At 69.7% G+C, this 56,146-nt stretch carries 47 protein-coding genes and 5 pseudogenes; 37 read left to right on the forward strand and 15 right to left on the reverse strand.

Translation table 11 applies throughout. From position 1 onward, the window contains the following. Positions 1-302: 302 nt before the first annotated feature. The 5 genes and pseudogenes from I8J32_RS08800 to I8J32_RS08820 all read left to right on the forward strand — a co-directional run bounded on the left by I8J32_RS08800 (position 303) and on the right by I8J32_RS08820 (position 5,141). Positions 303-1,400, forward strand: a complete 1,098-nt coding sequence (locus tag I8J32_RS08800; protein WP_200610958.1) for an OmpA family protein — start codon at positions 303-305, stop codon at positions 1,398-1,400. 437 nt (positions 1,401-1,837) lie between these two features. Beyond that, the gene (locus I8J32_RS08805) at positions 1,838-2,938 is read left to right on the forward strand and encodes an OmpA family protein (RefSeq protein WP_200610960.1); all 1,101 of its coding nucleotides are present in this window, start codon (positions 1,838-1,840) and stop codon (positions 2,936-2,938) included. A gap of 161 nt (positions 2,939-3,099) precedes the next feature. Beyond that, positions 3,100-3,636 (forward strand): hypothetical protein, encoded by a 537-nt coding sequence (locus tag I8J32_RS08810; RefSeq protein WP_245156275.1) that lies wholly within the window; start codon positions 3,100-3,102, stop codon positions 3,634-3,636. Continuing rightward, positions 3,596-4,438: pseudogene (locus I8J32_RS08815) on the forward strand (pseudouridine synthase); the annotation flags it as partial. The gene I8J32_RS08810 and the pseudogene I8J32_RS08815, both read left to right, overlap by 41 nt. A gap of 322 nt (positions 4,439-4,760) precedes the next feature. Continuing rightward, a complete protein-coding gene (locus tag I8J32_RS08820; protein WP_200610966.1) occupies positions 4,761-5,141 on the forward strand; it encodes a hypothetical protein in 381 nt (126 codons plus the stop codon). A gap of 186 nt (positions 5,142-5,327) precedes the next feature. Here the strand turns inward: I8J32_RS08820 and kbl are convergent, their stop codons facing one another. Continuing rightward, on the reverse strand, positions 5,328-6,521 hold the full coding sequence (kbl, locus tag I8J32_RS08825) for a glycine C-acetyltransferase (protein WP_245156276.1): 1,194 nt from the start codon (positions 6,519-6,521) through the stop codon (positions 5,328-5,330). A 250-nt stretch (positions 6,522-6,771) separates the two neighbouring features. Further along, the gene (tdh, locus tag I8J32_RS08830) at positions 6,772-7,794 is read right to left on the reverse strand and encodes an L-threonine 3-dehydrogenase (RefSeq protein ID WP_200613022.1); all 1,023 of its coding nucleotides are present in this window, start codon (positions 7,792-7,794) and stop codon (positions 6,772-6,774) included. Positions 7,795-8,040: 246 nt separating this feature from the next. On the opposite strand from tdh, the gene I8J32_RS08835 reads away from it, so the two are divergent. The 5 genes from I8J32_RS08835 to I8J32_RS08855 all read left to right on the forward strand — a co-directional run bounded on the left by I8J32_RS08835 (position 8,041) and on the right by I8J32_RS08855 (position 16,486). Continuing rightward, complete coding sequence (locus tag I8J32_RS08835; RefSeq protein ID WP_200610972.1) at positions 8,041-10,230, forward strand: S46 family peptidase; 2,190 nt, start codon at positions 8,041-8,043, stop codon at positions 10,228-10,230. Positions 10,231-10,499: 269 nt separating this feature from the next. Then, a complete protein-coding gene (locus I8J32_RS08840; protein WP_200610975.1) occupies positions 10,500-11,831 on the forward strand; it encodes a hypothetical protein in 1,332 nt (443 codons plus the stop codon). Positions 11,832-11,851: 20 nt separating this feature from the next. Beyond that, the gene (locus I8J32_RS08845; RefSeq protein ID WP_200610978.1) at positions 11,852-13,639 is read left to right on the forward strand and encodes a hypothetical protein; all 1,788 of its coding nucleotides are present in this window, start codon (positions 11,852-11,854) and stop codon (positions 13,637-13,639) included. Continuing rightward, positions 13,636-15,120 (forward strand): CHAT domain-containing protein, encoded by a 1,485-nt coding sequence (locus tag I8J32_RS08850; RefSeq protein ID WP_200610980.1) that lies wholly within the window; start codon positions 13,636-13,638, stop codon positions 15,118-15,120. The genes I8J32_RS08845 and I8J32_RS08850 overlap by 4 nt, the downstream gene beginning before the upstream one ends. After that, positions 15,104-16,486, forward strand: a complete 1,383-nt coding sequence (locus I8J32_RS08855) for a hypothetical protein (RefSeq protein ID WP_200610982.1) — start codon at positions 15,104-15,106, stop codon at positions 16,484-16,486. The genes I8J32_RS08850 and I8J32_RS08855 overlap by 17 nt, the downstream gene beginning before the upstream one ends. Before the next feature lie 26 nt (positions 16,487-16,512). Here the strand turns inward: I8J32_RS08855 and I8J32_RS08860 are convergent, their stop codons facing one another. Beyond that, complete coding sequence (locus tag I8J32_RS08860; protein WP_200610985.1) at positions 16,513-16,938, reverse strand: DUF3224 domain-containing protein; 426 nt, start codon at positions 16,936-16,938, stop codon at positions 16,513-16,515. A 362-nt stretch (positions 16,939-17,300) separates the two neighbouring features. On the opposite strand from I8J32_RS08860, the gene serA reads away from it, so the two are divergent. The 8 genes and pseudogenes from serA to I8J32_RS08900 all read left to right on the forward strand — a co-directional run bounded on the left by serA (position 17,301) and on the right by I8J32_RS08900 (position 26,050). Next, complete coding sequence (gene serA, locus I8J32_RS08865) at positions 17,301-18,863, forward strand: phosphoglycerate dehydrogenase (RefSeq protein ID WP_207526510.1); 1,563 nt, start codon at positions 17,301-17,303, stop codon at positions 18,861-18,863. 155 nt (positions 18,864-19,018) lie between these two features. Then, on the forward strand, positions 19,019-19,663 hold the full coding sequence (locus I8J32_RS08870) for a histidine phosphatase family protein (protein WP_200610989.1): 645 nt from the start codon (positions 19,019-19,021) through the stop codon (positions 19,661-19,663). An 82-nt stretch (positions 19,664-19,745) separates the two neighbouring features. Continuing rightward, complete coding sequence (folC, locus tag I8J32_RS08875; RefSeq protein WP_245156277.1) at positions 19,746-21,011, forward strand: bifunctional tetrahydrofolate synthase/dihydrofolate synthase; 1,266 nt, start codon at positions 19,746-19,748, stop codon at positions 21,009-21,011. Between the two features lie 245 nt (positions 21,012-21,256). Continuing rightward, a pseudogene (locus I8J32_RS08880) lies at positions 21,257-22,317 on the forward strand (SPOR domain-containing protein). Positions 22,318-22,350: 33 nt separating this feature from the next. Further along, the gene (locus I8J32_RS08885) at positions 22,351-23,076 is read left to right on the forward strand and encodes a CvpA family protein (RefSeq protein WP_200610995.1); all 726 of its coding nucleotides are present in this window, start codon (positions 22,351-22,353) and stop codon (positions 23,074-23,076) included. Positions 23,077-23,097: 21 nt separating this feature from the next. Beyond that, positions 23,098-24,571 (forward strand): annotated as a pseudogene (purF, locus tag I8J32_RS08890) (amidophosphoribosyltransferase). Between the two features lie 111 nt (positions 24,572-24,682). Next, the gene (locus I8J32_RS08895; protein WP_200611000.1) at positions 24,683-25,507 is read left to right on the forward strand and encodes a ferritin-like domain-containing protein; all 825 of its coding nucleotides are present in this window, start codon (positions 24,683-24,685) and stop codon (positions 25,505-25,507) included. Positions 25,508-25,726: 219 nt separating this feature from the next. Next, entirely contained in the window at positions 25,727-26,050 is a 324-nt protein-coding gene (locus I8J32_RS08900; RefSeq protein ID WP_200611002.1) for a COG3650 family protein, read from the forward strand. 4 nt (positions 26,051-26,054) lie between these two features. Here I8J32_RS08900 and lpxH read toward each other — a convergent pair whose 3' ends face one another. Beyond that, positions 26,055-26,813, reverse strand: a complete 759-nt coding sequence (gene lpxH / locus I8J32_RS08905; protein ID WP_200611004.1) for a UDP-2,3-diacylglucosamine diphosphatase — start codon at positions 26,811-26,813, stop codon at positions 26,055-26,057. Between the two features lie 111 nt (positions 26,814-26,924). Here lpxH and gltX point away from each other — a divergent pair, with 111 nt between their 5' ends. The 7 genes and pseudogenes from gltX to I8J32_RS08940 all read left to right on the forward strand — a co-directional run bounded on the left by gltX (position 26,925) and on the right by I8J32_RS08940 (position 33,104). Next, positions 26,925-28,331 carry a glutamate--tRNA ligase gene (gltX, locus tag I8J32_RS08910; protein ID WP_200611005.1) on the forward strand — a complete coding sequence of 469 codons (1,407 nt, stop codon included), beginning with the start codon at positions 26,925-26,927 and terminating at the stop codon, positions 28,329-28,331. A gap of 26 nt (positions 28,332-28,357) precedes the next feature. Beyond that, positions 28,358-28,847 (forward strand): annotated as a pseudogene (locus I8J32_RS08915) (transcriptional repressor). 322 nt (positions 28,848-29,169) lie between these two features. Beyond that, positions 29,170-30,549 (forward strand): hypothetical protein, encoded by a 1,380-nt coding sequence (locus I8J32_RS08920; RefSeq protein WP_200611007.1) that lies wholly within the window; start codon positions 29,170-29,172, stop codon positions 30,547-30,549. Between the two features lie 11 nt (positions 30,550-30,560). Continuing rightward, entirely contained in the window at positions 30,561-31,460 is a 900-nt protein-coding gene (locus tag I8J32_RS08925; RefSeq protein ID WP_200611016.1) for a metal ABC transporter substrate-binding protein, read from the forward strand. Next, positions 31,457-32,269, forward strand: coding sequence for a metal ABC transporter permease (locus I8J32_RS08930; protein WP_200611019.1), 813 nt, complete (start codon positions 31,457-31,459; stop codon positions 32,267-32,269). Before I8J32_RS08925 ends, I8J32_RS08930 begins: the two co-directional genes overlap by 4 nt. A 42-nt stretch (positions 32,270-32,311) precedes the next feature. After that, positions 32,312-32,748, forward strand: a pseudogene (locus tag I8J32_RS08935) (MerC domain-containing protein). Positions 32,749-32,915: 167 nt separating this feature from the next. Continuing rightward, positions 32,916-33,104, forward strand: a complete 189-nt coding sequence (locus I8J32_RS08940; RefSeq protein ID WP_200611024.1) for a 30S ribosomal protein THX — start codon at positions 32,916-32,918, stop codon at positions 33,102-33,104. 155 nt (positions 33,105-33,259) lie between these two features. Here I8J32_RS08940 and I8J32_RS08945 read toward each other — a convergent pair whose 3' ends face one another. Next, complete coding sequence (locus I8J32_RS08945; RefSeq protein WP_200611027.1) at positions 33,260-34,453, reverse strand: dipeptidase; 1,194 nt, start codon at positions 34,451-34,453, stop codon at positions 33,260-33,262. A gap of 72 nt (positions 34,454-34,525) precedes the next feature. Then, entirely contained in the window at positions 34,526-35,752 is a 1,227-nt protein-coding gene (gene hutI, locus I8J32_RS08950) for an imidazolonepropionase (protein WP_200611031.1), read from the reverse strand. A 103-nt stretch (positions 35,753-35,855) separates the two neighbouring features. Between hutI and I8J32_RS08955 the strand changes: the two genes are divergently transcribed. Next, positions 35,856-37,253 carry a formimidoylglutamate deiminase gene (locus tag I8J32_RS08955; protein ID WP_245156278.1) on the forward strand — a complete coding sequence of 466 codons (1,398 nt, stop codon included), beginning with the start codon at positions 35,856-35,858 and terminating at the stop codon, positions 37,251-37,253. Between the two features lie 54 nt (positions 37,254-37,307). Here I8J32_RS08955 and I8J32_RS08960 read toward each other — a convergent pair whose 3' ends face one another. From I8J32_RS08960 to I8J32_RS08970, 3 genes are all read right to left on the reverse strand, one after another. Then, positions 37,308-37,838 (reverse strand): methylated-DNA--[protein]-cysteine S-methyltransferase, encoded by a 531-nt coding sequence (locus I8J32_RS08960; protein WP_200611034.1) that lies wholly within the window; start codon positions 37,836-37,838, stop codon positions 37,308-37,310. Then, a complete protein-coding gene (locus tag I8J32_RS08965) occupies positions 37,835-39,352 on the reverse strand; it encodes a DNA-3-methyladenine glycosylase 2 family protein (protein ID WP_200611036.1) in 1,518 nt (505 codons plus the stop codon). Before I8J32_RS08965 ends, I8J32_RS08960 begins: the two co-directional genes overlap by 4 nt. Before the next feature lie 129 nt (positions 39,353-39,481). Continuing rightward, on the reverse strand, positions 39,482-40,726 hold the full coding sequence (locus I8J32_RS08970) for an alkaline phosphatase family protein (protein WP_200611038.1): 1,245 nt from the start codon (positions 40,724-40,726) through the stop codon (positions 39,482-39,484). A 99-nt stretch (positions 40,727-40,825) separates the two neighbouring features. On the opposite strand from I8J32_RS08970, the gene I8J32_RS08975 reads away from it, so the two are divergent. Both I8J32_RS08975 and I8J32_RS08980 read left to right on the forward strand, forming a co-directional pair. After that, complete coding sequence (locus I8J32_RS08975) at positions 40,826-41,398, forward strand: YybH family protein (protein ID WP_245156279.1); 573 nt, start codon at positions 40,826-40,828, stop codon at positions 41,396-41,398. Positions 41,399-41,494: 96 nt separating this feature from the next. Continuing rightward, entirely contained in the window at positions 41,495-41,881 is a 387-nt protein-coding gene (locus I8J32_RS08980; RefSeq protein WP_200611040.1) for a hypothetical protein, read from the forward strand. Between the two features lie 73 nt (positions 41,882-41,954). On the opposite strand, the gene I8J32_RS08985 is transcribed toward I8J32_RS08980, so the two are convergent. Next, positions 41,955-42,539, reverse strand: coding sequence for a TetR/AcrR family transcriptional regulator (locus tag I8J32_RS08985; RefSeq protein WP_200611041.1), 585 nt, complete (start codon positions 42,537-42,539; stop codon positions 41,955-41,957). A gap of 149 nt (positions 42,540-42,688) precedes the next feature. On the opposite strand from I8J32_RS08985, the gene hutU reads away from it, so the two are divergent. After that, on the forward strand, positions 42,689-44,353 hold the full coding sequence (hutU, locus tag I8J32_RS08990) for a urocanate hydratase (protein WP_200611043.1): 1,665 nt from the start codon (positions 42,689-42,691) through the stop codon (positions 44,351-44,353). 52 nt (positions 44,354-44,405) lie between these two features. On the opposite strand, the gene I8J32_RS08995 is transcribed toward hutU, so the two are convergent. Beyond that, positions 44,406-44,699: a GIY-YIG nuclease family protein gene (locus I8J32_RS08995; protein WP_200611046.1), complete on the reverse strand. Its 294-nt coding sequence runs from the start codon at positions 44,697-44,699 to the stop codon at positions 44,406-44,408. Positions 44,700-44,897: 198 nt separating this feature from the next. On the opposite strand from I8J32_RS08995, the gene I8J32_RS09000 reads away from it, so the two are divergent. The 3 genes from I8J32_RS09000 to I8J32_RS09010 all read left to right on the forward strand — a co-directional run bounded on the left by I8J32_RS09000 (position 44,898) and on the right by I8J32_RS09010 (position 47,078). Beyond that, on the forward strand, positions 44,898-45,278 hold the full coding sequence (locus I8J32_RS09000; RefSeq protein ID WP_200611049.1) for a group III truncated hemoglobin: 381 nt from the start codon (positions 44,898-44,900) through the stop codon (positions 45,276-45,278). Positions 45,279-45,352: 74 nt separating this feature from the next. Next, positions 45,353-46,285 (forward strand): transcriptional regulator GcvA, encoded by a 933-nt coding sequence (gcvA, locus tag I8J32_RS09005; protein WP_200611052.1) that lies wholly within the window; start codon positions 45,353-45,355, stop codon positions 46,283-46,285. A 97-nt stretch (positions 46,286-46,382) separates the two neighbouring features. Continuing rightward, positions 46,383-47,078, forward strand: a complete 696-nt coding sequence (locus tag I8J32_RS09010; protein ID WP_200611055.1) for an NADPH-dependent F420 reductase — start codon at positions 46,383-46,385, stop codon at positions 47,076-47,078. Positions 47,079-47,191: 113 nt separating this feature from the next. Here the strand turns inward: I8J32_RS09010 and I8J32_RS09015 are convergent, their stop codons facing one another. Beyond that, the gene (locus I8J32_RS09015; protein WP_200613027.1) at positions 47,192-48,430 is read right to left on the reverse strand and encodes a diguanylate cyclase; all 1,239 of its coding nucleotides are present in this window, start codon (positions 48,428-48,430) and stop codon (positions 47,192-47,194) included. A gap of 298 nt (positions 48,431-48,728) precedes the next feature. Here I8J32_RS09015 and I8J32_RS09020 point away from each other — a divergent pair, with 298 nt between their 5' ends. From I8J32_RS09020 to I8J32_RS09040, 5 genes are all read left to right on the forward strand, one after another. Next, the gene (locus tag I8J32_RS09020) at positions 48,729-49,793 is read left to right on the forward strand and encodes a GGDEF domain-containing protein (protein WP_200611058.1); all 1,065 of its coding nucleotides are present in this window, start codon (positions 48,729-48,731) and stop codon (positions 49,791-49,793) included. Positions 49,794-49,901: 108 nt separating this feature from the next. Beyond that, the gene (locus I8J32_RS09025) at positions 49,902-50,393 is read left to right on the forward strand and encodes an OsmC family protein (RefSeq protein WP_200611061.1); all 492 of its coding nucleotides are present in this window, start codon (positions 49,902-49,904) and stop codon (positions 50,391-50,393) included. Positions 50,394-50,474: 81 nt separating this feature from the next. Beyond that, positions 50,475-51,146 (forward strand): GNAT family N-acetyltransferase, encoded by a 672-nt coding sequence (locus I8J32_RS09030; protein ID WP_200611063.1) that lies wholly within the window; start codon positions 50,475-50,477, stop codon positions 51,144-51,146. Positions 51,147-51,508: 362 nt separating this feature from the next. After that, on the forward strand, positions 51,509-51,997 hold the full coding sequence (locus tag I8J32_RS09035; RefSeq protein WP_200611065.1) for a hypothetical protein: 489 nt from the start codon (positions 51,509-51,511) through the stop codon (positions 51,995-51,997). A 167-nt stretch (positions 51,998-52,164) separates the two neighbouring features. Beyond that, positions 52,165-53,148, forward strand: a complete 984-nt coding sequence (locus I8J32_RS09040) for a DMT family transporter (RefSeq protein ID WP_207526511.1) — start codon at positions 52,165-52,167, stop codon at positions 53,146-53,148. Between the two features lie 103 nt (positions 53,149-53,251). Here I8J32_RS09040 and I8J32_RS09045 read toward each other — a convergent pair whose 3' ends face one another. The 3 genes from I8J32_RS09045 to I8J32_RS09055 form a co-directional block, all read right to left on the reverse strand. Next, the gene (locus tag I8J32_RS09045) at positions 53,252-53,938 is read right to left on the reverse strand and encodes an EF-hand domain-containing protein (protein WP_245156280.1); all 687 of its coding nucleotides are present in this window, start codon (positions 53,936-53,938) and stop codon (positions 53,252-53,254) included. A gap of 122 nt (positions 53,939-54,060) precedes the next feature. Beyond that, complete coding sequence (locus I8J32_RS09050; protein WP_200611071.1) at positions 54,061-55,371, reverse strand: App1 family protein; 1,311 nt, start codon at positions 55,369-55,371, stop codon at positions 54,061-54,063. A 261-nt stretch (positions 55,372-55,632) separates the two neighbouring features. Continuing rightward, positions 55,633-55,920 carry a GAF domain-containing protein gene (locus I8J32_RS09055; RefSeq protein WP_207526513.1) on the reverse strand — a complete coding sequence of 96 codons (288 nt, stop codon included), beginning with the start codon at positions 55,918-55,920 and terminating at the stop codon, positions 55,633-55,635. Positions 55,921-56,146 lie beyond the last annotated feature (226 nt).

Here is a 56,146-nt window from a genome sequence, read left to right on the forward strand (position 1 = left end):
AACCACATGAAAGGAAGGGCGCGCCCGTCGGGGAGAAGGCGGCCTTCCCCGGCCGGATCCGGGACCGGCGCCAGGCCCGTCCCGCCCGCTTCGGCAAGGTTTTCAGGTGCCTGAACAAATCTTTCCTGGCGTCGAGGGGGAATCGCCTGTTCAGGCTTGACGTTGCCTGTTCATTCTGTACATTGATTAACGTTGTTTTCACAAACTCGCTGGCAGCCTGTGATGGCTTGACGCAAATTCAGGCACTCGTCAGCATTGTCAAGGAATCGCCAGGCGCGGTTTTCCATCAACGGGAGCACTCAATGAACAAGAAACTCCTCTGCGCCGCCCTGCTGGGTGGCCTGAGCATGGTCCAGGTTGCCCAAGCCCAGGACTTCGATGATCGCTGGTACCTCACCGGCGCCGCGGGCTTCAACATCCAGGACAATGACCGCCGGACGGAGAATGCTCCGTTCCTGGCCGTCGGCATCGGCAAGCAGCTGACCCGCAACTGGGCGCTGGACCTCGAGGTCAACTACCAGAACCCGCAGTTCGAAGCCAACGACGATCTGCTGTGGAGCCAGTACGGCGCCTCGATCGACGCGCGCCACTTCTGGGTTGAAGACGGCCGCGCCTGGAACCCGTACGTGCTGCTCGGCATGGGCATCCAGCACTCCGAGATGGAGTTCGACAACTTCCCGAACCCGAACTCGCCGGGCCAGCGTGAAGACGACAACATCGCCGCCAAGCTCGGCGTCGGCATCCAGAGCGACGTCGGCCCGGTGGCCATCCGCACCGAACTGGCCTACCGCCACGAGTTCGACGACGTCGACGTGGACGAATACAGCGCGTTCGACGACAGCGAAAGCGACCGTGGCTTCGGCGACCTGCTGCTCTCGATCGGCGTCGTGATCCCGCTGGGCGCCGAGAAGGTGGCTGCTCCGCCGCCGCCGCCGGCTGAAAGCTGCGCCGACAAGGACAGCGACGGTGATGGCGTGAACGACTGCGACGACAAGTGCCCGAACTCGCAGGCTGGCCAGACCATCGGTCCGGACGGCTGCCCGGTGCCGATCTCCATCGACCTGAAGGGCGTGAACTTCGACTTCGACAAGTCGACCCTGCGTCCGGACGCCGTGGCGATCCTCAACGAGGCCATCGAGATCCTGAAGCGCTATCCGGAGCTGAAGGTTGAAGTCGCCGGCCACACCGACGAGTGCGGTTCGGACGACTACAACCAGGGCCTGTCGGACCGCCGCTCGCGCGCCGTGTACGACTTCCTGACCAGCAACGGCATCGACGCCGCGCGCCTGTCGGGTCCGAACGGCTACGGCGAGAGCCGTCCGCTGGAACAGCTGGGCGATGACTTCCCGGGCTGCAAGTCCGAGAAGAACCGCCGCACCGAGCTGAACGTCCAGAACTGATCGGACGCCAGCTGCAACACCCCACGAAGCCCGGCCTAGTGCCGGGCTTCGTCTTTGGGGGCCCCCGTTTCCTGAACAGCGCCCGGACGCCGTTCGTCAAGAAAGCGCGTGGACGGGGTGATCGTCATTTAACGTCCACGTGAATGCGTTCAACATCGCCGCCAGCTTCACCCGAATCACCGTAAATCTTCACTGGATGGCAAGGGCGGGGCGTGGTGGAAGTAGCCGTCATGGCTTCACATTGGCTACACGATCCAAGGCGTATTGGCCGGAAATTGTGCTCTGTCCCGTGTCGTTAAGGAGTATTAACAATCGGTCATGCAGGTGTATGATCGGTCCCGAAGGATCGTGGGGGCAGCGGCTGAACCCGCTGAACGACCTGTCAAGTGCTCGTGCCGTGAAACATTTTGTTCCCGACATTTCAAGGAGTCAGAGATATGAAGATCCGCTTGTTGAGCACCGCACTGCTCGCTGGCTTGGCCTTTGCGCAGGCAGCCAACGCGCAGGATTTCGACGATCGTTGGTATCTGACCGGCTCCGCCGGCTGGAATATCCAGGATAACGATCGCGGCACGCGCAATGCTCCCTTTGTCGCCCTGGGCGTAGGCAAGTTCCTCAACCGCAACTGGTCGCTGGATGCGGAGCTGAACTACCAGAACCCCAGCATGGACTGGAACGATGACCTGAACTTCAGCCAGTACGGCATCTCGTTCGATACCCGCTACCACTTCGTCCAGGACGGTCGCGCCTGGAACCCGTACATCGTGATGGGCCTGGGCTACCAGCGCTCGGAAGAAGAGTTCGATGCGTTCCCGAGCCCGAACTCGCCGGGTGAGCGCGAAGACGGCCACGTCGCCGGCAAGATCGGCGCGGGTATCCAGAGCGACGTGGGTCGCGTGGCGATCCGCACCGAACTGGCCGTCCGCCTGGACGCGGACAACGACAGCGTCGGCGCCCTGCTCGAGGACGACGACAACAACGACGGTGAGGACTGGTTCCAGGACCTGCTGCTCTCGGTCGGTGTCGTGGTCCCGCTGGGTCCGGAAACCGCTGTCGCCCCGCCGCCGCCGCCGGCTGAAAGCTGCGCCGACAAGGACAGCGACGGTGATGGCGTGAACGACTGCGACGACAAGTGCCCGAACTCGCAGGCTGGCCAGACCATCGGTCCGGACGGCTGCCCGGTGCCGATCTCCATCGACCTGAAGGGCGTGAACTTCGACTTCGACAAGTCGACCCTGCGTCCGGACGCCGTGGCGATCCTCAACGAGGCCATCGAGATCCTGAAGCGCTATCCGGAGCTGAAGGTTGAAGTCGCCGGCCACACCGACGAGTGCGGTTCGGACGAGTACAACCAGGGCCTGTCGGACCGTCGCTCGCGCGCCGTGTACGACTACCTGACCAGCAACGGCATCGACGCCGCGCGCCTGTCGGGTCCGAATGGCTACGGCGAGAGCCGTCCGCTGGAACAGCTGGGTGATGACTTCCCGGGCTGCAAGAGCGAGCGTAACCGCCGCACCGAGCTGAACGTCCAGAACTGATCGGACGCCAGCTGCAATACCCGCGAAGCCCGGCCCAGTGCCGGGCTTCGCTTTTTTGCGGCCTTCCCGCGCGCGCGGTGCCGGTCGTCTTCACGCCCTCGTGGTTGTCGCTACACACGGGCGTGCCTACACTGCCCCGACGAATCCAGGAGTCCCCGCCCATGCGCCGTACCGTGATTGCAGCCGCCGTTTCGCTCGTCGTCGTGTCCGGCAGTGCCTGGGCGCAGTCGGCCGGCGCGTGCGGTGCGCTCAACCAGCGCGCGCTGCCGGTGCAGCCGACGATGCTCGCGCCGCTGGCGCCGGAACTCACCGCGCCGACCCACCAGCTCGGTGCGCCCACCGGCGTGCTGGCCCAGGCCGTCGACGAAGCGCTGGCGGTGGACAACGTGCTGCTGCGCCTGAAGGTCGAGGCCTGCCTGGCCAGCACCATGCCGGCGCCGTCGCCGGGGCTGCCCTCGTCCACCGACCCGGCCGCCTACAAGCCCAAGACGGCATTCGACAACACGCCCTGGCGCTTCGACATGAGCCAGAACGGCAAGCGCATGACCGCCGACGAGTTCACCGCGTGGATGAAGGCCAAGGGCGTGCGCGTGGCCAAGGGTGCCGGTGGCACTCCGGTGGCTGCACCGGCCCCCGTGACCCCGCCGGTCACCCCGCCGACGACCCCGCCGGCCGCCGGAACGACGCCGAAGAAGTAAGCGGCTCGCCGGCCCGGCCGCCGCTTCCCGACGTTTCGCCATGAAGACCTCGCCACCGCGCCATGGCCTGGCCCGGGTGCTGTCCAAGCGCGGGCTGTGTTCGCGCACGCAGGCGGCGCAGTGGATCAGCCAGGGGCGCGTGCGGGTGGACGGCCGCGTCATCCGCGACCCGGAGTTCCCGATCACCGCCGACGGCGCCCAGCAGATCGCCATCGACGGCGACGAGGCCGGGCAGGCGCCTGCCCGCCTGTACCTGATGCTCAACAAGCCGCGCGGCCTGGTGACCACCGCGCGCGACGACCGCGGCCGCGAAACCGTCTACCGGTGCTTCGATGGCGCCCAGGTCGACGACGGGCAGGGCGGCGGCATGCCCTTGCCGTGGGTGGCGCCGGTGGGACGGCTGGACAAGGCCAGCGAAGGCCTGCTGCTGTTCTGCAACGACCCGGCCTGGGCGGCGCGCATCACCGACCCCGAGCGCGGTCCCACCAAGACCTACCACGTGCAGGTCGACACCCAGCCCGGCCCGGAGCTGCTGCTCGCGCTGGAGGCCGGGGTCGACTGCGAGGGCGAATGCCTGCGCGCGCGCCAGGCCCGGGTGCTGCGCCTGGGCGAACGCAACGCGTGGCTGGAAATCGTCCTGGACGAAGGCCGCAACCGGCAGATCCGGCGCCTGCTGGCCGCGTTCGACATCGCGGTCCTGCGCCTGGTGCGGGTGGCCGTCGGCCCGCTCGAGCTGGGCGGGCTGGCCAAGGGGCAATGGCGCCTCCTCAGCTCCGGGGAAGTGGACGCCCTGCGCGCGTAGGCCAGGCGGACCCACGCGACGCGCATCGGCGTGGCGCATTTTTCGAACGCGGCGAAGCTTCGGGCGCAGCGCAATTCCGGACCTGGCGCACAAGCGCAAGCCTCATGCCTTCCCGGTCGTGCCCCGGCCGTTGTGACGCCCGCACGCATCGCGATGTGACTGCCGGCACGGCTGAGTCAAAAAACCGCCTCGTCCGCTCGCGTCGCATCTGAAGTGTGGCGCCACGCACTCTTTCCTTTCGATGCCGCGTGGTTCTTTACCGCCCGAATCCCCGGGGGCGGGGAACACAACCAACGAAAGGGGAAGGGGAATGCGCAAGAGCATGATCGCAGTCTCGTGCCTGCTGCTCAGCGGCGTCGCGATGGCCAAGGATGTCTCCCACACGGACGGCGCGCTCGCCAGCCGCTCGATTCTCGCCACCGCGCTGCAGGGTACGCAGCAGCGCGAAGCCGCACCGGTCGGACAGCCGCAGGCCGCCGACGGCTGGATGGCCGCCAAGAGCAAGAAGACGGCGGCCAAGGCCGCGCCGCAGGGCGTGCCGACCCGCCTGGCCGATCCGAGCAACCGGTTCAACATGACCCAGGACGGCAAGAAGATGACGGCCGACGACTTCGACAAGTGGATGAAGAAGAACGGCTACCGCGTCGCCACCGGCGCCCCGGCCAAGGCCGAGGACGGCGTCACCAAGGGCGGCGCGAAGTAATCCGGCAGCAGGCCGGTCCGGCGCGATCCGACGGCCTGTCGGGTCGCTGACGATCCCGCGTCGGTTGGCGCTGCGGGATGCGTTGCGGGCCCTGTGCTTCGGAGCGTCGGCGCAGACGCATGGAAAAAGCCCGCCGGGAACGGCGGGCTTTTTTCGTAGGCCAGTGTGCGAACGGGATGCGGGTGGTCAGGCCTTGATCACGCCCAGTTCGTAGCCGATGCGGATGAACGCATCGATCGCCCGGTCCAAGTGCTCGCGGGTGTGCGCGGCCGACATCTGCGTGCGGATGCGCGCCTGGCCCTTGGGCACCACCGGGAAGAAGAAGCCGATCGCGTAGATCCCTTCCTCCAGCAGGCGCTGGGCGAACTTCTGCGCCAGCGGCGCGTCGTACAGCATGACCGGGCTGATCGGATGCACGCCCGGCTTGATCTCGAATCCGGCCTGGGTCATGCGCTCGCGGAAGTAGGCCGTGTTGCCGGCCAGGCGCTCGCGCAGGTCGTCGGCGGCGGCCAGCATCTGGAAGGCCTTGATGCCGGCGGCCACCACGTGCGGCGGCAGCGAGTTGGAGAACAGGTAGGGACGCGAGCGCTGGCGCAGCAGCTCGATCACTTCCTTCTTCGCCGTGGTGAAGCCGCCCAGCGCGCCGCCCATCGCCTTGCCAAGCGTGCCGGTGAAGATGTCGATGCGGTCCATCACGCCCTTGACCTCGGCCGAGCCGCGGCCGGTGGCGCCCAGGAAGCCGGTGGCGTGGCATTCGTCGATGTGCACCAGCGCGTCGTACTTTTTCGCCAGGGCGCAGATCTCGTCCAGCGGCGCGATGAAACCATCCATCGAGAACACGCCGTCGCTGGTGATCATGATCGTGCGCGCGCCGTCGGCGCGGGCCTGCTGGAGCTGCTTCTCCAGGTCGGCCATGTCGCTGTTGGCGTAGCGGTAGCGCTTGGCCTTGCACAGGCGGACGCCGTCGATGATGGAGGCGTGGTTGAGCGCGTCGGAGATGATCGCGTCGTTCTCGTCCAGCAGCGGCTCGAACAGGCCGCCGTTGGCGTCGAAGCACGCCGCGTACAGGATGGTGTCCTGCGTGCCGAAGAAGTCGGAGATCGTCTTCTCCAGCTGCTTGTGCAGGTCCTGCGTGCCACAGATGAAGCGCACCGAGGCCATGCCGAAGCCGTGCGTGTCCAGCGCCTGCTTGGCGGCCGCGATCACGTCGGGGTGGTCGGCCAGGCCCAGGTAGTTGTTCGCGCAGAAGTTCAGCACGGTGCGGCCGTCTTCCAGCGTGATCTCCGCCGACTGCGGCGAGGTGATGATGCGTTCGGACTTGAACAGGCCCGCGGCGCGGATCTCTTCGAGGGTGTCGGCGTAGCGTTGGGTCAGGGACATGTTCTTCTCGCTCGTCATCCCCGCGCAGGCGGGATGTCTTTGGCCGTCATCCCCGCGAAGGCGGGGATCCATGGACGTTGCTTTTGATGCGTCTGTTCTTCTGATCGTCATCCGTCATCCATGGACCTTGATCGTCATCCCCGCGAAAGCGGGGATCCAGTGTCTTGGGGGGTGAAGCCACGGCGGAAGTCGCTGGGTCCCCGCGTGCGCGGGGACGACGACTTCAAACGTGTGCGCGACCGTCCAGGCGTCAATTCCAGCTCAACACCACCTTGCCCGCCTTGCCCGATTCCATCAGCTCGAAACCCTTCTGGAAATCTTCGACGGGAAGCTGGTGGGTCAGCACCTTGCCGAGCGGGAAGCCGCCCAGCACCAGCTGCGTCATCTTGTACCAGGTCTCGTACATGCGGCGGCCGTAGATGCCCTGCAGGGTGAGGCCCTTGAAGATGATTTTGTCCCAGTCGGCGCCGGCGCCCTTGGGCATGATGCCGAGCATCGCGATCTTCCCGCCGTGGTACATGCAGTCGAGCATGTCGTTGAAGGCGCGCGGGTTGCCGCTCATCTCCAGGCCGACGTCGAAGCCTTCCATGTGCAGGTCGGCCATCACTTCCTTGAGGGAGGTGTTGGAGACGTTGACCACGCGCGTGGCGCCCATGTCGGCGGCCAGCTTGAGGCGGTAGTCGTTGACGTCGGTCACCACCACGTTGCGCGCGCCGATGTGCTTGCAGATGCCGGCTGCAATGATTCCGATGGGGCCGGCGCCGGTGATCAGCACGTCCTCGCCGACGACATCGAACTCCAGCGCGCAGTGCGCGGCGTTGCCGTAGGGATCGAAGTAGGCGGCCAGTTCCGACGGGATCTGGTCGGGGATGGGCCACAGGTTGGCGGCGGGCATCACGATGTATTCGGCGAACGCGCCGTTGCGGGTGACGCCGATGCCCACGGTGTTCGGGCACAGGTGCTGGCGGCCCGCGCGGCAGTTGCGGCAATGGCCGCAGACGATGTGGCCTTCGGCCGACACGCGCTGACCCAGGCTGTAGCCCGAGACGCCCGGGCCCATCCCGACGATGCGGCCGACGAACTCGTGGCCGATCACCAGGCCCGGCGTGATGGTGCGCTGGCTCCAGTCGTCCCACAGGTAGATGTGCAGGTCGGTGCCGCAGATCGCGGTCTTTTCCAGCTTGATCAGGACCTCGTTGGCCCCCGGGGACGGCACCGGCACCTGTTCCATCCAGATGCCCTTGGTGGCTTCGCGCTTGACCAGCGCGCGCATGGTGGCCGTGGAGCTAGTGGTTTGCGACATGGGATTGCCTTGCGTGAAGGCCGCCGGCCCCGGCGGCAAGAGCCCGAAATTATACCCGCGCGCCCGTGTCCTCTCCGGCACGGTGCGCCGGCGTACGGAAGGCCGGCCGCGGGAAATCCGGCCGCTGGGAAACCTGAGCGCCGATTGATGCAAAGCGGCAAGGGACGCCGCCGCCGGCCGCGCTAGACTCGGCGCTTTCGTGCTCAGGGGATGCCCATGCGTTTGAACCATCTCGCCGCCGCGCTGGCCGTTGCCGCGCTCGGTGCCGTCACTACCGTCCATGCCGGCGAAGGCATGTGGGTGCCGCAGCAACTGCCGGAGATCGCCGGTCCGCTCAGGAAAGCCGGACTCGAGCTCGACGCGCGCCAGCTGGCCGACCTGACCGGTGACCCGATGGGTGCGGTGGTGTCGCTGGGCGGCTGCACCGCCAGCTTCGTCTCCCCGCAAGGCCTGGTGGTGACCAACCACCACTGCGCCTACGGCGCGATCCAGCTCAACTCGACGCCCGAGAAGAACCTGATCAAGGACGGCTTCATCGCGCCCGCCCAGGGCGACGAACTGTCGGCCGGTCCGAACGCGCGCATCTATGCGCTGGAGTCGATCCAGGACGTCACCGCGCAGATGAATGCCGCCATCGCGTCGGCCGCATCGCCGCTGGCGCGCACGCGCGCCACCGAAGCGCTGGAGAAGCAGCTGATCGCCCAGTGCGAGGCGCCCGGCGGCTACCGCTGCCGCGTCTACAGCTTCATGGGCGGCAACTCCTACCGCCTGTTCAAGAACCTGGAAATCAAGGACGTGCGCCTGGTCTACGCGCCGCCCGGCGCGATCGGCAACTACGGCGGCGAAGTCGACAACTGGATGTGGCCGCGCCACACCGGCGACTTCTCGTTCTACCGCGCCTACGTCGGCAAGGACGGCAAGCCCGCCGCGTTCGCCGCGGACAACGTGCCTTACCAGCCCAGGCACTGGCTGAAGCTGGCCGACAAGCCGCTGGGCGTGGGCGATTTCGTGATGGTCGCCGGCTACCCGGGCCGTACCGCGCGCTACGCGCTGACCAGCGAGTTCGACGACACCGCGGACTGGACCTATCCGGTCGTCGGCGGCCACTACAAGGCGCTGGTGGCGATGGTCGAGCAGGCCGGCCAGAAGAATCCCGACATCGCGGTGAAATACGCCAGCACCGTGCGCGGCTGGCAGAACGCGATGAAGAACTACGACGGCCAGCTCGACGGCTTCAAGCGCATCGACGCCGCCGGCCAGAAGAAGGCCGAGGAAGCGGCGTTGGTCGCGTGGCTGCACGGGCAGGGCGCGGCGGGCGAGGCGGCGCTGAAGGCGCACGGTGCGCTCGAGGCGCTGGGTGCGCAGGCGCGCGCGACGCGCGAGCGCGACCTGTTCCTGCGCCAGTTCAACGGCCAGGGCGTGGTGTCCAGCGCGGTGGACCTGTACCGGCTGGCGCTCGAGAAGGCCAAGCCCGACGCCGAGCGCGAGCAGGGCTACCAGCAGCGTGACATGCCCGCGTTCGAAGGCGGCCTGCGCCAGATGGAGCGCCGTTACCACGCCGAGATGGACCGCCAGCTGCAGGCCTACTGGCTGCGCCAGTACATCAAGCTGCCGGCGAACCAGCGCGTGGCCGCGGTCGACGCCTGGCTGGGCGGCCACGACGAGGCGGCCGTGCAGCGCGCCGTCGCGACGCTGGCGGGCAGCACGCTGGGCAACCTCGACGAACGCCTGAAGTGGTTCGCCGCCGACCGCGCCGCGTTCGAGGCCAGCACCGATCCGGCCATCCTCTATGCACGCGCCGTCATGCCGACCCTGCTGACGCTGGAAGAGCAGACCAAGACGCGCGCCGGCGAGAGCCTGGTGGCGCGTCCGGTCTACCTGCAGGCGCTGGCCGACTACAAGAAGTCGCAGGGCGGCTTCGTGTATCCGGACGCGAACAGCACGCTGCGGATCACCTTCGGCAACGTCACCGGCTACACCAAGGCCGACGGCAGCCGGCAGCCCGAGTTCACGCTGCTCGAGCAGGTCGCGGCGAAGGCGACCGGCGAAGAGCCCTTCGATGCGCCCAAGGCGCAGCTCGACGCCATCGCCGCCAAGCGTTACGGCGGCCTGGAGGACAAGCGCCTGGGCACGGTGCCGGTGAACTTCCTGTCCGACCTGGACATCACCGGCGGCAACTCCGGATCGCCCGTGCTGGACGCGCGCGGCGAACTGGTCGGCCTGGCCTTCGATGGCAACTGGGAATCGGTGAGCAGCAACTGGGTGTTCGACCCGACGATGACGCGCATGATCTCGGTCGACGCCCGCTACATGCGCTGGATCATGCAGGAGGCCTTCCCGGCGCCGAAGCTGATGGCCGAGCTGGAATCGGCCGACGGGGGCAAGTCGGCGCGCACGGCCAAGTAAGCCCGCGCACCTGCGTCGCGAAAAGGGCCGGCATCGCCGGCCCTTTTTCTTTGCAGGCGCGCGACGGCGCGCCCATCTCCGGCCGCGGTGGCGCGTGACGAACCGGTGCGCCGGCGTGGATCAGCAGGGCAGGTCGCTGATGCCACCGGGCGCGTGTCCCGCGAGGGCCTGGCCGCCCGGTCGCCTCGCAGCCGTTTGGCCCTGTAGGGCACCTGCACTCCGGGAAGCCTCCTGCCGGCGGCGCCGGCCACCGACACAAGGAGCGTGACATGCCGAAGATGATCCCGGTGGGCCCGTACCAGACGCGCCAGACCGCCGAAGGGCTGAGCTTTCCCTACTACATCATTCCCTTCGACAAGGACGGGCGCTGCGAGGGCCCGGCCACCCGCGAACACCTTCTCAATGCCGCCGCGGGGAAGAATTTCACCGACATCTTCCTGTTCTCCCATGGCTGGAACAACGACTGGGAGACGGCCACAAAACGCTACAGCGATTTCATCGACGGCTACGTCGGCCAGCGCACGACGCTGGGCCTGCCGAAGAAGGATGGCTACAAGCCGCTGCTGGTCGGGGTCTTCTGGCCCAGCCAGGCGCTGGCCTGGTTCGACAGCGAGACCGGCCCCGGCTTTGCCGGCGCGGGCGACCCGGCCACCGCGGCCCCGGAGGTGGACGACGGACGCGCATTGGCCGGCGACATCGCCCAGTCGTTGCCGGCAGACCAGCGCGACGCCTTCTACGACCTCGTCCAGCGCCCGGCATTGACGCAGGCCGAAGGCAGGGAACTGGCCGCCATGCTGGCCAGCGTGCTCGCGCCGGACGACGAAGGCCTGGAACGCGGCGCGCCCAGCGCGGACGACCTGCTGGCGGCGGCCAACCAGATGGGGGCGCCGCCGGATTTCGACACGGTCGGTGGCGGCGGTGCCGCGGCGGCCGGGCCTGACGCGGCGGGTTTCGGCGACCTGGTTGCCAAGCTCGATCCGCGCAATTTGATCAAGCCTTTCACCGTGTGGCAGATGAAGGACCGCGCCGGCGTGGTGGGCAGCCGTGGCGTGTCGAAACTGCTCGGCGACCTGCTCGGGAAATCCGAGGCGCGGGTGCACCTGCTCGGCCATTCCTTCGGCTGCAAGGTGGTGATGTCCGCGACCGCCGCCCTGCCGGCGCCGCCGCGCAAGGTGCATTCGGCGCTGCTGCTGCAGCCGGCGATCTCGCAGTACGCGTTTTCGTCGAAGGTGCCCGAGAGCGGACTGGCAGGCGGCTTCCACGGCAACCTGCAGCGCATCGACCGGCCCGTGCTGGCGACCTTCAGCGGCAACGACGTGGCGTTGAGCAAGACCTTCCATCTTGCCGTGCGGCGCAAGAGCGACCTGGGCGAGCAGCCTGCCGCCGCCGGTCAGTCGCCGAGCATCTACGGGGCGCTGGGCGGGTTCGGGCCGCAGGAAGCCGACGCCGTGGTGGTGCGCATCAAGCCGGCGGGCGAGGCTTACGATTTCGGCGCCGGCGGCCGCCTCGTCGGCGTGGAAGGGACCGGGACGATCACCGGGCACGGCGACATCAGCAAGCCGGCGACCTGGTGGCTGGCGTACAGCATCGCCACGGGTTGAGCCGGACGGGACGTGCGGTCATGGCCGAACGACTCAAGCGCGAAAACGACATCGTCACGCTCAAGGTGGAACTGGGCGCCGCGGGCCAGGTGACCTGCGGCCTGCAGTTCCTCGACGGCGGGCGACTGCAGACCATCCGCCTCTGGCAGGGCGACATCGAGGAGTTCGGCATTCCCGGCGACGGGACCGCGCCGAGCAAGTGGGTACGCGGTACGTCCCCGCGACTGCCCGATGCACTGGGGCCGATCGTTGCAGACGCATTCAATCAGCAACGCAGTCTGGCGGGCGACGCGACGCGGCACGAAACGGCGCTGTGGGTGCACCTGGTCAAGCCCTACGGCCCGCTGCGTTTCGTCCCCTGGGAGCGGCTGCTGATCGAGGTGCTGCAGAGCCCGGTGCTCATGCTGCCGGACTTCATCTTCCCGCCGCCGCGCAAGAGCATCGCCGACCTCGATGTCGCCATCTGCGCCAGCGCGCCGTTGAACTGCGAGCACCACGCGATCCAGGAGGGAGTGATCCACTCGATCCAGGTCATCCTGGATGGCCTGGGCGAGCAGCCGCGGCGGATCCACCTGTTCACCGAAGTGGAAATGGCCCGCGCGGTCCGCGGGCAACTGGGCGACAGGCCGGGACTGGTCGTCCATCCGTCGGAAGCCGCCGTGAACTACGTGTCCGAGGATCCGTCCTCGCGCCTGCACGACCGCAGCGGCAGCCTGCGCTCCCCCTGGCTGCTGTGGATGCGCGACACGCTGCGCGGCTACAGCACCGACGTGGTGCACTTCGTCTGCCACGGGCACCTGTCCGGCCGCAACGGCGCGATGCTGCTGGCGCAGTCGCCGCTTGGACGCACGGACAACTACCTGGCCGGGCCGGTGGGCGCCGTCGAACTGGCGTGCTTCCTGACCCAGGTCGGCGCCTGGTCGACGACGTTCTCCTCGCCCACCGACAACCACAACCCGGCCGGCCTGCGCGCGCTGGCCGACGAGATCGCGCAGTCGATGCCCGGGCCGATGGTGCTGCACGACGCGCGGCTGGACGCCTCGCACGAGGCGCTGGGGCGCGCGTACTGCTTCATCCACTCCTCCCAGCCGCAGGCGCCGCCGTGCTCGCCGGCGCTCTACATGTACTGCCAGCCATACCTGCTGGCCGAAGACCGGGGCGTGCCCGACGAATACAGCCTCCAGGAATCCCTGCATGTCCGCATGGAGCTGTCGGTGCGCAACGATGCCCAGCGCATGTCGGTATTCAACGCCGTGGCCGGTCAGTCCGGCCGCAGCGCCAGCAACGAGCAGGCCGGCGGCTCCGCGGGACGCAGCATCTCCGGTGTCACCGCGGCCACCGAACGCGTCGCAGAGCAGGTGCAGCTCAAGTACCAGAAGCTGCTGCGCGACGAAGTCGTGCCCCCTGCCATCGCCGAGCGCGACCTGCAATCGGCCATGGGCACGGTGAACCGGATCCGCGACGCCGTGGCCGTGCTGGAACGCGAGCGCCTGCTGGGCGAGATCGACATGCGACTGGACCGTCTCGAACGCAACCTCGACGACAGCGCGGTGCCTGACGCTGAGACCGATGAGGAACGCTGGCTGCGTACAGGCGAGGAGGCCGGGGATAGTGTCCAGACGAATCTGGAATCGATCCACGGCTCCTTGCAGAACTTGCGGGAGCTGGCGGGCCAGCCGGACTCGGAACCGCTGGCCTCGAGCAGCATCGACAACGCAACGGTGGAGGCGCGCACCGAGCGTGTGCTGGAACGCGTCGCGCGGATGGGCCTCTACCAGTCCGCCGACGACGCGAAGGAGTCGCCATGAGCCAGCGCACCATCGTCGCCGTGGAAACGATGGACGACATGTTCATCGGCAAGATCGTGCGCGCACCGTTTGCCGTCGCCGAACCGGGTAACAAGCGACTGGTCCTGGATGCCGATGCGCTCCCGGCACCGGGCGAGGACGAGGTCGTGCTCAAGCGCGGCCAGAAGCTTCGCGACGCGCTGCGCAGCCACACGGGCATCTGCGGCGTGCTGGACAACCTCAGCCAGAGCAACGCTCACAACCCGTTGTTCGTGCAACTGGGGCCCACCGATGCGGAGGGCTTCAACTGGGAAGCCTTGTGCGACACCAAGGATGCCTTCTTCGCGCTGGATACGCGCTGGCCGATCGCGCGCATCGTGGCCGACGTCAACACGCCGCCACGTCCGCCTTCGGAGATGGGCCGGTGGGTGCGGGTGCTGGCCGTGATCTCGGCGTTGAAGATCAAGGACCAGCACAAGGAATGGGAGCGGCTGCGCAACGCGATCGTGGCGGCCAACGGCGACGCGCCCTGGATCCGGTTGAAGGTGCTGGCCGGCCACCCGGATCTGTACAAGGCCATCGACGATGAGAAAGCGGATCTGAAGAAGGATTCGGACCTGGACGTCGAACTGGGCACGCTCGAGGATTCGGCGACGTTCCTGACCCAGGAGATCCGCGCCTGGGCGCCGAACATCCTGCACTTCTTCTGCCACGGCCATGCCGATGCGCTGGGGCAGTCGCTGGAGTTGGCCACCGCGCGAGACCACCTGCTGGCGGAAGCCGGCGGTGTCGAGGCGGGATCGGTCAACCTCGGCGCGGCAAGCCTGGCCACGCTGGCCAGTTCCCTGCCCAACGCCTGGTTGCTGGTGCTCAACTGCTGTTCCACCGGGAAGCCGGTGCCGGGAATGTCATCGATGGCAAGCCAGGCGGTTGCGGCCGGGTTCCCGTCGGCGGTGGCGATGTTCGAGCCGGTCGAAGCCTCCGATGCCTACAACTTCACCCGCGCCTTCTACCCGGGCGCGTTCGAGGCGCTCAGGCAGGTCGGCAAGGCCCTGGGCGCCAGCACGAGCACGACCCTGGAGTGGACGCCGCTGATGCACGACGTGCGTGCGGCGATCTCCGACGGCAAGCCGACCGCCAGTTCCCCGGAGTGGTCCCTGCCGGTGTTGTACGTGCGCGGCCTGGAGGCCCAGGTGTTCATCGCCGCGCAGCCGGCGCCGGCGCCGGTCCCCGCGCCACCCGTGCCCACGCCGACACCCACGCCGCCATCGACGCCACCGGCTCCGATACCGGTGCCGGCACCGGCAGCCGCCGCCGACGAATCCCATATGCAGGGCGAGCAGTACCGCGTGCAGGTCGAGGAGATGGCGCGCTGGTTGGCCACGGCGGGCCAGCAGCTCGAGCCGGACGATCGCAGGCGCGTGATGGAGTACGCGCTCAAGGATGTCCCAAGACCCTTGTGGCCCAACGTGGAGGGGCGATTCGATGGCGACGACCGATAGCGCGGTGTTGCAGGCCAACGCCTGGTGCGGAACCGTGTCGGCCACCGGTGGCTTCGCCAAGGCCGATGCGTGGGCGCTGCTCGGCGCGATCGAGCCGCCGGCGATGCTGGCCGGTCATTCGGCACCCGGCGTGGACCGGAAGGACTGGCGGCACGAAGAGGTGGGCTGGGGCGTGGTGCTGCCCGATCGCGCAGGCCTTTCGTTTGCCGACCTGGCCGCCGGTGTGGATGCGCCCGAACCCATTCGCCGGCTGCTGGCGCAGCGGCCCGGCTCGCCGGTGCTGCGCTATCGCAAGGACCTGCAGGGCGGCAGGGTGTTGCGCTACGACCCGGTCCGCGGTGGCGTGCCGCTGTCGGCGCGCGGCAATCGCGGGATCGGCAAGGACGCGGTGCCGCGCTACCTGCTCATCGTCGGTTCGCCGGAACAGATCCCCTGGCGTTTCCAGTACCGCCTGCAGGTGGACTCCTTCGTCGGCCGGCTGGACCTGGACGATGACGCGCTGTCGCGCTACGTGGATGCGCTCATCGCGGGGTGGAAAGGCCTTGCCCGCGACGTCGAGCGGCCCCTGATCTGGTCGGTGGACCACGGCTACCCGGACATCACTTTCCTGATGCGCGCGGCGATTGCCGACAAGATGCACCAGGGGTTCATCAAGTACCAATTCAAGTCGACCCTGCTCACCGGCGGCCAGGACGAACTGAAGGCGCTGTACGAGGCGCTGCACGAGCAGCAGCCTGCGTTCGTGCTGACCACCAGCCACGGCGCCACCTTTCCGCTCAACGACACCGCGCAGCTGAAGCAGAACCTGGGCCTGCTTGTCGACCGCAACCACGCGCTGCTGGATCCTTCCGCGCTGCTGGGGCAGTGGAGTCCCAATGGCGCGATCTGGTATGCGCATGCCTGCTGTTCCGCCGGCGCCGACAGCCCGTCGATGTTCACGCAGATGGCCGACGGCGAATCGTCGCTGGGGCGCATGCTCGACGCGGTGGCGCAGGCCGGACCCTGCACGGCGCCGCTGCCGCGCGCGCTGCTGGGCGCGCCCAGTCCCATCGGTGCCTTCATCGGTCATGTCGAACCGACCTTCGACTGGACGCTGCTGGAACCCGAGCATGGTCAGCGCACGACGAACTCGCTGATCCTGGAGCCGCTGTTCAACGCCCTGCATTCGGAAAAGCGCACGCCCGTCGGCATGGCGCTGGACGGCTATTACGATGCCGTCGCCGGACTGCTGCTGGACCACATCGACGCGATCAAGGACGTCAAGGACCGCTCGGACGTGGAGCGCGCCAGGCGGGCGAAGCTGCTGGCCATGGACCGGCTGGCCATGGTCCTGCTGGGGGATCCGACGGTGTGCCTGCCGGACTGAGCCCGGGCAGGCACGCGTCCGGTCGGCTATGCCGTTTCGCCGTCCACGTCGGCCGCGGGCAGCGTGTAGTCGAAGGTGTAGAAGTGCGCGCCGGCATCGTCGATGTCGATCTTCATGCGGCCGCGCAGGCCCTCCAGCGCGTCGGTGCCCGTGGCGGGCACGACGGTGAGGTCCAGGCTGCCCACGCCGCCGTCCATCACGCCGTTGTGCTGCAGCATGAAGCGGCCCTGCAGGCCGGCCAGCGTGCCGATGACGTGTTCGACGGCGACGTAACCGGCCGACCCGCTGGCCGGATTGCCGGCGCTGAGCATCTCCACGACGCTGGTGGCGTCCAGGTCGCCGTGGAAGCGCTTCTCGAAGCGGAAGCGGCCGAAGGTGGCTTCCCCGCCGGCGTCGATGGTTTCCGTCGCCGTGCGCTTCACGTCGAACGCCCCCGTGATCTGATGGCTCATGCTGGATGTCCTTGTGCGGGAATGCGCCGATGGTTCCATGCCGGCCGGCACAAAGGTAGTGGCGCCGCCGCGAGGCTCGCGCGCCCCTGTCCGCCGGTCGCGCATTGCCCGGCCGTGAATGCGCGCGTGCGGCACCGGCGCGCGGCCGGCTTCACGCGCCCGACGGACGCGTGCTAGGCTGCCCTCGTCGCGGATTCCCATGCCAGCCGGCCCCGTCTCCCGACCCGTGAGTAGTTCGCGCCGCAAGGCGCATGCGTCCGCCCGTGGCCCCCGTGGCCGTGCACTGGGCATCGATGACGCCGCAGGTCCACGCTGTGCCGGCTCGCAAGGCTTTCCGCGCTCCCACCTACCTGGAGCTTGCGATGAAAGTACTGGCCTGCGATGGCATCCACGAAGACGGTCTGACCCTGTTCCGCAACGCGGGCTGGGAGGTCGTCGAATCCGACCCGATCAAGGACCCCGCCGAACTGGCCCGCCGCCTCGAAGGCGTCGACGCCGTGCTCGTCCGGTCGGCGACCCGCGTGCCGGCCGAGGCGATCGCCGCGGTGCCCCAGCTCAAGGTGATCGGCCGCGCCGGCGCCGGCGTGGACACCATCGACGTCGACGCCGCCACCGCCAAGGGCATCGCGGTGATGAACGCGCCCGACGGCAACACCCTGGCGGCGGCCGAACACGCGATCTCGCTGCTGTTCGCGCTGGCGCGCCACATTCCGCGCGCCGACGCCGGCATGAAAGCCGGCGAGTGGCCGAAGGCGGGCCTGACCGGGTTCGAACTGGAAGGCAAGAAGCTGGGCGTGATCGGCCTGGGCCGCATCGGCGGCACGGTGGCCCGCAAGGCGCAGGGCATCGGCATGGAAGTGGCTGCGCACGACCCCTTCCTGCCGGCGTCGGCCGCGGGCAAGGGCAGCGTGCCGCTCAAGACGCTCGACGAGCTGCTGGCCTGGGCGGACATCGTCACCCTGCATATTCCCCGCACCAAGGAGACCACCAACCTGCTCTCCGAGGAGCGCATGCGCGCCATGAAGAAGGGCGCCTACGTGATCAACGCCGCGCGCGGCGGCCTGGTCGATGAAACCGCGCTGCTGCGCCTGCTCGATGAAGGCCACCTGGCCGGCGCCGCGCTCGACACCTTCGCGACCGAGCCACTGCAGAGCGACTCGCCGCTGCGCGCGCATCCGCGGCTGATCCTCACCCCGCACCTGGGCGCGTCGACCAGCGAGGCGCAGCAGGCGGTCAGCACGATCCTGGCGCGGCAGATCATCGACTTCACGCAGACCGGCGCGGTGGCCGGCTGCGTCAACCTGCCGCCGCTCACGGCCGAGGCCGCGCGCGAGGTGGGGCCGTGGATGCCGCTGATGTCGTCGCTGGGCCGCCTGGCCTCGCGCCTGGTGGATGCGCCCACGCGCCTGACCATCACCTACGCCGGTCGCACGCAGGCGCTCGACACACGCCCGCTGACCCGCCTGCTGGTGGCCGCGCTGCTGGGCACGCATTCGGGCCGCGTCACGCCGGTGAACGCCCTGCAGGAGGCGGCCGCGCGCGGACTGGTGGTGGCCGAGACGGTGGGTGGCGATGGCGACGGTTTCGACCGCCTGCTGCGCATCCGCGTCGAAGGCGACACCCGCACCCGTGAGATCGAGGCGACGCTGCACCGCGGGCCGCGCGTCGTGCGGCTGGATGGCGTGGAGATCGAATTCGATCCGCAGGCGCACGTGCTGCTGCTGCGCAACGAAGACCGTCCCGGCATGATCGGCACGGTGGGTTCGCAGCTGGGTTCGGCCGGCATCAACATCGTCAACTTCGCCCTGGGCGCCGCCGGCGATGGCCAGGCACGCGCGGCCATCACCGTCGACCAGCCGCTGAGCGATGCGCAGCTGGCGGAGCTGCGCAAGACGCCGGGAGTGTTGTCGCTGCAGCAGGTTTGAGGGAGCGGGGCCGGGAAGCGGGGCGCGTGCCCTGGCGCGCAAACCGTTTCCCGCATCCGTTCCCGCTCGCGCATGCCTTGTCCGGGTTGCCGACTTCGATGGTCCCGTTCCGGTGGCCCGTTCACCCACGAATTTTCCGACAAAGAATCCACCCCATGAAAATCCTCCTCGCCCGCCACGGCGAAACCCCCTGGAATGCCGAAGGCCGCTACCAGGGACAGGAAGACATTCCCCTTTCGCCGATCGGCGAAGTGCAGGCGCGCGCGCTGGGCGAACGCCTGGGCGACGTGCGCATCGACCGGGCCGTCGCATCGCCGCTCGCGCGCGCCGCCCATACAGCGCGGCTCGCGCTCGGCGAAGAACGCGCCGCCATGCTCACGCTCGACGAGGGCCTGATGGAAATCGCCCACGGCACCTGGGAAGGCCTGCTGGCGGAAGAGATCCACGCCCGCGACCCCGAGCTGATGCAGCAGTGGCGCCATGCCCCGCACGAGGTGCTCATGCCCCAGGGCGAATCGCTCCAGCACGTGCTCGATCGCGCCTGGCCTGCCTTCGCCCGCGCCTGCAACGGACTGGGCGCACACGAGACGCTGCTGGTCGTCGCGCACGACGCCGTCAACCGCGTGCTGCTGTGCCGTATCCTCGGGATGCCGCTGTCGAAGCTGTGGTCGTTCCGGCAGGCGCCCACCACGCTCAACCTGCTCGAAGGCGTCGACGTGGACCACCTCGACGTGGTCCGGCTGAACGATTGCAGCCACCACACGGCCCTGTTCGGCGAGGCGGTGCATCGGGCGCTGTGAGATCGGCCGTGGCCGGGCCCGCCGCCGCGCGTGGCGCCGCCCGGCCAGCCGCATGTCGCGATGCGGGTTCTACAATGTGCGCATGCCCCGCACGCTTTCCGACTGGCTCGAGTACATCGAGCGCCAACATCCCAAGACCATCGACATGGGCCTGGACCGCGTGCGCGCCGTCGCCACGCGGCTGGCGCTGGAGCGACCGGCGAAGAAGGTGATCACCGTCGCCGGCACCAACGGCAAGGGGTCGACGGTGGCCTTCATCGAGGCCATCGCGCGTGCGGCGGGCTGGCGGGTCGGCGCGTACACCTCGCCGCACCTGCTGGCCTACAACGAACGCGTGCGGATCGACGGCATCGATGCCACCGATGAACGACTGGTCGCGGCCTTCGAGGCGATCGAAGCCGCGCGCGGCGACACGCTGCTGACCTATTTCGAGTACGGCACGCTCGCGGCGCTGTGGCTGTTCCAGCGCAGCCGGCTGGATCTGGCGATCCTGGAGGTCGGGCTGGGCGGGCGCCTGGATGCGACCAACCTGGTCGATCCCGATGTCGCCGTGATCACGACCGTGGACCTGGACCACCAGGACTGGCTGGGCGAGGACCGGGAGGCGATCGGTTTCGAGAAGGCCGGCATCGCGCGGGCCTGGAAACCGCTGGTGCTGGGCGACGACGACCCCCCGGCCAGCGTGCTGCGCCACGCCTACGCCATCGGCGCCTCGGCCATCCGCGCGGGCTGCGACTTCTTCTTCGAACCCGTCGACGCCGATACCTGGCGCTGGCGGGAGCTGAATTTCGCACTCCAGTTGCCGCGCCCGGCGCTGGCGGCGCCCGCGCAGCTGCGCAACGCGGCCACGGCCATCGCCGCGCTGCGCGCGCTGGGCCGCACGGTGCCGGCGGCCGCGGTTGCGCAGGGCGTGGCCCAGGCCAATGTCGCCGCGCGGCTGCAGCGGTTCGAGCGCGAGGGCATCGACATCCTGGTCGATGTGGGCCACAACCCCCAGGCCGCGCGCGCCCTGGCCGACTTCCTGCGCTCGGCGCCCGTCGCGGGACGGACCCTGGCCGTGTTCGCGGCCCTCGCCGACAAGGACGCGGGCGGCGTGGTCGACGCGCTGGCGGCGCAAGTGGACGGCTGGCACCTGGCGGGACTGGAGGAAGCCGCGCCGCGGGGCCTGCCGGTCGACGAGTTCGCCGGGCGCCTGGCCGGAACGGCCGCCGCGGACGGACTGCGCCACCCGGACGTGGCGCAGGCGCTGGCGGCTGCACGGGCGGGTGCCCGCGCGGGAGATCGGGTCCTGGTGCTGGGCTCGTTCCATACCGCGGCGACGGCGCTGCGCGAGTTGGGAACGGGGTGACGGCGGGCTGCGAAGGCCTGTCCGGGCGCGTGCGCGCAAGGGCGGTTTCATCGCGGCGTGGCGCATTCGCATGAACGCAAGTTCAGGCAAGCGGCGGCGCGCGGACGCCGGATAGCGCCATCCAGCCCCCTGGGGCCCGCGCGACGCAGTCCGTACGCGCCGCCTCGTGTTCATCAATCATCGGTGCCGGCGCGCCGGGTAGGGCCGTATAATTCGCGCGCATTCCCCCCGAGGTACGCAGATCGATGGAACCCGCCTTGAAGCAGCGTGTGGTCGGTGCAGTCGTGCTGGTGGCGCTGGCGGTGATTTTCCTGCCGATGCTGGTGAAGGGGCCGGCCCCGCAGAGCGGGGTGTCCGATGTCCCGCTCGAATTGCCGGCCGCGCCCCAGGGCGAGTTTGCCGCCGACGGGGTCAAGACCCAGGAACTTCCCCTGATCGGGCCCGGCAGCGCGCCGGCCAGTGGCGTGGTGGGAATGGATGCCAGTGACGCTGCCAATCCCGATACGCCCGTCAGCAGCGAAGGCATGATGCCGGCCGCCACGGCGGGGGGGCGACTACGCCGTCAGCTTCGGCCGTTACGCCACCGCCGGCGACGCCCAGAAGGTGGTCCAGGCGCTGGTGGCCTCGCAGTTGCCCGGTTACCAGGAACCGGTCTCGGACAAGGGACGCAGCCTGCATCGCGTGCGCATCGGCCCGTTCACCACCCAGGCCGACGCCGAGGCCGCGCGCCTGCGCGCCGCGCATGTCCGCGACGACGTCGGCGCCAAGGTGGTCGTGCTGAGCGCCGACGAGGCGACCGGAAGCGCGCCCGCCGCGCAGACGTCCGCCTCCACGCCCGAGCCCGCGACCGCGCCCGCGGCTCCGAAGGCTGAAGCGCTGCCGCCGGTCAAGCCGGCTGGCACGCCCGCCACGAGCCCCGCCACTTCGACCACGGCCAAGCCGACCACGGCCAAGCCGACGACCGCCCAGGGCCAACCCGGCACCCGCCAAGCCTGCGGCCCCGGCGCCCGTCCCGGCCAAGCCCGCCGCCACCGCGTCCGCGCCGGTCGCGGCGCCGGCGGCCGCGAACACCGGCTTCGCCGTGCAGCTGGGTGCGTTCGGCAACGCGGACGAAGCCGCGCGCCTGCGGGATCGCGCGCGCGCGGCCGGCCTGCGCGCCTTCGTCGAATCGGTGCGCACCGACAAGGGCATGCTCAGCCGCGTCCGCGTGGGCCCGGTGCTCACCCGTGCCGAAGCCGACCAGCTCAAGGCGCAGGTCGCGGCGAAGCTGGGCATCGCCGACGCCATCGTCAAACCGCACCCGTAACCGGGTGCGTCGGCGCCGCTGGAGATTCAAGCCATGACCGCGCTGGACTGGGTGTTGCTGCTGATCATCGTCGTCTCGACGGTGATGGGCGCGCTGCGCGGGTTGATCGGCGTGGTGGCCTCGCTGGCGGCCTGGTTGCTGGCGGGGCTGGCGGCGTACCAGTTCGGCGCCGGCATCGGCGCGATGCTGACCCGTGAGTCAGCGCCGGGCTGGGGCGAACGCGTGAGCGGCTACGTGCTGGCGTTCCTGCTGGTGTGGCTGCTGGTCACCCTGGCGGGCTGGATGCTGCGCAAACTGGCCGATTCGGCAGGGCTGACGCCGCTGGATCGCGCACTGGGCCTGGGCCTGGGCGCCGCCCGTGGCCTGCTGCTGGCCTGCGCGCTGCTGCTGGCGCTGGGGCTGAGCGCGGTCCCGCGCGAGCCCGTCTGGCGCGAATCGGCGGGCGTCGCCGCGCTCGGGCCGATGACGGCGTGGATGCGCGCCGGCGTGCCGGACTGGATGGCGCAGCGGATGGACCTGGACGGCCAGGGCGGTTCGCTGCAGGACCAGCTGCAGGACCAGGCGAGGGCGGTGCAGGCGGCGCTGCCACCCGGCGTGGACATCGCCGACCTCGCGGCGTTGCCGCAGGACGCGGACGTCGCCGCAGCCGTGGCCCAACGCGACCAGACGGGCGCGGCAGGACCGGCGGTGGAGCCGGCGGACAAGCATTCAAGCCAGGGCGCGACGGGCACTACGTCCGATGCGTCGCTGGTTCCCTAATCTCTTTCAGGATCCAAGGCCATGTGCGGCATTCTCGGTATCGTCGGCAACACGGATGTCGCCGCGCAACTCTACGACGGACTCACCGTGCTCCAGCACCGCGGCCCAGGACGCCGCCGGCATCGCCACCGCCGACGGCGGCAAGATGCGCGTGCACAAGGGCAATGGCCTGGTCAGCGACGTCTTCAACGAAGACGCGATGCTGCTGCTGCAAGGGCGCTTCGGCATCGGGCACTGCCGCTATCCGACCGCAGGTTCCGAGGGCTCCGACGAGGCGCAGCCGTTCTACGTCAATTCGCCCTATGGCATCGCGCTGGCGCACAACGGCAACCTGATCAACACCGACAAGCTGCGCCGCGAGGTCTTCGAGCAGGACCTGCGCAACGTCAACACCGAGTCCGACTCGGAAGTGCTGCTCAACGTCTTCGCGCATGAGCTGGGCCTGCAGAAGGCCCTCACGCCGCAGGCGGCGTTCAAGGCGGTGGAAGGCGTGAGCCGGCGTTGCGTCGGTGGCTACGCGGTGGTGATCGCGGTGCTGGGCCTGGGCCTGGTGGCGTTCCGCGATCCCAACGGCATCCGCCCCCTGGTGCTGGGCAAGCGCGTCGGCCGCGAGGGCGCCCAGGAATACGCGGTCGCCTCCGAGTCGGTGGCGCTGGACCTGCTGGGGTTCGAGCGCATGCGCGACGTGGCGCCCGGCGAATGCGTGGTGGTCACCGCGCGCGGCGAGCTGTTCACGCAGCAATGCGCGGCGCCGGCGCAGCACACGCCGTGCATCTTCGAATACGTTTACTTCGCCCGTCCCGACTCGATGATGGACAACATCTCGGTGCACAAGGCGCGCATGCGCATGGGCCAGAAGCTGGGCGAGAAGATCCTGCGCCTGATGCCCGAGCACGACATCGACACGGTGATCCCGATTCCCGACACCTCGCGCGATGCCGCGCTGGAAATCGCCAACGTGATCGGGGTGAAGTATCGCGAGGGCTTCATCAAGAACCGCTACGTCGGCCGCACCTTCATCATGCCGGGCCAGGGCCAGCGCGCGAAGTCGGTGCGCCGCAAGCTCAATCCGATCCCGCTGGAATTCAAGAACCGCGTCGTGCTGCTGGTCGACGACTCGATCGTGCGCGGCACCACCTCGCAGCAGATCGTGCAGATGGCGCGCGACGCCGGCGCCCGCAAGGTCTACCTGGCTTCGGCCGCGCCGCCGGTGCGCTTCCCCAATGTCTATGGCATCGACATGCCCTCGGCCGAGGAACTGGTCGCGCACGACCGCAGCGAAGAGGAAGTGCAGAAGCTGCTGGGCTGCGACTGGTTGATCTACCAGGACCTGTCGGACCTGGAGGAAGCCGTGTCCGGTCCCAAGAACCGGATGGAGCACTTCGACTCGTCCTGCTTCAGCGGCAACTACGTGACCGGCATCGAGGAAGGCTATTTCGACCGCATCAAGCAGTTGCGATCGGACGAGGCGAAGAAGACGCGTCGGGCCTCGTGAGGCGTCTTCGGGAACCAGGTGCGGCGGGCGCCGGCGCGAGTCGTCGTCGCCTGTCAGCTGCGCTCCGCGTCACCTGCGCGTGATCCCAGGCCGTCCGTCGCCGTCGCTCGCATGTCCAGCCTCTTCAATGCCGCTCGTTACTGCATCGACGCCTGCGCGCCGCAGGAGAAGCTGGACCACAGCTTTGCCGCCGCGCGGGCCTTCGCCGCCGGCGCGCTGACGGTCGACGACGACGCGCCGCCACCTCTACCCATCGGCATGCCCGGCCGGCCGGCACGGCCCGTGCTCGTGCATCCGCGCGAGCTGCCGCGACGGGGTTTCGGCACGCGCGAGGGTCTTGCGGCCTTCATCCACGCGGTCGCGCACATCGAGTTCAACGCCATCGACCTGGCCTGGGACGCGGTGTACCGCTTTCGCGGCATGCCGCCCGCGTTCTACCGCGACTGGGTGGCTGTCGCCGACGACGAGGCCCGGCACTTTTCCATGCTGCAGGCGCGCCTGCGCGAACTGGGTTGCGGCTACGGGGATTTCGACGCGCACAACGGCCTGTGGGAAATGGCCGAGAAGACCGCGCACGACGGGCTGGCGCGCATGGCGCTGGTGCCGCGCGTGCTGGAGGCGCGCGGGCTGGACGTGACGCCGGGGATGATCACGAAGCTGCGCGCGCTGGGCGAGCACGCGACGGCCGATATCCTGGAGGTCATCCTGCGCGAGGAAGTGGCGCACGTCGCGGCCGGTTCGCGCTGGTACCGATGGTATTGCGAGCGCGCCGGCGTCGAGCCGCGGGGACGTTTCCGCGAGCTGCTGGTCCAGTATGCGAGCGGGGTGCTGCACGGGCCGTTCAACCTGCAGGCCCGGCTGGAGGCTGGTTTCGACGCCGAAGAACTGGACAGCCTGCAGGCACAGTCGGCCGCCGACCGCATCACCGCGCGCTGACGGCGTCGGCGATAGCGTGCGCGGGCCCTGATGGAGACCGCCATGCCTCGCACGACCCGAGCCCTTGTCTTCCTGCTGGCCGGCCTGTTGTTGTCGGCCTGCGCGCGGTCACCGACGCCACCGCCGGCGATACCCTCGACGCCGCAACCGGCCGCAAAGGCAACCACGCCGTCCGTACCCCCGGATCCGTCTCCCGCCTCCACTCCAGGAACGCCGCCCATGGCCAAGCGCGCCGCCGATGACCCCCGTTCGCTGCAGGCCTGGCGCGGATTTGGCAATGAGCCGTTCTGGCAGGCCCGAGTGGATGGGGATACGCTGGTATTCAGTACGCCGGAGGACCCCGACGGCCGTCGCATGACCGGGCGGCGCGTGCCCTCGCTGGTTGGTTACGTGTTCGTGGGCCAGGACGGCGAGAAGGCCTTCCATCTCGGACTCACGCCCGGCAAGTGCAACGACGGCATGTCCGACAACACGTACGAATACGAAGCGACGTTCCTGTACGGCGACGTCAGCTACAAGGGCTGCGGCGAAGTCGCGAAGTAGGGGCTCAGGCGGGCAGGGGCAGCGCGTCCAGCGCCAGGTCGCCGGGAGAAACCCGCAGCACCGAGCCCTGGTCGTACCAGTCGCCCAGCACCACGCGGCGATGGTCGGTGGTCCCCAGGCGCAGGTCGTGCACCGCCGGACGATGCGTGTGGCCGTGGATCAGGGTGTCGATGCCGAAACGGGCGAGCATCGCCTCGACGGTGTCCGGCGTGACGTCGGTGATGGTTTCCATGGTTCCCGTGCTGGCCAGGCCGCTCTGGTGCGCCTTGCTTGCCGCGCGCGCCTGTTCGGCGAAGGCGATGCGGGCCGACAGCGGCTGGGCGAGGAACTGCTGCTGCCAGGCCGGATTGCGGACCTGGGCGCGGAACTGCTGGTAGCGCACGTCGGCAGTGCACAGCAGGTCGCCGTGCATGAGCAGTGTCGGCCGGTCGTAGAGCAGGACGACGGCGGGGTCGGGCAGGATCGTCATGCCGGCGCGGCGCGCGTAGTCCTCGCCCACCAGGAAATCGCGGTTGCCGCGCATGAAATACACCGGCACGCCGGCGGCGCGCAGCGCGGACAGCTCGTCGGCGACGACGGCCGCGGTCTGGGAAGGATCGTCGTCGCCCACCCAGGCCTCGAACAGGTCGCCCAGGATGTACAGGGCATCGGCGCCGCGGGCCCCGCCTTCATCGATGGACCTGCGCAGGAACTGGAGGAACAACTGCGTGACCTGCGGGCGCTCGGCGTCCAGGTGCAGGTCGGAGATGAAGAGGGTCGTCATGCCGCGATTGTAGGACGCGGGCCTGGTGGCCGGATGTGCCGGAGCGCGCATTGGGATGGGGTTGGCGCAAACGGGTAAAATGCCGTTTCCTGCCGTCCAAGCCATCCCACGATGACCTGCCGTACCCGCTTCGCTCCCAGCCCCACCGGTTACCTCCACATCGGCGGCGCGCGCACCGCGCTGTACTGCTGGCTGGAGGCCCGCCGCCGCGGCGGGGCGTTCGTCCTGCGCATCGAGGACACCGACCAGGAGCGCAACGTGCAGGCCGCGGTCGACGCGATCCTCGAGGCGATGGACTGGCTGGGCCTGGACTACGACGAAGGCCCGATCTACCAGACCCAGCGCCTGGACCGTTACCGCGAAGTCGCCGAGCAGATGGTCGCCGCCGGCACCGCGTATTACGCCTACGAGACGAAGGAAGAGCTGGAGGCCGTGCGCGAGGCCGCGCTCGCCGCCAAGCTCAAGCCGCGCTACAACGGCGCCTTCCGCGAGGCCAACGCCGGTCATCGCGACGATCCCAATCGCGTGATCCGCTTCAAGAACCCGCTCGACGGGACCGTGGTGTGGGAGGACAAGGTCAAGGGCCGCATCGAATTCGCCAACAGCGAACTCGACGACCTGGTGATCTTCCGTTCCGACGGCTTCCCCACCTACAACTTCGCGGTCGTCGTCGACGACATCGACATGGCGATCACCGACGTGGTGCGTGGCGACGACCACGTCAACAACACGCCGCGCCAGATCAACATCTACCGCGCGCTGGGCGCGCCGGTGCCGCACTTCGCGCACCTGCCGATGATCCTCAACGAGGAAGGCGAAAAGCTGTCCAAGCGTTCGGGCGCGGCCGACGTCATGCAGTACCGCGAGACGGGCTACCTGCCGCATGCGCTGCTGAACTACCTGGCGCGGCTGGGCTGGTCGCATGGCGACCAGGAGATCTTCTCGGTAGAGGAGATGACCCGGCTGTTCGACCTCAAGGACGTCAATTCCAAGGCCTCGCGCCTGGACGCCGCCAAGCTGGGCTGGCTGAACCAGCAGTACCTGAAGAGCGACGATCCGGCGAAGGTCGGCGAGCACCTGGCGTGGCATCTTCGCGAACTGGGTTACGACCTCGCCCGCGGACCCGCGCCGGCCGACATCGTCATCGCCTTGCGCGACCGCGTGCAGACCCTGCGCGACATGGCCGAGCGTTCGGCGGTGTGGTTCCACCCGCTCAGCCAGTACGACGACGCGGCGGTGGCCAAACACCTCACCGAGGCCGCCCGCGCCCCGCTCGCCGATGCCGCGCAGCGCCTGGCGGCCTTGTCCAGCTGGACGGCTGAATCGGTGGGAGCCGCGCTGCACGACACGGCCGCGGCGGTCGGCGTCGGCATGGGCAAGGTGGCCCAGCCGCTGCGCGTGGCCATCACCGGCACCCAGGTCAGCCCCGACATCTCGCACACCGTGTACCTGGCCGGGCAGGACGAGGCGGTGGCCCGGATCCGCGCCGCCCTTGCAATGCTGCCGGTCCAGGCCTAGATCAGGAGAGTCCGCCCGGAGACTCCATGGCCCATTCGCACGCCTGCACCGATCCAGCCCACCACGTCCACGACAGCGATGGCTTCGTGCGTGAGGTGGAGCGTGCCTGCGAGGAGCGCGGCCTGCGGCTGACGCCGATCCCGGGCCAACGCCCTGCGCCTGATCGCGGCGGCCGGGCGTCCGGTGAAGGCCTACGAGCTGCTCGACCAGATGAAGGCCACCCACGGCGCGGCCGCGCCGCCGACGGTGTATCGCGCGCTCGACTTCCTGCTCGAGCACGCCTTCATCCACAAGCTGTCGTCGATCAATGCCTTCGTGGGCTGCCACCATCCGGGCAGTGCCGCCCACGCGGTGCCGTTCCTGATCTGCGACGGTTGCCAGTCGGCGACCGAGCTGGAGGACCCGCGTATCGTCGACACACTCGATGCGAGCGCGCGCAGCCTGGGTTTCGTGCCGCAGGCGCAGACCCTGGAAGTACACGGCCTGTGCGCGGCGTGCGCCAAAGCGCAGGCGTGAGGCAGGCATGACCCAGGGTTTCGGGCCGGCGCGGTGGCTGCGCGCAGGGCCGGGCGCGACTCGCCGATCGGCAGTTTGAAGGCGGCGGCGAGCAGCGCCAGCACGCTCGATCACCAGGCCGCCCACCCACCCATCGAAGAAGCCGCCGATCTGGTGCGAGAGCGTGGTCAGGCCGACAGCGTGTCCGATGGCGGGGCCCGAACGCCGGACCGGCCACGTTTCTGCGCGCTGAACCGCCACGATCGGTGACTTCCGCGCTATTGACCGGCCCGTCCCCGCGAATGTTATGTTATTACATCATCTGAACGCGGCCGGAAATTCCATGCGGAAGTCGCTCCTCGCCCTCGCCGTTCTGGCGGTCCTGCCACTGGCTTCGGCCCAGGCCGCCGACCCGGCCACCGACCGCCGCATCGAGCTGCTCGAAGCACAGGTACAGGCGCTGCAGGCGGAACTGCGGGCGCTGCAGGCCGCATCCAAAGGCACCCCGCCGGCCGAGTCCGTCGCATCGCAGAGTGCGCAGGTCGACTCCACCGCGGCCACTGCGGAAGAAATCGACGATCTGGCCGCGACGCCCGAGGCCGCCGACGCCACCGCCGCGGTCGCAGCCGCCGATGGCAGCCAGGGCGCAAGCAGTGCCAACGCCTTCAATCCGGCGATCACCCTGATCCTCAACGGCAGCTACAGCCACCACTCGCTGGACCCGGACGCCTACGTGCGCGCCGGCTTCCCGCTGGTGGGCGAGGGTGGTCCGGCGCCCGACGGATTCTCGCTGGGCGAGAGCGAACTGGCGCTGTCGGCCAACATCGACGACAAGTTCTACGGCCAGCTGACCCTGGCGGTGGAAAGCGAAGACGGCCAGGACGAAGTGGCCATCGAAGAGGCCTACATCGACACCACGGCGCTGCCGGCGGGTTTCAGCCTGCGCCTGGGCCGCTTCTTTTCCAACATCGGCTACCTCAACGGCCACCACGCCCATACCGATTCCTTCTTCGACCGTCCGCTGGCCTACCAGGCCTTCCTCGGCGGCCAGTACGGCGACGACGGCGCGCAGCTGCGCTGGGTCGCGCCGACCGACCTGCTTTTCGAGCTGGGCGGGGAAATCATGCGCGGCGAGCCTTATCCCGGCGGCGGCGCCCAGCGCGGCGGGTTGGGAACGCGCACGCTGTTCGCCCACCTGGGCGGCGATGCGGGCCACGAGAGCGCCTGGCTGGCGGGGGTGTCGATGCTCGACACGCGGGCCGAAGGCGGCGAAGACGGCTTCAACGGCGATGCACGGGTGTTCCTGGCGGACGCCACCTGGAAGTGGGCGCCGCAGGGCAACTTCAAGGACGGCGGCGTGACCGTGCGCGGCGAGTACTTCATCGACGACCGCGACGGCGTGTACATCGATCCCGAAGACCCCGCCGTCGCGCTGGACTGGGATGGCCGTCGTCGCGGCGCATACGTGGAAACGGTCTACCGCATCAACCGCCTGTGGGACGTCGGCTACCGCTACGACCGCCTGTGGGCTGACAACGGCGGCCCCTATGCCAGCACCTTCGATCCGGATCGCCACAGCGCCGAACTGACCTGGCGCAACAGCGAATTCAGCCTCTTCCGCCTGCAGGTCAGCCATGACCGCCCCAATGCCGACGACAGCGACACCGCCGTCACCGTCCAGTACCAGGCCAGCCTGGGCGCGCATGGCGCGCACAAGTTCTGAAGGAGCCTTCGATGAAGCTTTTCGCCATCCCCGTCCTGCTGGCAGCGAGCCTGTTCGCCGCGCCTGCGCAGGCCAAGCTGAAAGTATTCGCCTGCGAGTCGGAATGGGCTTCGCTGGTGCATGAACTGGCCGGTGACAAGGTCGACGTCGACGTCGCCACATCCGCGTTGCAGGACGTCCACGTGATCGAGGCCAAGCCCAGCCTCATCGCGAAAGTGCGCAACGCCGACCTGCTGGTGTGCACGGGCGCCGAACTCGAGGTGGGCTGGCTGCCGCAGCTGATCCGCCAGGCCGGCAACACACGCGTGGCCTCCGGTGCGGGTTCCTTCATGGCGGCGGCGCAGGTCAAGACGCTGGAAAAGCCGGGCACCGTCGACCGCGCCATGGGTGACGTGCATCCGCAGGGCAATCCGCATGTGCAGATGGATCCCCGGCGCGTGCTGGTGATCGCCAAGGCACTCGATGCGCGACTGGTGCAACTGGACCCCGCCAACGCCGCCGTCTACCAGCAACGCCTGGCCGACTTCACCACCCGCTGGCTGGCGGCGATGTCGCGCTGGAAGGCGCAGGCTGCGCCGCTCAAGGGCCGCAAGGTGGTCGTGCACCACATCAGCTGGGTGTACCTGTGGGATTGGCTGGGTATCGAGCAGATCGGTGCGCTGGAGCCCAAGCCCGGCGTGCCGCCGACCAGCGCGCATCTGGCCAGCCTGATCGCGACCACGAAACAGGCCGACACGCTGGCGATCGTGCGGGCCGCCTACCAGGATTCGAAGCCGGCCGACTGGCTGTCGCAGCGCACCGGCGTGCCCGCGGTGACGCTGCCGTTCTCGGTCGGTGGTGACGCGCAGTCCAAGGACCTGTTCGGCCTGTTCGACTCCACGCTGGCCAAGCTGCTGGGAGCGGCGAAATGACCCTCAACTGGGACGGGCTGGACCTCAGCATCCTGGGCCCGGCCTGCGTGGCCGGTCTGGTGGTGCTGTCGACCCACGTCCCGTTGGGCAAGCAGGTGCTGTCGCGCGGGATCATCTTCATCGACCTGGCCATCGCGCAGATCGCCGGACTGGGCGTGATCCTCGCCCAGTACATGGGCATCGACGAGCACGGCCTGGGCGTCCAGCTCGCCGCCGCCGCCGCCGCGCTGGGCGGCGCCTGCCTCCTGTCGTGGACGGACAAGCGCTGGCCCGAATACCAGGAACCGCTGATAGGCACGCTGTTCGCGCTGGCGGCCACCGGTGGTCTGCTGCTGCTGGCGGACAATCCGCAGGGCGGCGAACACCTCAAGGACCTGCTGGTCGGCCAGATCCTGTGGGTCAGCTACGGGCAGCTGATCCCGGCCGCCGTGCTGTCGGCGGCCCTGCTGGTCTTCATGTGGATTCGCGGCGGCCGGCTGTCGGGGCTGCTGTTCTATGCGCTGTTCGCGCTGGCCATCACCGCCTCGGTGCAACTGGTGGGCGTCTACCTGGTGTTCGCCAGCCTGATCGTGCCCGCGCTGGCCACCGCCGGCATGCGGGGTCGGGGCCGGCTCGCGGCCGCGTACCTCATCGGCGCGGTGGGCTACATCCTCGGGCTGGGCCTCTCGGCCGTCCTGGACCTGCCCAGCGGCGCCATGATCGTGTGGACGCTGGCCGGCTGCGCGCTGCTGGCCCAGGCAATCCCGGCGGTGCGCCGCTCCCACCCGGCGCATCCGGGGGCGGCGGCCGTGTTCGATACCCACGCCTGAGGGCATCGGCTCAACGAGGTTCCAGTGTTACAATGTAACGTCATGACCGACGAGATTCGCCCCCATCCGCCCTTGGTGGCCCACTCGCGCTCCCTGCTGGACCGGCTGGGTGCGGTGGGTTCGCTGCTGTGCGCGGCCCATTGCGCCCTCTTGCCGCTGCTGATCGCCGCCCTGCCGTCGATGGGCATCTCGGTGGGGCTGGGCGACGGATTCGAGCGGGTGTTTGTCGGGTTCGCCACGCTGCTGGGGCTGTTCAGCGTCGTCTGGGGCTACCGCCGGCACGGCGCGGTCCGCGCGCTGGGGCTGCTGGTGCCGGGACTGGCCGTGCTGTGGACCGGGATTCTCTACGAGCCGCTGCACCATGCGCTCATTCCCCATGCCCTCGCGATGACATTCGGCGGCACCCTGGTCGGCTGGCGCACCTGGCCAATCTGCGCCTCAACCACGGGCACGTGCACGACGCGTCCTGCGTGCACTGAAGGATGTCTGTGGCCGTTGGCGAGGCGCCGTGCGCCGCCGCCGACCGGTTCATGAGGCCCGGAGGGGGCGTGGTAGACTTGCCGGCCTCGCGCGCGCCGCGACCGCGTTTTTTTCGCAGACCTCGCACCCACCGGTGCGGATTTTTGACAGCTTCAGGAGCACGAACATGGGTAAGGGCGACCGCAAGACCGCCAAGGGCAAGCGCTACAACTCCAGCTACGGCAACGCCCGCAGCGCCACCGCCGTGACCAAGTCGGCCGGCACCGGCACCGCCCCGGTTGCGAAGAAGGCTGCTGCCAAGTCCGTCGCCAAGGCGCCGGTCAAGAAGGCCGTGGCCAAGAAGTCCGCCGCCTGAGGCCAACGCCCCGGGCAGCACACGAAAAAGCCCCGCATCGCGGGGCTTTTTTGTGCCTTGGATTTCGCACCTGGCAACTCGCACCTGGCAATTTCGCACCTGGCGAGCCGCCTGGCGACTGTCCCGCCAGGCCTCGCCGTGACCACCGCTGCGCCTCAGTCGTGCTTCGACGCATCCTCGACCGCGCGCCACACGCGCAGCAGGTTGCCGCCCAGGATCTTGCGCACGTCCGCATCCGAATAGCCGCGTTCCTTCAGGCCAGCCACCAGCACGGGATAGTCGGCCACCGTGCGCAGCTCGGCCACCAGCGCACCGTTGACGCCGTCGAAGTCCGAGCCCACGCCCGCGTGGTCGACGCCGGCCAGCTCGACGATGCGGTCGATGTTGTCCAGCACCGACGAGTACGACACCGACTGCTGGAATTTCGGGAATTCAGGTTCCGTCCCCGCCACCGGACGGCCTTCGGCCACTGCGGTGGCCCTGGCCTGGCGGAAGGCCTCGCGCTCACGCAGGAACGCCGAGTAGGTTTTTGCCGCGGCGTCGTCGACGAAGATCAGGCCGAAGGGCACCTGCACCACGCCGCCCTTGGCCGCGATCGCCTTGACCATCTCGTCGCTGAGGTTGCGCTGGAACCCGGGCGTGAAATGCCGCAACGCCGAATGGCTGGCGATGACGGGCACCGTGCTGAGCTCGACAGCCTGGCCGATGGCCTGCTCGGACAGGTGCGAGACGTCGACCATGATGCCCAGCCGGTTCATTTCGGCGACCACCTCGCGGCCGAACGGGCTCAGCCCGTTCCAGCGCGGCGCGGCGTCCGTCGCCGAATCGCTGATGCGGTTGTTCTTGCCGTGCGCCAGCGTGATGTAGCGAACGCCGCGAGCGTGGAAACGGGCCAGCTCGGAGAGCTGGTCGACGATGGGGGCACCGTTCTCCATCCCCAGTGCGAGCAGCACCCGGCCGCCGCGCTGCAGGCGCTCGATGTCCCGCGGCGAGCGCACCAGTGCGAACTTGTCCGGATGCCTCGCCGCCAGCGCCTCCACGGCATCGATCTGCGTGTGCGCGATCTGCCGTGCCTTGCCGGCCTCGTCCTCCTCGGCGGAGGTGTAGATCGACATGAAGGCCACGTCCAGCCCGCCCGCGCGCGCGCGGGGATAGTCGAACTCGCGCGAGGGCGTCGCCTCGCCCAGGTCATGCCACTGGTCGAGCAGTTCGGTCGGCGCGTCGATGTGCGTGTCCACCACCACCGCCTTCTTCGTCAGGGCCACGGCGTCGTCGTGCTGTGCGGCACGGGCGCAGGGAAGGGTCGCCAGCACCAGCGCGAGGGACAGGACGAGCGGAACTGGTCTCATGGCATCTCCAACAGGGGTTGATTCGGGGCTGCGTTCCAACGGTGATCGGCGTGCGTGGCGTTCGGCAACGTCTCAGGTCCCGGCGACGCGCACGCCGCCGGAAACCACGCGCTCGGCCAGGCGCCCGCCAAGCCAGTAGCACAGCTCAGCGGGATGGCGGACGTTCCACAGCACGAAGTCGGCCCGCATGCCCACGCGCAGCATGCCGCGGTCATCCAGGCCCAGCGCGCGGGCGCCGTGCACGGTGGCGCCGCGCAGCGCCTCTTCGGGTGTCAGGCGGAAATGGGTGCAGGCCAGCTGCATGGCCTGCCGCAGGGACAGCAGCGGCGAAGTGCCGGGATTGCAGTCGGTGGCCACGGCCATCGGAACGCCGTGCTCGCGGAAAGCGTCCAGCGGCGGCAGTTTCGTCTCGCGCAACACGTGGAACGCACCGGGCAGCAGCACCGCCACGGTGCCGTGCTCGGCCATGAGGCGCACGCCTTGTGTGGAGGTGTGCTCGACGTGGTCGGCCGACAGTCCGCCGAACTCGGCCACCAGCGCCGCCCCGTTGAGGTCACTGAGCTGGTCGGCGTGCAGCTTGACCGGCAGCCCCAGCCCCCGCGCCGCCTCGAACACGTGGCGTGTCTGCGACGGGGTGAAACCGATGCTCTCGCAGAACGCGTCCACGGCATCGACCAGTCCCTCGCGATGAAGCTCGGCGATCCAGCCGCAGGCGGCCTCGATGTAGTCGTCGGCCCGCCCCTTGAATTCGGGCGGCACCGCGTGGGCGGCCAGGCAGGTGGTGCGAACCGTGACGCCGAGCGCCTCGCCGATCCGGCGGGCGACGCGCAGCATCGCGCGCTCGCTTTCCAGGTCCAGGCCGTAGCCGGACTTGATCTCCAGCGTGGTGGCGCCGTCTTCGACCAGCGCCCGCGCCCGTGGCGCCGACTGCGCCAGCAGCGCTTCTTCGCCGGCCTCGCGCGTGGCGTGGACGGTGGACACGATACCGCCGCCGGCGCGGGCGATCTCCTCGTAGCTGGCGCCCTGCAGCCGCATCTCGAATTCGCGCGCGCGGTCGCCGGCGAACACGAGGTGGGTATGGCAGTCGACCAGCCCCGGCGTGATCCAGCCGGTGGCCTGGTGCACTTCGCGGGCGAGCGCCGCGGGCTCGCCCGGCAGGTCCGCGCGTGGGCCGACATAGGTCAGCACGCCGTCGCGCCAGGCGAGCGCGCCGTCGTGGATCTCGCCGTAGCCCGAGGCCGGTTCCAGCGTGGCCAGGTGCGCGCCCAGCAGCAGGCCGTCATAGATGGGAGTGGTCATCGCCCCGATTCTAGCCACGGGCGCCCATGCCCGCGTGCTCGGAACCCCGAGCCTGGTCCGGCCCGACAGGCGGACCCCGGGCCCGATGGGGGACAATGCCGGGATGAAGACCGCATTCGCAGACAACGCGTGGCTCAGCGACGGCTGGCACCGCGACGTTCACCTGGCGCTGGACGCACAGGGTCGCTTCACCCGCGTGCAGGCCGGTGCCGCCGATATGCAGGCCCCGCGCCTGGGCCGTTGGGTGCTCCCCGGCGTACCCAACCTCCACTCGCACGCGTTCCAGCGCGCGATGGCCGGCCTGGCCGAACGGCAGACCCATCCGCAGGACAGCTTCTGGACCTGGCGCGAGGTGATGTACGGGTTCGCGGCGAAGTTCGGACCGCAGGCGCTGCGCGACGTCGCCGCGATGCTGTACGCCGAAATGCTCGAAAGCGGCTACACCAGCGTCTGCGAGTTCCACTACCTGCACCACGCCCCCGATGGCCGCCCGTACGACGACCCCGCCGAGATGTCGATGGCGCTGATCGAGGCGGCCCGCGACACCGGCATCGGCCTGACGCTGCTGCCGACGCTGTACATGACCGGCGGCTTCGACGGCCGTCCGCTCGGCGAGCGCCAGCGCCGCTTCGGCCATGATGTCGATGGCTACCTGCGCCTGGTTGACCGGCTGCGTGCGCACCAGGCCACCGTCCTCGAGGAGGGCCGGTTGCAGGTCGGCCTGTGTTTCCACAGCCTGCGCGCCGTGCCCGAGGCTGCGATGCAGGAAGTGCTGACCGCGACGCGGGCCACGACGATGCCGGTGCACATCCATATCGCCGAGCAGATCGGCGAGGTGCAGGACTGCCTGGCGGTCCGCGATGCGCGTCCGGTGGAGTGGCTGCTGGACCGCATGCCGGTGGATTTCCGCTGGACCCTGGTGCACGCGACCCACCTGACCGACGAGGAGACGCGTGGCATCGCCGCGCGCGGCGCGACCGTGGCCATCTGCACCACCACCGAGGCCAACCTCGGCGACGGCCTGTTCCCGCTGCGCACCTTCCTCGAGGCCGGCGGGCAGTGGGGCGTGGGCTCGGATTCCCACATTTCGGTGTCGCCGGTGGAAGAGCTGCGCTGGCTCGAGTACGGCCAGCGGCTGGTCTCGCGCCGCAGGAACATCGCCGTGCTGCCGCACCTGACCAGCACGGGCGAGTGCCTGTACGCGCATGCCCTCGCCGGCGGCGCGCGCGGCACGATGCAGCCGGTCGGCTGGTTCGAGGCGGGCGATGCGACCGCGCCCGGCACGCGCGCCGATTTCCTGGTGCTCGACGACGAGGCACCCGAGCTCACCGGTGCGCTGGCGGACAACACCCTGGACCGCTGGATATTCAGCGGCAACCGCAACCTGGTGCGCGATGTGTATGTCGGCGGACGCCAGGTGGTGAGCGCGGGCCGCCATCGCGACCGTGATGCCATCGCCGCGCGGTACCGCCGCACGCTGCAGGGCCTGCTGGCGGATTGAGAGGTTCCGCGCGGACCCAGCGGGAGCCCCGCGACCGGATGAGGTCGCGGCACCTCAGGCAAACAGGTCGGTCGCTTGGGGAAGGGCGCCTTCCAGCTGCAGCAGGAACTGTTTGGTGGGCAGCCCGCCGCCGAAGCCGGTGAGGCTGCCGTCGGCGCCGATCACCCGGTGGCAGGGGAGCACGATCGGCAACGGATTGCGTCCGTTCGCCGCACCTACGGCGCGCATCGCGGTGGGGCGTCCCACGCGCATGGCCAGCTGCGCGTAGCTGATCGTCTGGCCGAAGGGGATATCCGCCAGCGCGCGCCACACCTGGCGCTGGAACGGCGTGCCCTGCGGGGCCAGCGGCAGGTCGAAGGCCCGCAGCGCGCCATCGAAGTAGCGCGCCAGCTGGTCCTGCGCGCGGCGCAGGACGGGATGGTCGCCTTCCTCCCACTGCGCGCAACGCGCCATCGGATGGCGCGGCGCGTGGAATTCGATCAGGTGCAGGCCCTCGTCGCCGCCGGCGATCAGCAGTGGCCCGACCGGGCTGTCGATGCGACGGAACCAGATGCCGCTGGTGTCCCGGGCGAGGCCCGTGTTCATGCCGCTCGGGCCACGGGCGCGGGCCGCGGCGCGGGCATCGAATCGCGCCACAACTGGATCACGCTGTATGCGCGCCAGGGGCGCCACGCCTGGCTGCGGGCGGTCAGCGCGCGTGCGCTCATGCGCGACCCGTCGTTGGGCACGGCGCGCTGCAGCACCAGGTCATCGGCCGGGAAGGCGTCGGGATGGCCCAGCGCGCGCAGCGCGATGTAATGCGCGGTCCACGGGCCGATGCCCGGCAGCGCGACCCATCGTTCGGTGAAATCCTCCAGCGTGCGTTCGGGCTGGAAGTCGACCTGTCCATCGAGCAGCGCGCGGGCCATCGTGCGCACGGTCGCGGCGCGGGCGCGGGTCAGGCCGATGGTGGTCAGGTCGACGTCGGCCAACGCCCGGGGCGTCGGGAACAGATGGTCCAGCCCCGGCGCGAGCGGGGCGGCCAGCGGCTCCCCGAAACGTTGCGACAGGCGCGTGGCCAGCGTGCGCGCGCCGGCCACGCTGATCTGCTGGCCGATGATCGCGCGCACGGCGATCTCGAAGCCGTCCCAGCCACTGGGTACGCGCAGTCCCGGTCGCTGGAGCATCAGGGGCCGCAGGCGCGGGTCTTCGGACAGTGCTTCGCCGATCGCACGCGGGTCGGCGTCCAGATCGAACATCCGACGCAGCCGCCCCACGATATCCAGCATGCGCGCCGGCGCGGCACCGTGCAGCTCCAGGCGCAGGGCGTGCTCGGTTTCGCGGCCAGGTTTCTGCGGCCAGTGCGACACGCGCAGCCACCCCGCGCCGCCGCCCTCGTCGCCGGTCGGGAAGACACGCGCGTAACTGTCGGCGTCGACGCATTCCACGCCGGGCAGCGCGCGCCCGCGCAGGAAGTCGAGCATCGCGCCGAAGTCGTACGGAGGCCGATAGCCCAGCCGCAGCACCAGGGATTCGCCCGGTACGTCGATGCGCTGCCGGCGCAGGTCGCGCGGCGCCATCCGGTACGCATCGCGGAACGCGGTGTTGAAGCGGCGCAGGCTGCCGAAGCCCGCGGCCAGCGCGACCTGCGTGATGGGCAGCGCGGTTTCGGTCAGCAATTGCTTGGCGAACAGCAGGCGCCGGGTGCCATGCACGCCGATCGGCGCCACTCCGAGGCGATCGACGAACAGCCGTCGCAGCTGGCGTTCGCCGATATCGACGCGACGGGCGAGGTCGGCCAGCGGCGCTTCGTCGAGTGCGCCCTGGTCGATCAGTTTCAATGCCCGCGCGACCACCGCATCGCCACGCCGCCACGCGCCGTCGGCGGGGGACAGTTCGGGCCGGCAGCGCAGGCAGGGCCGGTAGCCCGCGGCTTCGCAGGCCGCGGCGCTGGCGAAATATTCGACGCGCTTGGCCATCGGCGCCGGGCACACGGGCCGGCAATAGATGCGCGTGCTCAGCACCGCGGTGAAGAACAGGCCGTCGAAGCGCGGGTCGCGGCTGCGGCGTGCCTGTTCGCAGGTGTGCGGGTCGGGAATGACGGGCGTGGTGTCGCTCATGGCCGCAGGCTAGCACCGGCCCATCGCGCGGACTGGCCGGATTCGGACATCGATGTGGGGGCTCCGGCCGCGGCCGTGCGGGGCCCGGAACGGGCCGCGGCTGGGGCCCGGAAATGTGCCCCGCGGCCCTCAGGGCTCGCGCAGCGCCGGCTCCACGTGCGCGATGTCGCCGTCATTGTCTGCTGGTGGCACGCCCAACAGCCGCGCCAGCAACGGATAGACGTCGACGTTGTCGATCGGCGGCAGTTCCACGCCGTCGGCGAATGCGGGGCCGTCGGCGATGAAGATCGCGCGCATCTGCGGGGATTGCGGATCGAAGCCGTGCGCGCCGCGCGTCGCGCCGGGCGGGTATTCGTCGATCCGTTCGCGCGGGATGGCCATCCAGCCAACTTCCATCTGGCAGACGATCGGCGGAATGCGCGGGTGGCTGCCGTAATGCCAGCGCGCAGGCAGCTCATCCTTCTTCCAGCATTCGTAGCCACGATGGCGGCCCAGCAGCCGCGCCTGGACGGACGCTTCGCGGCCCGGAATGGGCAGGAAGCCCAGCACCTCGCCGTAGTGGATCACCAGCGCGTCGGCGGGATCGACCAGTGATTCGATGGCCAGCACCCGTTCGCGCCGCACTTGTGCCATGCCATGGTCGGACACGATCACCAGGTTGACGCGATCACGCAGGCCGCGCCGGTTGAGTTCCCGCAGCATTCGGCCGATCTGCTGGTCGGTCCGCGACAATGCGTTGTCGACCTGCGCCGATTCCGGGCCGAAATGGTGTCCGGCGGAGTCCACCTCGCCGAAGTACAGGGTGGCCAGGCGCGGGCGCGTGGCGGCGGGTTCCGACAGCCAGCGCAGCACGGTGTCGACGCGCGCCTCGGGCGGCAGGTCCGCGTCGTAGGGTGTCCAGCGCGAGGGACGCACGCCGCCGATCGCCGCTTCGCTGCCGGGCCAGAACAGCGTCGCCGTGGGAAGGCCGGCCTTGGCGGCCGTCACCCAGATCGGTTCGCCGCCCCACCAGCGTGCGTCGCTGACGGCCTGCGGCCGGGACGTACCGAATCGCCCCAGGGCGGGATCGCTCATCAGGTTGTGCACGATCCCGTGCCGGTCCGGCCGCAGGCCGGTCACGATGCTGTAGTGGTTGGGGAAGGTCAGCGACGGATACGAGGGGACCATCCAGCGCGCGTGCACCCCCTCGCGTGCGAGCCGCGCCAGCTGCGGCGTGCGGTCACGCCCGAGGTAATCGGCGCGGAAGCCGTCGATGGACACCAGCAGCAACGACGGCGGTTCGTCCGGCGCAGTCCGTGACGGGATCGCCGAAGGCGTGGCGCAGGCGGCCAGCAGCACGGCGGCGAGGCAGGACAGGAAGCGGAACGCGTTCATGTTGCGATGATAGCCACGGCTGCTCGCGGCAAGCTTTGCCAATCCCGCGCCCGTGTCGCGCTGGCACCATGCCGTCACGCGTCCTGGCGGGAGTATCGGATGAAGCCCTTCGTTGTCGCCCCTGTCCTCCGGCTTGCGCCGGCGTCGGCGCTGGTCATCGCGCTGTTTGCCTGCGGACCGGCGCTGGCCGGCACGGCGACGTCGCTGCCGCGGCTGAGTGCGCAGGAATGCGAGGTCTGGATGCGGGAACTGAGCTTCGCCCAGTCGGTGGCCGACCATGACACGGCCGCCTTCGAGCAGCACGTCGACGAACGGGCGGCGTTCGCCTCCAGCCGCACCGAACCGCAGCGCGGCCGTGCGCACATCGTCCGGCAGTGGGCGACGCTGATCGCAGGCACGCCGGTCAAGCTGGCCTGGTATCCCACCCGCGTCACCATGGGTGGCCGCCCCGACATGGCCTGGTCCAGCGGCCCCGCGCTGTACGAGGACACGACTCCGGGTGCGAAGGAGCGGTATCACCTGGGGGCCTTCAATTCGGTGTGGTCGCGGGGGGAGGACGGCGTGTGGCGGGTGATGTTCGACGACGGCATCCGCCCGGTACCGGCGACCCTGGCCCAGGTCGACGCGTTCCGCGCCGGCCGGCGCGACTGCACAAGCCTGACATCTCCCTGAATATTGCCGCCCGGCGGTGCGCCTGCGCCCCGGCAGGGGCGTATCGTCAGGACATCGGGCGCACGCCCGCGCCGCACCGGCCACAGGAGGCCCGCCATGCCCCGCCTGATGCTCTGCCTGCTCATTGCCGCGCTTCCGTTCGCCGCCGCGGCACAGACTACCGGTTCGATCGCGACCGCCCCGGCCGCAACCGAGTCGAGCGCCACCGACACTGATTCAACCGATCCCAGCGTCGCCGACCCCAACGCGCCGATGCAGGTCACGGCGACCGGGGAAGAGGCCACTGTCGCCGATGCGGACAAGGACAAGGCGCTCGATCATTTCTGCCTGCAGCACACCGGCACGCTGATCACCGCCCGCAAGGCGACCGCGGCCCGTCGCTGCGCCGGCATCGGACGCAGCTACTCCCAGGACGACATCCGCCGCACCGGCGAGACCGATATCGCCGATGCGCTGCGCCGCCTGGACGCCTCGATCTACTGATCCGTCCGCCAGCATCACTTCGAACGCCCGGCCTCGCGCCGGGCGTTTTCGTTGTGCCGGCCGATGCGCTCGGTCAGCTGTTGGCCAGTCCGGCCAGAATCCGGCGCATGGAGGCGTCGTAGAAGCGACGGAACGCCGCCTCGTCATAGCTGAAACGGCCTGCGCGATACAGCGCGACCAGTCCATGCGAATGCGCCCACAGGGTCATCGCCACGTCCCACACGTCATCGCGCCGCAACACGCCGGCGTCCATCGCCTCGGACACGACATCGGCCACCACGTTGAAGGTGGGCGACAGGCGGTCCTGGAAATCCTGGGGAAAGCGGCGCGCGTCCGGACGGCGGCTGGAGAAGGCATGGTCGAACAGGTGCGGATGGGCCAGCGCGTAATCCAGGTAGATGCGCTGCACCGCCATCAGCCGCGCGCGCAGGTCGCGGACCTTGCCCCGCGCGGACCAGTGGTGCGCGATGGCCTGGAAGCTGTCGTCGCTGATCCGCTTGAGCAGCGCCTCGCGGTTGGGGAAGTGGCGGTAGATCGCCATCGGGGTGATGCCCACGGCCTGCGCGATGCCCCGCATGCTCACGCCCTGCGCGCCATGTTTCTCGAACTGCACGCGCGCGGCGCGCAGGATGCGTTCGGCGGTGGAGGCGCGGGTCATGTGTACAGTGTAAACAACAGCGGCCCGTTGGTCGGAATCTGCCGGGCAATCGCCCTGTTGCACGCCTGCGCGGCCAGGGGCCGCTGGCTGCGGGTGCAGACGCGGCGCGATAATTCCTGCCAGCCGCCCATTCCCGCAGGAAGCCGACCATGTCCACCCGCCGCGATCCCTCCCGCAACATCCGCGCGCCGCGCGGCGCCACGCTCACGTGCAAGTCGTGGCTGACCGAGGCGCCGTACCGGATGCTCCAGAACAACCTGGACAGCGAGGTCGCGGAGAACCCGACCGAACTGGTCGTCTATGGCGGCATCGGTCGCGCGGCCCGCGACTGGGAGTCCTACGACGCGATCCTCAAGTCGCTGCGCGAGCTGGAGGACAACGAGACCCTGCTCATCCAGTCCGGCAAGCCGGTCGGCATCTTTCCCACGCATCCCGACGCGCCGCGCGTGCTGCTGGCCAATTCCAACCTCGTCCCGCACTGGGCGACCTGGGAGCACTTCAACGAGCTCGATAGGAAGGGCCTGATGATGTACGGCCAGATGACCGCCGGCTCCTGGATCTACATCGGCTCGCAGGGCATCGTGCAGGGCACCTACGAAACCTTCGTCGAGATGGGCCGCCAGCATTACGGCGGCTCGCTCGCCGGGCGGTGGATCCTCACGGCGGGATTGGGCGGCATGGGTGGCGCGCAGCCGCTGGCGGCCTCGCTGGCCGGTGCCAGTTCGCTGACCATCGAATGCCGCCAGACCAGCATCGATTTCCGCCTGCGCACGCGCTACGTGGACGAGCAGGCGCACGACCTCGACGATGCGCTGGCCCGCATCGCGAAATACACCGCCGCCGGCGAGGCGCGCTCGATCGCGCTGCTGGGCAATGCCGCCGAGATCCTGCCGGAGATGGTGCGTCGGGGCGTGCGGCCCGACTGCGTCACCGACCAGACCTCCGCGCACGACCCGGTGCACGGCTACCTGCCGATCGGCTGGACCGTGGAGCAGTGGCTGGCCGAACAGCAGGCGCACCCTGAGAAGGTGCGCGACGCGGCCAAGCAGTCTATGCGCGTGCACGTCGAGGCGATGCTGGCCTTCCACGCGCGTGGCATCCCGACCGTGGACTACGGCAACAACATCCGCCAGATGGCCAAGGACGAAGGCTGCACGAACGCGTTCGATTTCCCCGGCTTCGTGCCGGCCTATGTGCGGCCGCTGTTCTGCCGGGGTATCGGCCCGTTCCGCTGGGTCGCGCTGAGCGGCGATCCGGAGGACATCTACAAGACCGACGCCAAGGTCAAGGAACTGATCCCCGATGACGCCAACCTCCATCGCTGGCTCGACATGGCGCGCGAGCGCATCAGCTTCCAGGGGCTGCCGGCCCGCATCTGCTGGGTGGGCCTGGGCGTGCGCCACAAGCTGGGCCTGGCGTTCAACGAGATGGTGCGCAACGGCGAGCTGAAAGCACCGGTGGTGATCGGACGCGACCACCTGGATTCAGGCTCCGTCGCTTCGCCCAACCGCGAGACCGAGGCCATGCGCGACGGCTCCGACGCGGTGTCCGACTGGCCGCTGCTCAATGCCATGCTCAACGTCGCCGGCGGCGCGACCTGGGTGTCGCTGCACCACGGCGGTGGCGTGGGCATGGGCTATTCGCAGCACTCGGGCGTGGTGATCGTCTGCGACGGCACTGAAGCCGCCGACCGCCGGATCGAGCGCGTCCTGTGGAACGACCCGGGCACCGGCGTGATGCGCCATGCCGATGCGGGCTACGAGATCGCCCAGGCCTGCGCGAAGGAGCAGGGGCTGAAGCTGCCCATGCTCTGAGCCATTACGACGATGCATGCACGACGGCCCGGATTTTCCGGGCCGTTGCGTTTCAGGCGCTGGCTGGCGAGGGCGTGTCGCCGGTGGTCGCCGCCCCGTCGCTCGCTGTGCACAGCGCCCGTTTGCGCGCTGGCGTCAATTGCTTGATCGCGTGCTCGGCGCGGCTGGCGGCCGACCGGTCCGGATATTCGAACCGTGCCAGCAGGCGCAGCGGCGGATGCGAGCGGGTGTAGCGCGCGCCCTTGCCGGCGGCGTGCTGCGCGAAGCGGCGTTCGACGTCGGTGGCGATGCCCGTGTAGAGGCTGCCGTCGCGGCATTCGATGAGGTAGACGTACCAGCAGGGCATGGCGCGAGTGTAGCGGGGCGGTATTGAGCTCGTCGCCCGCGGATCCGGCCGGGGCTTGGCCGCGTCCGCCGCTCTGAAGGGTTCAGTGCGCGGGTGCCGTCCCCGTGAAGCCGTCCCGCGACGGGGCCGGCATCGGCCGCGCGTGCCCGCATAATTGCAACCCCCACTGCACCCACGCGCTCCTCCACGCGCCCGCCCATGACTGCTTCCATCGAACTGCAGCCGCAGGACATCGCCCGGCTGGTCGACTGCTTCTACGACAAAGTGCGCCGGCATCCGGAACTGGGCCCGGTGTTCAACGCGGCCGTGCACGACTGGGACGAGCACAAGGCCCTGCTGGTGCAGTTCTGGTCATCGGTGGCCCTAGGCACGGCCAGCTACCGCGGCAACCCGATGGCCGCGCACCGTGCGCAACCCATTCGCGCGGAACATTTCGACGCGTGGCTGCAACTGTGGGACGAGACGGCGAGCGAGGTGCTCGCCCCGGAACAGGCCGCGCTCATGCACGGGTACGCGCAGCGGATCGGCCGCAGCCTGCGGTACGGCCTGGGCCTGGACGGAAGTCCGCGTCCCATCTAGCCGGTGCGTGCATGCCGTACGTTGCGCCGCGCAGAACGCGGGTAGAGTGCGCAGGTGCTCGTACGGACAGGTCCATGCCCAGCCCCAGACCGCCACGCCAGGCGCCCGTCCACCTCAACGCCCTGCGCGCTTTCGAGGCGGCCGCGCGACACCTGAGTTTTGCCGCGGCGGCCGAGGAGCTCCACGTCACGCCCTCCGCGATCAGCCAGCAGGTGCGCACGCTCGAGGACTACCTGGGACTGAAGCTTTTCGCCCGGGCGGCCTCCGGCATCTCGCTCACGCCGCATGCCCTGCGCGCCTATCCGGAGGTGAAGCAGGGGCTGGCCCACTTGGCCGCGGGGCTGGGGCTGATGCAGGAAGGCTGGCGCGATGACGTGGTCACAATGACCCTCCCGATTTCCTTTGCAGCCAAATGGCTGATGCCGCGCATCGAGCGCTTCGGACAGGCGAATCCGGGGCTGGAACTGCGCCTGGACACCAGCAACCGCCTCAGCGATTACGTGGGCGAGGGCATCGATATCGGCGTGCGCTACGGACTGGGCGACTACCCCGGCCTGGAGGCGCAGCGCCTGATGGAGGAGGACGTCTTCCCCGTCTGCAGTCCGGCGTGGCTGCCGCCGGGCAGCGCGGGCCTGGACGAGGCGAGGGTTGCGACGCTGCCGCTGATCCACGACACCACGATCGACTTCGACCCGGCATTCCCGGACTGGCGTGCCTGGCTGGCGGCGCACGGCATGGGGCATGTCGACGCTACGCGCGGCCCGCGCTTCAACTCCACCCTCCTGGCCCTGCAGGCTGCGATCGATGGCCAGGGCGTCGCGCTGGGCCGCAGCGTTGCCGTGGCGGGGGATCTTGCGGCGGGCCGGCTGGTGCGGACACCGGCCGGGAGCCTCGCCACGCGCTGTGCCTATTACGTGATCACGCCTCCCGGTGCGCTGGAACAGCCCAAGGTGCGCGCCGTGCACGACTGGCTGTTCGCGCAAGCCGCACGCGACAAGCAAATCTGATCCTTCCCACAGAATTCCTCGTTTGTCGCGCCCCGTGCGCGCACCTACCGTGTCGGCAGGCCTCGCGACGGGCGGGCCACCCACGAGGACGACGACCATGCATCTCAAATCCAGTTCCGTTCCGGGCGGCGCGGATGCCTCCGCGCAACTCGGCGTCGTGGGCGCCGGCAACATGGGCGTGCGGCTGGCGCGCATGTTCGCGCGCGCCGGGCGCCGGGTCGTGCTGGGCACGCGCGATCCGCAACGCGCACTGGCGCGGCTGCAGGGCGAGCTGCCTCCCACGCTGACCATCGGCACGCCCGCGCAGGCTTTCGCCGCGCAGGCCGTGCTGCCCACCGTGTTCCTGCGCGACGGCCTGGTCGCGCTGCTCGCCGAACATCGGGCCGCGCTGGCCTCGAAGGTGCTGATCGACATCAGCAACCCGTTCAACCAGGACTACAGCGACTACATCCTGCCCTGGGACACCAGCAGTGCCGAAGTCCTGCAGCAGGCCTTGCCCGAGGTGCGCGTGGTCGGCGCGTTCAAGAACGTGTTCGCCGAGGTGTTCGACCGCCCGGATTTCGGCGCCGCCTCCGCGAGCGTGCTCAGCGATGTGCTGGTGGTGGGCGACGACCAGGACGCAAAGTCCGTGTTCCTGTCGCTCGCCCAGGGGACGCCCTTTCGCTACCTGGACGCCGGCCCGCTGCGCAATGCGCGCACGTTGGAGCGCCTGACGCTGATCACCGGCCGCCTGGGGCGCCAGCTGGGTACCTATCCGCGCATGAACTGGCGGCTGCTGGGCGAGTCGGCGTAGTACGCCGGGTTAGTTGTCGCCGATCGCATCCGGGATGCAGGCCAGGGGGGATCGCGCGCGAGTGCCCGCAGTCGTGCTGCGAGTCGCTGCTCGCAAGGCCCGCGTGCCAGGCCTCACACCGCGAGCATCAGCGCTTCCCGATCCGTGGCGCGAACCATGCTGCTGCCTTCCACCCGGTTGCGGCCGCCGGCCTTGGCCACGTACAGCTGGCGGTCGGCTTCGGCCAGCATGGCCGACAGGCCTGCCGCCGAGGTGCACACACCGATGCTCACCGTGAGGTGGATGCTGCGGCCGTCGGGCAGCGCGATGGGCATGGCGCCGATGTCGGCGCGCAGGCACTCGAAGTAGTCCCGCGCATCCTCGCCCTGCAGCCCGGGGGCCAGCACCACGAACTCCTCGCCGCCGAATCGCGCGGCCAGGTCCTGCGTGCGCACGTGGCGCGCCACCGCGTTGGCCACGGCCTTGATCGCCAGGTCACCGGCATCGTGGCCGTAGGTGTCGTTGATGTGCTTGAAATGGTCGATGTCGAGCATGCCGGCGGCCACGCCGTCCTCCTGTCCGGCCTGGTACACCTGCGCGCCGCGGTCGAAGAAGTGACGGCGGTTGGGCAGGCCGGTGAGGAAGTCGCGCGTGGCCAGGTCCTGCAGCGTGCCGATCAGGTCCAGGTTGTCGACGTTCTGCGACACGCGGCAGAAGAACTCCTCGCGCGACCAGGGCTTGTGCAGGAAGTCGTTGGCGCCGTGCTTGAGGAATTGCGCCACCAGCGGCGCGGACCCCGAGCCGGAGATGCCGATGATCGACAGCCGGTCGCGCGTGTGCGTCGCGCGCAACCGGCGGATCAGTTCCAGGCCGTCCATGCCGGGCATCTGGTAATCGGTGATCACCAGGCGGATCGACGGATGCAGCGCCAGCGCCTCCAGCGCCGCCGCGCCGCTGTCGGCTTCGGTCACCTGGAAGCCGTACAGGCGCAGCGCACCCGCGGCCAGCACGCGCGCGGAGGGCGAGTCGTCCACCACCAGCGCGCCAATGCGGCGATTGCGCTCCAGCCGCTGGGCCAGCCACACCAGGTAATCGATGCTGCCCGGCGTGTTCTTGAGCACGCAGTCGACGATCTGCCGTGCCTGCACCTTCTGCCGCACGGACTCGTCATAGACGCCGGAGACGACCACCACCGGCATGCCGCAGCCGGTGAAGAAGTCCAGGATGTCGTCGGGCGCCGCGTCGGCCAGCACCAGGCCGGTGAAGACCAGGAAGTAGCGGCCGGGCTGCGCCAGTTCCACGCGCGCCTGCGCCAGGGACGTGACGACGGTGATCGGCAGGCCCAGCCGCTCGCCGACGGCGGTCGCCACCATCGTGGAGAACGAGCGCGAGTTGTCGACCAGCAGGATGGCGTTGGCCTGCGGCTCGGGCGTGCGCGGCGATGGGAGGACGCGGTTGGGCAGGTTCACGGGAGTCCGTGGCGTAGGGCTTTGCCAAGCAAATATCGGCAGGCCCGGCTGTGGCTTGAGCGTCGAGCCGCCGGGTCGGCCCGGTCCGGGCTGGCCCAGGGCGGCGTCGGCGCCCGTCCGGCCGGCCGCTTCCGTCCCCCGGCTGCCGTAGGATCGGCATTTCGGGCGCCGGGCCGCGCCGTGCCATGCAAGGGAGTGCACCGTGATCCACCCACCGTTGCCGACCAACGAGGACGAACGCCTGTCCGCGCTGCGGCGCTACCAGATCCTCGATACGCCGGCCGAGGAGGCCTACGACGACCTCGTCACGATCGCCTCGGGCATCTGCGGCACGCCCATGGCGCTGGTTTCGCTGATCGACGTGGAACGCCAGTGGTTCAAGGCGCGCGCCGGACTGGACGCCGCGCAGACGCCGCGCGAAGTCTCCTTCTGTGGCCATGTCGTTGCGCGGGGCCGGACGATGGTCGTGCCCGATGCCATGCAGGACCCCCGTTTCCACGACAATCCGCTGGTCACGGGCGACCCCAGCATCCGCTTCTACGCCGGTGCGCCGCTGGTGGACTCGGGCGGGCATGCGATCGGCACGCTGTGCGTGATCGACACGGTGCCCCGCGACCTGGAGCCCTTCCAGCAGCGGGCGCTGGAAAGCCTCTCGCGGCAGGTCATGGCGTTGATGGAGCTGCGCGCCGCCCACCGCGAACTGCAGCACCACCTGAGCGAGCGCGAATGGTACGAGCGCCAGCTCGACCAGCATCAGCAGCAACTGCAGGCGCGAAACGCCGAACTCACCCTGGAAAGCCTCACCGACGCCCTGACCGGGCTGCCCAACCGGCGCGCTTTCGCCGCGCGGATGGAACAGGCGCTGGCGCACGCGCATGCCGGCGGGGCGCCGATGGCGCTGGCCATCATCGATATCGACCACTTCAAGCAGATCAACGACCTGCACGGACATCCGGCCGGCGACGACACGCTGGTCAAGGTCGCCCGCGCCCTGGCCGCGCAGTTCACCGCGCCGTCGGTGGTGGCGCGCTTCGGCGGCGAGGAATTCGCGGTGGTGCTGCCGGGCGTCACCGCCGAGGCGGCGCAGGTGCAGTGCGATCACGCCCGCGAAGCGGTGGAATGGTTTCCCGACGGCCTGCCGGTGACGGTCAGCATCGGCCTGACCGCGGTGCAGTCCGGTGACACGGTCAGTGCGCTGTACACGCGCGCGGACCGCGGCCTGTACGAAGCCAAGCGTACCGGGCGCAACCGGGTCGTCGCGGCCTGATCGTCGCCGACCGGGCAACGCCGGCGCCGCGCAGGCCGCGGCGCGCGTGGCGTCGCAGTGCATCGTCCGTACGTCGTACGATCCAGCCTCCCCCCGCCGGAGCCGACCATGACCGCCGCGTCCGCATTTCCCGGCCTGCGCGCCCCCCTGGCCGAGGGCGAGGCCTTCGCCCATTCCGACAATCGCAGCTTCCGCACCCCGCTCAATGTCGCCGGCCACGCCCTGGTCGCCGACGAACCGGTGGCCGTAGGGGGCACCGACCAGGGGCCCTCGCCGTATGGCCTGATCTCGGCGGCACTGGCCTCGTGCACGGCCATGACCCTGCATGCCTACGCAAAGCTCAAGGGCCTGGAGGTGCGCGACATCCGCGTGCTGGTACGCCACGGCAAGGTGCACGAAACCGACTGCGAACACTGCGAGGACGACAAGGGCGCCAAGGTCGACCAGCTCGAGCGCAGCGTCTGGATCGACGGCGACCTCACCGAGGCGGTACGCGCGCGGATGATGCAGATCGCCGACATGTGCCCGGTGCATCGCACCCTCCACGGCGCGGTGCGGATCGTGACGCGACAGGCCCGGGGGCCGTCCGACGTGGCGTGACTGGATCCCACAACCGGGGCCCGCGCGGACGCCTGTTCCGCGTCCTACACTCGCCAGGCTCCCCACCGCCGACGTGTCCCCATGCAGGAACTCGACAACCCCTTCTTCGCCTCCCTGCGCGCGCGCCACCGTGACATCGCCCTGGTCGAGGGCGACGTCGCGCGCTACCCGCCCGAGTACGCGCCCTTCCTGGGCGTGGCCGATGCGGACGTGGACGCCGCCGCGTCGCTCGACGCGCTGCTGGCGCCGGACGAAAGCGTGTACCTGCTGGGCGTGGTGCCCACGCTTCCGGCGCGCTGGCAGCTGCAGGCCTACCGGCCGCTGGCGCAGATGACCTGCACGCGGCCGATCGCGGTGGGTGACGGGCCGGAGGTGATCGCGCTGGACGCGCGCCACAAGGCCGACGTGCTCGCGCTGACCGCGCTGGTCTACCCGCATTACTTCCGCGAGCGCACGATGGAGATGGGCCGCTACTTCGGCATCTACCAGGACGGCCGCCTGGCCGCGATCATCGGCGAGCGCCTGGGCATGGACGCCGCGCAGGAGATCAGCGCGGTCTGCACGCATCCGGATTTCAACGGCCGCGGCTACGCGCGGCGCCTGCTCGCGCTGCTCACCAACGACGTGCTGGCGCAGGAGCGTCTGCCGTTCCTGCACGTCAGCCACGAGAACACACGGGCCAAGCAGCTCTACGAACAGATGGGCTACAAGGTGCGTCGCGATATCGGCTTCTGGTCGTTGCGCCGGGCCTGATCCCTGCGTGGCGGGATCACCGCCATCCACCCTCTCCGCCACGCTTCACGCGCGTGTCGAGCCGACGATCGCGCTGCAGGCGCAAGCGGCCGTGTAGACGGTTGGGGTGCGTGCCTTTCGATGCCTGCGCAATGCATGTCCGCGCACGGCCGCTTTTGCATGCTCGCTGTCACCTGGCGGAACCCGGCTCTTTTCCTAAAGCCCCATTAACGGTTCAAGGGCCGGGATCTTTAAAGTGTGGCGAACGTAGCGGTTCGTGCATCGACCTCTTCACGCGGCCTCCGCGGCGACACGCGCGTGAGTAAGGTTGCCCGGCGCGGAGAAGCCATCGCAGGGGGCGAGGGCAGCGCGAGGACCTGTCGATGAATCATTCCATCGTGCTGAGCCCCAACATCGGGCTCGCCGTCGTCACCTTGCGGGGCCAGATTTCGATCGCCGACCGCGCCCTTGCCCTGGATGCACTGCTCGAGCAGCTGGAAGGGCAGGAGATCCGCAGCATCCTGATGGACATGCAGGAAGCCCAGGCCGTACCCGAATCCTTCCAGGCCGCCAGCGAGTTCGCGCAGCGGCTGGCCGGCGAGCGCCGCTTGCGCGAGTGCCGCGTCGCCTACCTCTACGGGAATGCGTCCAACGCCAACGGCGTGGTGGAAAAGCTGGCCGAGGCCAGGCAGTTCCGCAGCCGCCGCTTCGAGGTGATGTCGGAAGCCATCGACTGGCTGCTGACGCCGCGTCGCACCGGCACCATTCCCGCCCTGCCGCCGCAGCAGGAGCCCGAGCCGCCGTTGGCCAAGGTGCTCGCGCGCCTGAAGCGCGAAGCGGGCCTGCTCAAGACGGCCACGCCGCAGACCTGAGGGCGCCGAAGTCGCGCGGCGGAGACTTCCGCCGCCCGACAGTGCCGCGGATCGACGTTTGCAATCCGCGTGGTGCGGTCGCCGTTCCATGATGCGGTCGGCACGGCGGCGCCAGCGCGATTGCTATCCTGCGCGCGTCCGCCCCCTCGGACGCCGCCGACACCTCCGTGACTCCTTCGCATCCGCCGATCTCCGGCGCGTCCTCGCGCCGCCTGGGTTTCCTGTTGGCCGCCGGTGCGGCCGTGCTGTTCTCGGCCAAGGCGATCCTGGCCAAGTTCCAGTTCCGGTATGGCCTGGACGCACTGGACGTCATGGCGCTGCGCATGGGCCTGGCGTTGCCGCTGTTCGCCCTGCTGGCGGTACGTGAATCTCGGCGGGCCGCAGCGCCGCTGCAGGCTCGCGACCGGGCCCTCATCCTCGTGCTGGGCGTGCTGGGCTACTACCTGTCCAGCCTGCTCGACTTCTGGGGCCTCCAGTACGTGCCCGTCTCGCTGGAACGGCTGATCCTGTTCCTCAATCCCACTTTCGTGCTGCTGCTGGGCGTGGTCCTGTTCAAGCGACGCGTCGCGCGGCGCGAATGGGTGGCGCTGGCGGTCAGCTACGCCGGCGTCGCCCTGGTGTTCGTCGAGAGCCTGCGCCTGGAAGGCGACCACCTGGCGCTGGGTGGCGCGCTGGTGCTGGGCGCGGCACTGGCCTACGCCCTGTACCTCGCCCTGTCGGGTGAGCTGATCCATCGGGTGGGTCCGCTGCGGCTGGTGGCCTACGCGATGCTGGTCTCCACCGCGGTCACGGCGATCCACTACGTCATCGCGCGGGATCCCGCCGGACTGCTGCGGCTGTCCGCGCCGGTGTATGGCCTGGCGCTGGTCAACGCCGTGCTGTGCACCTTCGCGCCGGTGACGATGACCATGGCCGCCGTGGCCCGCATCGGTTCCGGTGCGGCCGCGCAGTTGTCCGCACTGGGGCCGGTGTCGCTGCTGTTCCTGCGGGGCTGGCTGCTCGGCGAATCGGTGTCGGCGCTGCAGGTGCTCGGCACCGCCGTGGTGCTCTGCGGCGTGCTGCTGCTGGCACGACCCGCGGCCAATTCGGTGCCGCTGGATCCCATCGACGATCCTTTGCCTGGCCAGGCCGGCAATCCGCCCGGCCGCTGAAGGGCTTCGCAGTGATGCCGCAAAAACGGAACGGCCCCGCGAGGGGCCGTCCGTGTCGATTACCGTGGCGTTGGACCGCCTGCGCCGGAAGCGGGACGCCGGGTCAGCGGCGCCCGTGCGAGGCCTGCAGTTCGGCACGGCTGAGGAAGCCGTCGCGGTTCTCGTCCAGCCACTGGAAGCGGTCCTTCAGGCGCGGCATCTTTTCGTCCACTTCCACCCGGCCCAGCTTGCCGTCGCCATTGATGTCGGCGGCCTTGAACGATGCCTCCAGATGCTGCTTGTGCAGGGCTTCAAGCTGGGGCTTCATCCGCTCGTGGTGCGCGCGCAGTTCCGAACCCACCAGGTAGCCGTCGCGGTTGCTGTCGATGGCGGCGAAGTCGGGTTTGGGGAGCGCGGCGCGCCACGTCTGGGACTTGGATGCCTGCGCGCCGGCCTTCTGCGCATGCTCGGCCCGCATGGCCTCGCGCTTGGCCTCGCCGGCATCGAACTCGCTGCGGCTGATGCGGCCGTCCTTGTCGACGTCCAGCCGTTCCATGCCCTGGCCTCGATGGTGACCGCCGCGCATGCCATTGCCAGGGTGCTGCGGACGTTCGTCCGCCGACAGTCGTCCGTCGCCGTTGCGGTCCAGGCTGTCGAAATGTTCGGCCAGGCGCGGCTTGGCGGCCGCCTCGGCGCGGTCGATCACGCCGTCGGCGTTGGTGTCGAGCTTCGTACGACCGGACTGCGGCGACTGGGCGAGCAGGGGCGCCGCCAGCGGCACCAGCAGGAGGGCGGCGGCAAGGGGAAGCATGCGATTCATCGTGGACTCCGTCAGCGGCGGAACTGCCGTGCAGGGGGGAAACGTCCCTGCGTCGCGCGCGTTGACGCGGCGGCCGGCGCGGTTCAGCCGGCAGCCGGCTTGCGCTGAAGGGTTCACGCCGCCGGCGGCTCCGGCGGTTCGGGCGTCGTCCCCGGCGGCACGGCCTTGGCGCCCTCGTCCTCGACGCGGCCGGGCGCCGACTCCGCCGGCGTCTTGCCGGTGACGTTCTCCACGGCGGTCTCGACGCCTTCCTCGAAGGCCGCCTCGCCCAGCGTCGGACGCGCCTTGTCGCGCGAGACTTCGGCCACGATCGACGGCAGCAGGGCGGGGTCGATCAGTCCCAGGCCCATGGCGTGCTCGGCGATGGCGATGCTGTCTCGCGCGCGCAGCATGGGCACCTTCGTGCCGGCCACGCGCTGGATGATGGCGTCCACGCCGGAGTCGAGCAGGCTGTCCAGGTCCGGGTCGACGTCGCGGATGTAGATGGCCACGATGCGGTCGCCGAATTCCTGCGCGGCCTGCGCGTACAGCTCGGCGTCGGCCTGTCCCGAATCGCCGAGCAGCACCCAGCGCATCTGCGGCATGCGCGCGATGAGCTCGCGCGCGCGCTCGAGCTTGTGGCCGTGGCCTGGCGACTTGATGAACTTGCCGGGGTCCAGTCCCAGGTCGCGCAGGAAGATCGGTCCGGGCGGGATGGCGTTGAGCGCCATGAAGTCGTCGAGCAGGTCGTACATGTTCCAGGGCGAACTGGAAACGTAGAAGATCGGATTGCGGCCGGAGCGGTCGGCCCCCGCCTGCAGCGCGGCGTACAGCGGCGCCACGCCCAGCAGCGGCTTGCGGGTGCGCGCGTTGTGCAGGAAGGTCAGCTGCGCGGCGGTCTTCCAGTCGGTGATGCTGCTCTGCAGGACGGTGTCGTCGATGTCCGAGATGATCCCCACCCGCGCCTGCCGCGACACCCGCATCACCGGCTGCGAAGTGGTCAGCGAACCGTCGCCCAGGCTGATGCTCGCGTACTCCCAGAGCGCCTGCGCATCCTGTCCGGCGTCGTCCATCGCGATGCGGTAATAGCCCTCGTGATCGCTCACCGCGTGCGCCTGGGCGCCGCGGAACTGCGCGACGATCTCCACGCCGGGCACCTCATCGCTTTCGAAGCGGCGATAGGTGTTGAGCAGGTTGTCCCACCAGTCGTCCTTCTCGCCGGGGCCGCCGAGCGGCGCCTCGGCCAGCACGCGTCCCATCAGCTGCACGCCCATGTCGTCGACGAAACCGCGGTAGGCCGCGATGTGCCGCGGGCGGTGCAGGCCCAGGCGCGAGCGCAGGCGCGTGGCCGCCACGTCGAAGTACTCGTCCGCGTTGATCGACAGCGATTGGAGATGACGCGCGATGTGGCTCGGCCAGCGCGGCCGGGGCGGAGGGTTCTGCATGGTCGGATCCGGGGACGAGCGCCCAGTGTCCATGCTGGAAGTTCTGCGCGACGTGCAAGCGGGCGGCATCCCCCACCCGGGGGATGCACGCGCGCGGGGCCGGGCCACGTCGCGGCCGCGTCCGGGCTGCCTTTCACCGGCTGGCGACGGATCGTGTGCTCAGGGCTACCGCGATTGGGGTATCAGGCGGGCAGCCGGCCGCGGATCATCGCGCGCCGTGCCGATCCCGGATCGGAACCTTGGCGCGCGGACCTCAGCGCGTCAGCGCGCCAGCCGCGACAGGCGTTCCGCCGCGCGTTGCGCAATCGCGCTGAGCGCCTGTTCGTGGCGCGCGTCGTAGAAGCCGGTCTGCGGATGCTCGCTGTCCAGCACGCCCAGCAACTGGCCGTCATGCTGGAGCGGTACCGCCAGTTCGGAAAGATTGATCTGGTCGTCGGCGACGTAGCGTCCGTCGCGGCGGGTGTCGTCCACGCGCTGCAGCGTGCGCTGGCGCGCGCAGTCGCCGACCACGCCGTCGCCGATCGCCAGCCGGATGCGCGATTCGAGCATGTGGTCGGCGGCCCGCTTGGGCCCCCCAGGCCGCCTGCTGCACCAGGCCGTCGTCGCCGTCGGGCAGGTAGACCACGCAGTCGCCCAGGCCCAGTTCGCGGCCGGCGAACTCACACACCGTCCAGGCGACCTCGCGGGGCGTTCCGGCCTGGTCGAGCAGTGCGTCGAGCGCGGCCAGGCGCGCCGGGGCCTGGTCCAGGAAGAGGGCGGTGCTGTCCATGTCGGG

It is taken from the genome of Lysobacter solisilvae, from assembly GCF_016613535.2.
Classification (GTDB): Bacteria; Pseudomonadota; Gammaproteobacteria; order Xanthomonadales; family Xanthomonadaceae; genus Agrilutibacter; species Agrilutibacter solisilvae.

Bases quoted from the DNA above. Each gene is read 5' to 3' on its own strand.
- I8J32_RS08855 (WP_200610982.1), top strand. From the start codon at position 15,104: ATGGCGACGACCGATAGCGCGGTGTTGCAGGCCAACGCCTGGTGCGGA.
- I8J32_RS08965 (WP_200611036.1), bottom strand. From the start codon at position 39,352: ATGAGCGACACCACGCCCGTCATTCCCGACCCGCACACCTGCGAACAG.
- I8J32_RS08980 (WP_200611040.1), top strand. From the start codon at position 41,495: ATGCCCCGCCTGATGCTCTGCCTGCTCATTGCCGCGCTTCCGTTCGCC.
- lpxH (WP_200611004.1), bottom strand. From the start codon at position 26,813: ATGACGACCCTCTTCATCTCCGACCTGCACCTGGACGCCGAGCGCCCG.
- I8J32_RS08995 (WP_200611046.1), bottom strand. From the start codon at position 44,699: ATGCCCTGCTGGTACGTCTACCTCATCGAATGCCGCGACGGCAGCCTC.
- I8J32_RS08900 (WP_200611002.1), top strand. From the start codon at position 25,727: ATGGCCAAGCGCGCCGCCGATGACCCCCGTTCGCTGCAGGCCTGGCGC.
- I8J32_RS08870 (WP_200610989.1), top strand. From the start codon at position 19,019: ATGAAAATCCTCCTCGCCCGCCACGGCGAAACCCCCTGGAATGCCGAA.
- I8J32_RS08835 (WP_200610972.1), top strand. From the start codon at position 8,041: ATGCGTTTGAACCATCTCGCCGCCGCGCTGGCCGTTGCCGCGCTCGGT.
- I8J32_RS09050 (WP_200611071.1), bottom strand. From the start codon at position 55,371: ATGCAGAACCCTCCGCCCCGGCCGCGCTGGCCGAGCCACATCGCGCGT.
- gltX (WP_200611005.1), top strand. From the start codon at position 26,925: ATGACCTGCCGTACCCGCTTCGCTCCCAGCCCCACCGGTTACCTCCAC.
- I8J32_RS09045 (WP_245156280.1), bottom strand. From the start codon at position 53,938: ATGCTTCCCCTTGCCGCCGCCCTCCTGCTGGTGCCGCTGGCGGCGCCC.
- I8J32_RS08925 (WP_200611016.1), top strand. From the start codon at position 30,561: ATGAAGCTTTTCGCCATCCCCGTCCTGCTGGCAGCGAGCCTGTTCGCC.
- I8J32_RS08810 (WP_245156275.1), top strand. From the start codon at position 3,100: ATGCGCCGTACCGTGATTGCAGCCGCCGTTTCGCTCGTCGTCGTGTCC.
- serA (WP_207526510.1), top strand. From the start codon at position 17,301: ATGAAAGTACTGGCCTGCGATGGCATCCACGAAGACGGTCTGACCCTG.
- I8J32_RS08895 (WP_200611000.1), top strand. From the start codon at position 24,683: ATGTCCAGCCTCTTCAATGCCGCTCGTTACTGCATCGACGCCTGCGCG.
- I8J32_RS08985 (WP_200611041.1), bottom strand. From the start codon at position 42,539: ATGACCCGCGCCTCCACCGCCGAACGCATCCTGCGCGCCGCGCGCGTG.
- I8J32_RS09015 (WP_200613027.1), bottom strand. From the start codon at position 48,430: ATGGTGGCGACCGCCGTCGGCGAGCGGCTGGGCCTGCCGATCACCGTC.
- I8J32_RS08845 (WP_200610978.1), top strand. From the start codon at position 11,852: ATGGCCGAACGACTCAAGCGCGAAAACGACATCGTCACGCTCAAGGTG.
- I8J32_RS09035 (WP_200611065.1), top strand. From the start codon at position 51,509: ATGAATCATTCCATCGTGCTGAGCCCCAACATCGGGCTCGCCGTCGTC.
- I8J32_RS09000 (WP_200611049.1), top strand. From the start codon at position 44,898: ATGACTGCTTCCATCGAACTGCAGCCGCAGGACATCGCCCGGCTGGTC.
- kbl (WP_245156276.1), bottom strand. From the start codon at position 6,521: ATGTCCCTGACCCAACGCTACGCCGACACCCTCGAAGAGATCCGCGCC.
- I8J32_RS08885 (WP_200610995.1), top strand. From the start codon at position 22,351: ATGACCGCGCTGGACTGGGTGTTGCTGCTGATCATCGTCGTCTCGACG.
- I8J32_RS08800 (WP_200610958.1), top strand. From the start codon at position 303: ATGAACAAGAAACTCCTCTGCGCCGCCCTGCTGGGTGGCCTGAGCATG.
- folC (WP_245156277.1), top strand. From the start codon at position 19,746: ATGCCCCGCACGCTTTCCGACTGGCTCGAGTACATCGAGCGCCAACAT.
- I8J32_RS09025 (WP_200611061.1), top strand. From the start codon at position 49,902: ATGACCGCCGCGTCCGCATTTCCCGGCCTGCGCGCCCCCCTGGCCGAG.
- I8J32_RS08930 (WP_200611019.1), top strand. From the start codon at position 31,457: ATGACCCTCAACTGGGACGGGCTGGACCTCAGCATCCTGGGCCCGGCC.
- hutI (WP_200611031.1), bottom strand. From the start codon at position 35,752: ATGACCACTCCCATCTATGACGGCCTGCTGCTGGGCGCGCACCTGGCC.
- I8J32_RS08860 (WP_200610985.1), bottom strand. From the start codon at position 16,938: ATGAGCCATCAGATCACGGGGGCGTTCGACGTGAAGCGCACGGCGACG.
- I8J32_RS08970 (WP_200611038.1), bottom strand. From the start codon at position 40,726: ATGAACGCGTTCCGCTTCCTGTCCTGCCTCGCCGCCGTGCTGCTGGCC.
- I8J32_RS08945 (WP_200611027.1), bottom strand. From the start codon at position 34,453: ATGAGACCAGTTCCGCTCGTCCTGTCCCTCGCGCTGGTGCTGGCGACC.
- I8J32_RS08920 (WP_200611007.1), top strand. From the start codon at position 29,170: ATGCGGAAGTCGCTCCTCGCCCTCGCCGTTCTGGCGGTCCTGCCACTG.
- I8J32_RS08840 (WP_200610975.1), top strand. From the start codon at position 10,500: ATGCCGAAGATGATCCCGGTGGGCCCGTACCAGACGCGCCAGACCGCC.
- hutU (WP_200611043.1), top strand. From the start codon at position 42,689: ATGTCCACCCGCCGCGATCCCTCCCGCAACATCCGCGCGCCGCGCGGC.
- I8J32_RS08850 (WP_200610980.1), top strand. From the start codon at position 13,636: ATGAGCCAGCGCACCATCGTCGCCGTGGAAACGATGGACGACATGTTC.
- I8J32_RS08955 (WP_245156278.1), top strand. From the start codon at position 35,856: ATGAAGACCGCATTCGCAGACAACGCGTGGCTCAGCGACGGCTGGCAC.
- I8J32_RS08940 (WP_200611024.1), top strand. From the start codon at position 32,916: ATGGGTAAGGGCGACCGCAAGACCGCCAAGGGCAAGCGCTACAACTCC.
- I8J32_RS09055 (WP_207526513.1), bottom strand. From the start codon at position 55,920: ATGCTCGAATCGCGCATCCGGCTGGCGATCGGCGACGGCGTGGTCGGC.
- gcvA (WP_200611052.1), top strand. From the start codon at position 45,353: ATGCCCAGCCCCAGACCGCCACGCCAGGCGCCCGTCCACCTCAACGCC.
- I8J32_RS08805 (WP_200610960.1), top strand. From the start codon at position 1,838: ATGAAGATCCGCTTGTTGAGCACCGCACTGCTCGCTGGCTTGGCCTTT.
- I8J32_RS08975 (WP_245156279.1), top strand. From the start codon at position 40,826: ATGAAGCCCTTCGTTGTCGCCCCTGTCCTCCGGCTTGCGCCGGCGTCG.
- I8J32_RS09030 (WP_200611063.1), top strand. From the start codon at position 50,475: ATGCAGGAACTCGACAACCCCTTCTTCGCCTCCCTGCGCGCGCGCCAC.
- I8J32_RS08960 (WP_200611034.1), bottom strand. From the start codon at position 37,838: ATGAACACGGGCCTCGCCCGGGACACCAGCGGCATCTGGTTCCGTCGC.
- I8J32_RS09010 (WP_200611055.1), top strand. From the start codon at position 46,383: ATGCATCTCAAATCCAGTTCCGTTCCGGGCGGCGCGGATGCCTCCGCG.
- tdh (WP_200613022.1), bottom strand. From the start codon at position 7,794: ATGCGCGCGCTGGTCAAGCGCGAAGCCACCAAGGGCATCTGGATGGAA.
- I8J32_RS08820 (WP_200610966.1), top strand. From the start codon at position 4,761: ATGATCGCAGTCTCGTGCCTGCTGCTCAGCGGCGTCGCGATGGCCAAG.